58 protein-coding genes, 1 tRNA gene and 1 other annotated feature (2 of these 60 cut by a window edge) are annotated in these 57,671 nt (G+C 42.4%); of the genes, 52 read left to right on the forward strand and 7 right to left on the reverse strand.

Annotated elements, in window-relative coordinates; translation table 11 throughout:
* The 8 genes from QZN42_RS00515 to rplT form a co-directional block, all read left to right on the forward strand.
* Positions 1 to 4 carry the 3' portion of an amino acid ABC transporter ATP-binding protein gene (locus QZN42_RS00515; protein WP_363915956.1) on the forward strand. The gene continues 728 nt to the left of window position 1, outside the view, so 4 of the gene's 732 nt are visible here — the last part of the coding sequence; its start codon lies off the left edge, out of view; its stop codon occupies positions 2 to 4.
* A 15-nt stretch (positions 5 to 19) separates the two neighbouring features.
* Positions 20 to 712, forward strand: coding sequence for an amino acid ABC transporter permease (locus tag QZN42_RS00520; RefSeq protein ID WP_296953602.1), 693 nt, complete (start codon positions 20 to 22; stop codon positions 710 to 712).
* A 115-nt stretch (positions 713 to 827) separates the two neighbouring features.
* Positions 828 to 1,349, forward strand: a complete 522-nt coding sequence (locus QZN42_RS00525) for a hypothetical protein (protein ID WP_296953604.1) — start codon at positions 828 to 830, stop codon at positions 1,347 to 1,349.
* Positions 1,350 to 1,798: 449 nt separating this feature from the next.
* Positions 1,799 to 3,706, forward strand: coding sequence for a threonine--tRNA ligase (gene thrS, locus QZN42_RS00530; protein ID WP_296953606.1), 1,908 nt, complete (start codon positions 1,799 to 1,801; stop codon positions 3,704 to 3,706).
* A gap of 1 nt (position 3,707) precedes the next feature.
* Positions 3,708 to 4,142, forward strand: coding sequence for a HutP family protein (locus tag QZN42_RS00535; protein WP_296953607.1), 435 nt, complete (start codon positions 3,708 to 3,710; stop codon positions 4,140 to 4,142).
* Between the two features lie 30 nt (positions 4,143 to 4,172).
* Positions 4,173 to 4,280: a sequence feature (ribosomal protein L20 leader region), on the forward strand.
* Complete coding sequence (infC, locus tag QZN42_RS00540; protein ID WP_296953608.1) at positions 4,234 to 4,815, forward strand: translation initiation factor IF-3; 582 nt, start codon at positions 4,234 to 4,236, stop codon at positions 4,813 to 4,815. It overlaps the preceding feature by 47 nt.
* A gap of 16 nt (positions 4,816 to 4,831) precedes the next feature.
* Complete coding sequence (gene rpmI, locus QZN42_RS00545; RefSeq protein ID WP_008858952.1) at positions 4,832 to 5,029, forward strand: 50S ribosomal protein L35; 198 nt, start codon at positions 4,832 to 4,834, stop codon at positions 5,027 to 5,029.
* An 18-nt stretch (positions 5,030 to 5,047) separates the two neighbouring features.
* Complete coding sequence (gene rplT, locus QZN42_RS00550; RefSeq protein ID WP_296953611.1) at positions 5,048 to 5,398, forward strand: 50S ribosomal protein L20; 351 nt, start codon at positions 5,048 to 5,050, stop codon at positions 5,396 to 5,398.
* A 141-nt stretch (positions 5,399 to 5,539) separates the two neighbouring features.
* Here the strand turns inward: rplT and fba are convergent, their stop codons facing one another.
* Positions 5,540 to 6,472, reverse strand: a complete 933-nt coding sequence (gene fba / locus QZN42_RS00555) for a class II fructose-1,6-bisphosphate aldolase (protein WP_296953613.1) — start codon at positions 6,470 to 6,472, stop codon at positions 5,540 to 5,542.
* 313 nt (positions 6,473 to 6,785) lie between these two features.
* Here fba and QZN42_RS00560 point away from each other — a divergent pair, with 313 nt between their 5' ends.
* From QZN42_RS00560 to QZN42_RS00610, 11 genes are all read left to right on the forward strand, one after another.
* Positions 6,786 to 7,277: a YajQ family cyclic di-GMP-binding protein gene (locus QZN42_RS00560; RefSeq protein ID WP_296953615.1), complete on the forward strand. Its 492-nt coding sequence runs from the start codon at positions 6,786 to 6,788 to the stop codon at positions 7,275 to 7,277.
* Between the two features lie 10 nt (positions 7,278 to 7,287).
* Positions 7,288 to 8,403 (forward strand): cobalt-precorrin-5B (C(1))-methyltransferase CbiD, encoded by a 1,116-nt coding sequence (cbiD, locus tag QZN42_RS00565; RefSeq protein ID WP_296953617.1) that lies wholly within the window; start codon positions 7,288 to 7,290, stop codon positions 8,401 to 8,403.
* Positions 8,388 to 9,014: a precorrin-6y C5,15-methyltransferase (decarboxylating) subunit CbiE gene (gene cbiE / locus QZN42_RS00570; RefSeq protein WP_296953619.1), complete on the forward strand. Its 627-nt coding sequence runs from the start codon at positions 8,388 to 8,390 to the stop codon at positions 9,012 to 9,014. Before cbiD ends, cbiE begins: the two co-directional genes overlap by 16 nt.
* 1 nt (position 9,015) lies before the next feature.
* Complete coding sequence (gene cbiT / locus QZN42_RS00575) at positions 9,016 to 9,600, forward strand: precorrin-6Y C5,15-methyltransferase (decarboxylating) subunit CbiT (RefSeq protein ID WP_363915925.1); 585 nt, start codon at positions 9,016 to 9,018, stop codon at positions 9,598 to 9,600.
* Positions 9,600 to 10,373: a precorrin-4 C(11)-methyltransferase gene (gene cobM / locus QZN42_RS00580; protein WP_296953623.1), complete on the forward strand. Its 774-nt coding sequence runs from the start codon at positions 9,600 to 9,602 to the stop codon at positions 10,371 to 10,373. The genes cbiT and cobM overlap by 1 nt, the downstream gene beginning before the upstream one ends.
* A complete protein-coding gene (locus QZN42_RS00585) occupies positions 10,373 to 11,467 on the forward strand; it encodes a cobalt-precorrin 5A hydrolase (RefSeq protein ID WP_296953625.1) in 1,095 nt (364 codons plus the stop codon). Before cobM ends, QZN42_RS00585 begins: the two co-directional genes overlap by 1 nt.
* Entirely contained in the window at positions 11,464 to 12,153 is a 690-nt protein-coding gene (gene cobJ / locus QZN42_RS00590) for a precorrin-3B C(17)-methyltransferase (protein WP_296953627.1), read from the forward strand. Before QZN42_RS00585 ends, cobJ begins: the two co-directional genes overlap by 4 nt.
* Positions 12,150 to 12,968 (forward strand): precorrin-6A reductase, encoded by an 819-nt coding sequence (gene cobK / locus QZN42_RS00595; protein ID WP_296953629.1) that lies wholly within the window; start codon positions 12,150 to 12,152, stop codon positions 12,966 to 12,968. Before cobJ ends, cobK begins: the two co-directional genes overlap by 4 nt.
* Complete coding sequence (locus tag QZN42_RS00600) at positions 12,937 to 13,596, forward strand: precorrin-8X methylmutase (RefSeq protein ID WP_296953631.1); 660 nt, start codon at positions 12,937 to 12,939, stop codon at positions 13,594 to 13,596. The genes cobK and QZN42_RS00600 overlap by 32 nt, the downstream gene beginning before the upstream one ends.
* Before the next feature lie 239 nt (positions 13,597 to 13,835).
* Positions 13,836 to 14,840: an iron ABC transporter permease gene (locus QZN42_RS00605; RefSeq protein ID WP_296953633.1), complete on the forward strand. Its 1,005-nt coding sequence runs from the start codon at positions 13,836 to 13,838 to the stop codon at positions 14,838 to 14,840.
* Entirely contained in the window at positions 14,840 to 15,637 is a 798-nt protein-coding gene (locus tag QZN42_RS00610) for an ABC transporter ATP-binding protein (RefSeq protein ID WP_296953635.1), read from the forward strand. Before QZN42_RS00605 ends, QZN42_RS00610 begins: the two co-directional genes overlap by 1 nt.
* Positions 15,638 to 15,722: 85 nt before the next feature.
* On the opposite strand, the gene QZN42_RS00615 is transcribed toward QZN42_RS00610, so the two are convergent.
* Together QZN42_RS00615 and QZN42_RS00620 are read right to left on the reverse strand one after the other, a co-directional pair.
* On the reverse strand, positions 15,723 to 16,649 hold the full coding sequence (locus tag QZN42_RS00615) for an ABC transporter substrate-binding protein (RefSeq protein ID WP_296953638.1): 927 nt from the start codon (positions 16,647 to 16,649) through the stop codon (positions 15,723 to 15,725).
* Positions 16,650 to 16,769: 120 nt separating this feature from the next.
* The gene (locus tag QZN42_RS00620) at positions 16,770 to 17,759 is read right to left on the reverse strand and encodes a sirohydrochlorin cobaltochelatase (protein ID WP_296953640.1); all 990 of its coding nucleotides are present in this window, start codon (positions 17,757 to 17,759) and stop codon (positions 16,770 to 16,772) included.
* A 426-nt stretch (positions 17,760 to 18,185) separates the two neighbouring features.
* Between QZN42_RS00620 and QZN42_RS00625 the strand changes: the two genes are divergently transcribed.
* The 23 genes from QZN42_RS00625 to pheT all read left to right on the forward strand — a co-directional run bounded on the left by QZN42_RS00625 (position 18,186) and on the right by pheT (position 43,398).
* Positions 18,186 to 19,214, forward strand: coding sequence for a rod shape-determining protein (locus QZN42_RS00625; RefSeq protein WP_296953643.1), 1,029 nt, complete (start codon positions 18,186 to 18,188; stop codon positions 19,212 to 19,214).
* A gap of 44 nt (positions 19,215 to 19,258) precedes the next feature.
* Complete coding sequence (mreC, locus tag QZN42_RS00630) at positions 19,259 to 20,128, forward strand: rod shape-determining protein MreC (protein ID WP_296953645.1); 870 nt, start codon at positions 19,259 to 19,261, stop codon at positions 20,126 to 20,128.
* A complete protein-coding gene (gene mreD, locus QZN42_RS00635; protein ID WP_296953647.1) occupies positions 20,128 to 20,619 on the forward strand; it encodes a rod shape-determining protein MreD in 492 nt (163 codons plus the stop codon). The genes mreC and mreD overlap by 1 nt, the downstream gene beginning before the upstream one ends.
* Positions 20,613 to 22,484: a penicillin-binding protein 2 gene (gene mrdA, locus QZN42_RS00640; RefSeq protein WP_296953650.1), complete on the forward strand. Its 1,872-nt coding sequence runs from the start codon at positions 20,613 to 20,615 to the stop codon at positions 22,482 to 22,484. The genes mreD and mrdA overlap by 7 nt, the downstream gene beginning before the upstream one ends.
* Positions 22,484 to 23,335, forward strand: a complete 852-nt coding sequence (locus QZN42_RS00645; protein WP_296953652.1) for an AAA family ATPase — start codon at positions 22,484 to 22,486, stop codon at positions 23,333 to 23,335. The genes mrdA and QZN42_RS00645 overlap by 1 nt, the downstream gene beginning before the upstream one ends.
* Positions 23,336 to 23,340: 5 nt before the next feature.
* Positions 23,341 to 24,459 (forward strand): rod shape-determining protein RodA, encoded by a 1,119-nt coding sequence (rodA, locus tag QZN42_RS00650; RefSeq protein ID WP_296953654.1) that lies wholly within the window; start codon positions 23,341 to 23,343, stop codon positions 24,457 to 24,459.
* Between the two features lie 8 nt (positions 24,460 to 24,467).
* Positions 24,468 to 26,363 (forward strand): TIGR03960 family B12-binding radical SAM protein, encoded by a 1,896-nt coding sequence (locus QZN42_RS00655; RefSeq protein WP_296953656.1) that lies wholly within the window; start codon positions 24,468 to 24,470, stop codon positions 26,361 to 26,363.
* Positions 26,329 to 27,069: a TIGR03936 family radical SAM-associated protein gene (locus tag QZN42_RS00660; protein ID WP_296953658.1), complete on the forward strand. Its 741-nt coding sequence runs from the start codon at positions 26,329 to 26,331 to the stop codon at positions 27,067 to 27,069. Before QZN42_RS00655 ends, QZN42_RS00660 begins: the two co-directional genes overlap by 35 nt.
* Positions 27,066 to 28,478: an Rne/Rng family ribonuclease gene (locus QZN42_RS00665; protein WP_296953659.1), complete on the forward strand. Its 1,413-nt coding sequence runs from the start codon at positions 27,066 to 27,068 to the stop codon at positions 28,476 to 28,478. Before QZN42_RS00660 ends, QZN42_RS00665 begins: the two co-directional genes overlap by 4 nt.
* Positions 28,479 to 28,489: 11 nt before the next feature.
* On the forward strand, positions 28,490 to 28,813 hold the full coding sequence (locus QZN42_RS00670) for a co-chaperone YbbN (RefSeq protein ID WP_296953661.1): 324 nt from the start codon (positions 28,490 to 28,492) through the stop codon (positions 28,811 to 28,813).
* A gap of 121 nt (positions 28,814 to 28,934) precedes the next feature.
* Positions 28,935 to 29,186, forward strand: coding sequence for a type B 50S ribosomal protein L31 (locus QZN42_RS00675; RefSeq protein ID WP_008858969.1), 252 nt, complete (start codon positions 28,935 to 28,937; stop codon positions 29,184 to 29,186).
* Positions 29,187 to 29,299: 113 nt separating this feature from the next.
* On the forward strand, positions 29,300 to 30,382 hold the full coding sequence (prfA, locus tag QZN42_RS00680; RefSeq protein WP_296953663.1) for a peptide chain release factor 1: 1,083 nt from the start codon (positions 29,300 to 29,302) through the stop codon (positions 30,380 to 30,382).
* Positions 30,372 to 31,238 (forward strand): peptide chain release factor N(5)-glutamine methyltransferase, encoded by an 867-nt coding sequence (prmC, locus tag QZN42_RS00685; protein WP_296953665.1) that lies wholly within the window; start codon positions 30,372 to 30,374, stop codon positions 31,236 to 31,238. Before prfA ends, prmC begins: the two co-directional genes overlap by 11 nt.
* 5 nt (positions 31,239 to 31,243) lie before the next feature.
* Positions 31,244 to 32,284 carry an L-threonylcarbamoyladenylate synthase gene (locus QZN42_RS00690; RefSeq protein WP_296953667.1) on the forward strand — a complete coding sequence of 347 codons (1,041 nt, stop codon included), beginning with the start codon at positions 31,244 to 31,246 and terminating at the stop codon, positions 32,282 to 32,284.
* A 108-nt stretch (positions 32,285 to 32,392) separates the two neighbouring features.
* Positions 32,393 to 32,845, forward strand: coding sequence for a ribose 5-phosphate isomerase B (gene rpiB / locus QZN42_RS00695; RefSeq protein ID WP_296953668.1), 453 nt, complete (start codon positions 32,393 to 32,395; stop codon positions 32,843 to 32,845).
* Entirely contained in the window at positions 32,838 to 33,392 is a 555-nt protein-coding gene (locus tag QZN42_RS00700) for a TIGR01440 family protein (RefSeq protein ID WP_296953670.1), read from the forward strand. Before rpiB ends, QZN42_RS00700 begins: the two co-directional genes overlap by 8 nt.
* 226 nt (positions 33,393 to 33,618) lie before the next feature.
* The gene (gene glyA / locus QZN42_RS00705; protein WP_296953672.1) at positions 33,619 to 34,857 is read left to right on the forward strand and encodes a serine hydroxymethyltransferase; all 1,239 of its coding nucleotides are present in this window, start codon (positions 33,619 to 33,621) and stop codon (positions 34,855 to 34,857) included.
* A gap of 175 nt (positions 34,858 to 35,032) precedes the next feature.
* Complete coding sequence (locus QZN42_RS00710) at positions 35,033 to 36,127, forward strand: efflux RND transporter periplasmic adaptor subunit (RefSeq protein ID WP_296953674.1); 1,095 nt, start codon at positions 35,033 to 35,035, stop codon at positions 36,125 to 36,127.
* Positions 36,127 to 36,840, forward strand: a complete 714-nt coding sequence (locus QZN42_RS00715; protein ID WP_296953676.1) for an ABC transporter ATP-binding protein — start codon at positions 36,127 to 36,129, stop codon at positions 36,838 to 36,840. The genes QZN42_RS00710 and QZN42_RS00715 overlap by 1 nt, the downstream gene beginning before the upstream one ends.
* Positions 36,837 to 38,051 carry an ABC transporter permease gene (locus QZN42_RS00720; RefSeq protein WP_296953678.1) on the forward strand — a complete coding sequence of 405 codons (1,215 nt, stop codon included), beginning with the start codon at positions 36,837 to 36,839 and terminating at the stop codon, positions 38,049 to 38,051. Before QZN42_RS00715 ends, QZN42_RS00720 begins: the two co-directional genes overlap by 4 nt.
* A gap of 159 nt (positions 38,052 to 38,210) precedes the next feature.
* A complete protein-coding gene (locus QZN42_RS00725) occupies positions 38,211 to 39,347 on the forward strand; it encodes an acyl-CoA dehydrogenase family protein (protein WP_296953680.1) in 1,137 nt (378 codons plus the stop codon).
* A gap of 546 nt (positions 39,348 to 39,893) precedes the next feature.
* Positions 39,894 to 40,907, forward strand: coding sequence for a phenylalanine--tRNA ligase subunit alpha (gene pheS / locus QZN42_RS00730; RefSeq protein ID WP_296953761.1), 1,014 nt, complete (start codon positions 39,894 to 39,896; stop codon positions 40,905 to 40,907).
* A 19-nt stretch (positions 40,908 to 40,926) separates the two neighbouring features.
* On the forward strand, positions 40,927 to 43,398 hold the full coding sequence (pheT, locus tag QZN42_RS00735) for a phenylalanine--tRNA ligase subunit beta (RefSeq protein ID WP_296953682.1): 2,472 nt from the start codon (positions 40,927 to 40,929) through the stop codon (positions 43,396 to 43,398).
* A 104-nt stretch (positions 43,399 to 43,502) separates the two neighbouring features.
* On the opposite strand, the gene QZN42_RS00740 is transcribed toward pheT, so the two are convergent.
* A complete protein-coding gene (locus QZN42_RS00740; protein ID WP_296953684.1) occupies positions 43,503 to 43,997 on the reverse strand; it encodes an S-adenosylmethionine decarboxylase in 495 nt (164 codons plus the stop codon).
* Between the two features lie 307 nt (positions 43,998 to 44,304).
* On the opposite strand from QZN42_RS00740, the gene argR reads away from it, so the two are divergent.
* Both argR and recN read left to right on the forward strand, forming a co-directional pair.
* On the forward strand, positions 44,305 to 44,760 hold the full coding sequence (gene argR / locus QZN42_RS00745; RefSeq protein WP_296953686.1) for an arginine repressor: 456 nt from the start codon (positions 44,305 to 44,307) through the stop codon (positions 44,758 to 44,760).
* A 13-nt stretch (positions 44,761 to 44,773) separates the two neighbouring features.
* A complete protein-coding gene (gene recN, locus QZN42_RS00750) occupies positions 44,774 to 46,438 on the forward strand; it encodes a DNA repair protein RecN (protein ID WP_296953688.1) in 1,665 nt (554 codons plus the stop codon).
* A gap of 99 nt (positions 46,439 to 46,537) precedes the next feature.
* Here recN and QZN42_RS00755 read toward each other — a convergent pair whose 3' ends face one another.
* From QZN42_RS00755 to tadA, 3 genes are all read right to left on the reverse strand, one after another.
* Positions 46,538 to 48,271, reverse strand: a complete 1,734-nt coding sequence (locus tag QZN42_RS00755; protein ID WP_296953690.1) for a DUF4127 family protein — start codon at positions 48,269 to 48,271, stop codon at positions 46,538 to 46,540.
* 75 nt (positions 48,272 to 48,346) lie between these two features.
* Positions 48,347 to 48,435, reverse strand: a tRNA-Ser gene (locus QZN42_RS00760).
* Between the two features lie 11 nt (positions 48,436 to 48,446).
* A complete protein-coding gene (tadA, locus tag QZN42_RS00765) occupies positions 48,447 to 48,896 on the reverse strand; it encodes a tRNA adenosine(34) deaminase TadA (RefSeq protein ID WP_296953692.1) in 450 nt (149 codons plus the stop codon).
* Positions 48,897 to 49,026: 130 nt separating this feature from the next.
* On the opposite strand from tadA, the gene QZN42_RS00770 reads away from it, so the two are divergent.
* From QZN42_RS00770 to hisS, 8 genes are all read left to right on the forward strand, one after another.
* Positions 49,027 to 49,473 carry a histidine kinase gene (locus tag QZN42_RS00770; protein WP_296953693.1) on the forward strand — a complete coding sequence of 149 codons (447 nt, stop codon included), beginning with the start codon at positions 49,027 to 49,029 and terminating at the stop codon, positions 49,471 to 49,473.
* Between the two features lie 392 nt (positions 49,474 to 49,865).
* On the forward strand, positions 49,866 to 51,860 hold the full coding sequence (gene recJ / locus QZN42_RS00775; protein WP_296953695.1) for a single-stranded-DNA-specific exonuclease RecJ: 1,995 nt from the start codon (positions 49,866 to 49,868) through the stop codon (positions 51,858 to 51,860).
* A 43-nt stretch (positions 51,861 to 51,903) separates the two neighbouring features.
* Positions 51,904 to 54,279, forward strand: coding sequence for a bifunctional (p)ppGpp synthetase/guanosine-3',5'-bis(diphosphate) 3'-pyrophosphohydrolase (locus QZN42_RS00780; RefSeq protein ID WP_296953762.1), 2,376 nt, complete (start codon positions 51,904 to 51,906; stop codon positions 54,277 to 54,279).
* Between the two features lies 1 nt (position 54,280).
* Entirely contained in the window at positions 54,281 to 54,730 is a 450-nt protein-coding gene (dtd, locus tag QZN42_RS00785) for a D-aminoacyl-tRNA deacylase (protein ID WP_296953697.1), read from the forward strand.
* Positions 54,731 to 54,770: 40 nt separating this feature from the next.
* Positions 54,771 to 55,412: an MBL fold metallo-hydrolase gene (locus tag QZN42_RS00790; protein ID WP_296953700.1), complete on the forward strand. Its 642-nt coding sequence runs from the start codon at positions 54,771 to 54,773 to the stop codon at positions 55,410 to 55,412.
* A complete protein-coding gene (locus QZN42_RS00795; RefSeq protein WP_296953701.1) occupies positions 55,409 to 56,455 on the forward strand; it encodes an AI-2E family transporter in 1,047 nt (348 codons plus the stop codon). The genes QZN42_RS00790 and QZN42_RS00795 overlap by 4 nt, the downstream gene beginning before the upstream one ends.
* A gap of 43 nt (positions 56,456 to 56,498) precedes the next feature.
* Complete coding sequence (locus QZN42_RS00800; protein WP_296953703.1) at positions 56,499 to 56,939, forward strand: Fur family transcriptional regulator; 441 nt, start codon at positions 56,499 to 56,501, stop codon at positions 56,937 to 56,939.
* Positions 56,940 to 57,104: 165 nt separating this feature from the next.
* Positions 57,105 to 57,671, forward strand: partial view of a histidine--tRNA ligase gene (gene hisS, locus QZN42_RS00805; RefSeq protein ID WP_296953705.1) — the 5' portion only. 705 nt of this gene lie beyond the right edge of the window; the window shows 567 of its 1,272 coding nt (coding positions 1-567); its start codon is at positions 57,105 to 57,107; its stop codon lies off the right edge, out of view.

Consider the following 57,671-nt stretch of genomic DNA (forward strand, 5'->3'; position numbering starts at 1 on the left):
TTAGGGAGATGATTCTTTTATGGACATGGTTATAGATACTGCGGTCAAATATAATGCTATATTTATGGCAGGAGTTAAGATTACGATTATTATTTCTGTACTTTCCTGCTTCTTCGGTCTTCTTTTAGGAATTGTCCTGGCATTTATGAAAATATCAGGTATTAAAATACTTCAGGCAATTGCTGCAGTTTATGTGGAAGTCATTAGAGGGACTCCGGTGCTTGTCCAGATTTCACTGGTATTCTTCGGTCTTCCATTTCTGGGAATCCATTTTCCCAGTTTTCAAATCATGGGTGTCGATTTTGAAAGGCTTTCTGCCGGTGTTCTTGCTCTGATTATCAATTCCGGTGCTTATGAATGCGAAATTGTACGTTCCGGTATCCAATCGATTCCTAAGGGACAGCTGGAGGGGGCCATGTCCCTGGGGTTTTCAAAATGGGAATCCATGGTTCGTATCATTATTCCCCAGGCAATCAGAAATATTTTACCGGTAATTGGTAATGAATTCGTTACTCTGATCAAGGAATCCTCTCAGGTTTCTGTCATCGGTATGGCCGACCTGATGTATACGGCCACCACTATTCAGGGTATCAGTTTCCAACCATTTCCTCCGCTCGTTATCGTAGCACTTTATTACTTCATTATGACTTTCTTCGTATCCATGTGTCTCCGCGTACTTGAAAGACATATGAAAGTGAAAAGCGTCAGATAAATAAAAACAGGCTGAATCGGGTTCAGCCTGTTTTTATTTATCTGGGTGTCACCGGTATTAAAGCCTTGTAGTATAATGGAAGGAAATGAGATTCCAGATGACAAAAGGAGTAAATATGTCTGAATATAATTTTGACAGGCTGGCCGGTGAAGCAGGAGTAGAAAACTGTTTCCATAACCGCGAAGACAAAACATTGACGCTGGAAGAGGCAGAAAAAATTATTCGGAATTTATCTGTCCGCTTTTCCATTACCGATAGTTACAAGGTAGAAGGGGGAGGTCAGTTTGATTATGTTTTCAAACTGGCGGAAAGAACCTGGGAAAGAACGGACTGGCGCAGGGGCGTTCCCGTGAAGACTGAAGGAAAATTGAACGAAGATGCGGTCAAGAAATTTATTGTCGATGCCGCTTTTGTCTACACTTTGAAACAGAAGCATTTTGTCACAAATACGAAATCACTGGAAATGAATACGGATCCCTATGAAAGGGAGAAATATGGTCCTATAAAAAGACTGACTCGCTGTGAGCTCCGAATGGGTGACCGTTTCTTCCGCTGGGTTCCGGAGTCTGACAGGGATTTACCATTTCCTGAGCTTTTTGATGCATTGCAGCTCCTTAGGAAATCCATCAGGAACTGATGAATTACGTGTTGGAGAAACTGAATCATAATTTTAGAGACCGGTTTTCATTTTAAGTGTTTAGTATGCAGATAAAACCCAATAATGGTTATCTCGAAGTTTTTGCGATTTCCTTGAGGATTACTTGACAAAATGATTTAATGGCGATATAGTTATTCTGTAAATGCAATGAGGAAGACATGACATTTCCGGTTGTCTTATCAGAGAGCCTGCGTTTGGTGCGAGCAGGAAGTTCATTGGTAATGTTACCACTTCAGAGCAGGAAGATAGAAATCTTTCCGGGCAGCTTACGTTAGCAGCTGATGAGTAAAGCGTATGCTTTAATTTGGGTGGAACCGCGGAATTGAACTTTCGTCCCTTAGTGGGACGGAAGTTTTTTTATTCGATTGATTTCTCCTTAGACTGGTCCCAGCAGTTGGAGAAAACAGTATTTAGAAAGGAAGATTCTTATGATTACAATCAAATTGAAAGATGGTAAGGAAAAGCAGTTTGAGAAAGCTGTACCCCTTTTTGAGGCTGCTAAGGAAATTTCCAACAGCCTTGGCAGAGATGCTCTGGTAGCTGAGGTAAACGGCAAGCTTACAGATTTGCGTGATCCAATTAGCGATGGCAGCTTCGTTGAATTCTTTACCAAAGAAGATAAGCAGGGACTTTTTACATTAAGACACACTGCTTCCCATGTTATGGCTCAGGCTATCCAGCACTTGTTCCCCAGAACAAAATTTGCTATCGGTCCGGCTATTGATGATGGATTCTATTATGACCTGGAATCTGACCATGTTTTCAGCCAGGATGATTTTGCTGCTATCGAGCAGGAAATGGCTAAAATTGCTAAAGCCAATATTCCTCTGACTAAGAAAGTAGTCAGCCGTGCAGAAGCTTTAAAATTCTTCCAGGAAAAGGGCCAGGACTATAAAGTCATGCTTATTAACGATCTTCCGGAAGACGCACAGATTTCCCTTTACGAACAGGGCGACTTTACCGATCTCTGCGCCGGTCCTCATATGAGATCGACTGGAAAAGTTAAAGTTTTCAAACTGATGTCTGTAGCAGGCGCTTATTGGCGTGGTGATTCAAACAACCAGATGCTCCAGCGTATCTATGCTACCGCTTTCTTCAAGAAAGAAGATCTCGAACATTTCCTCTTTGTCAGAAGCGAAGCTGAAAAGAGGGATCACAGAAAACTTGGCAAACAGCTGGATCTCTTCTCCTTCCATGAAGAAGGTCCGGGATTCCCGTTCTTCCATCCAAAGGGAATGATTCTTAGAAACCAGCTCATGGATTATGAAAGAGAACTGTTCAAGGAATTCGGTTATGTGGAAATCATGACACCGGTCATCCTTTCCAAGAAACTCTGGGTACAGTCCGGTCACTGGGATCATTACAAAGAAAATATGTATTTTACCAAGATCGATGATGAAGATTATGCTATTAAGCCGATGAACTGCCCCGGCGGAATCCTTTATTTCAAGACACAGCATCGTTCCTATCGTGATCTTCCGATGAGGGTCGGCGAATTTGGTCTCGTTCATCGCCATGAACTGAAGGGTGCCCTTCATGGACTTTTCCGTGTACGCTGCTTCACCCAGGATGATGCCCACATTTTTATGACTCAGGATCAGATGAAGGATGAAGTCATCAAATGTATGTCCATGTACCAGAAAATGTACGGCGTATTCGGCCTTGATTATCATGTAGAACTCTCCACACGTCCTGAAAATTCCATGGGCAGCGATGAATTATGGGAAATTTCCACCAACGCTCTCCGTGAAGCTATTGAAAAAACCGGCGTACCTTACCAGATTAATGAAGGTGATGGCGCATTCTATGGCCCGAAACTGGACTTCCATGTTCAGGATTCCCTTGGTCGTACATGGCAGTGTGGCACCATCCAGATGGATATGCAGCTGCCGGAACGGTTTGATGTCAACTATATCGGCGAGGATGGTGAAAAACATCGTGCTGTTATGCTTCACCGGGCAGGCTATGGTTCTCTGGAAAGGTTTATCGGCATCCTGATTGAACACTTTGGCGGTGCATTCCCGGTATGGATTTCCCCGGTACAGGTCAAAGTTATTCCAGTTACCGAAAAACATCTGGATTATGCAAAAGCAGTTGCGTCGGCTATGTCTGAATCCAATATCCGCGTTGAAGTGGAAGATGCAAATGAAACCCTGGGTTATAAGATCCGCAAGGCTCAGATGGAAAAGGTTCCTTATATGATTATTGTTGGTGATAAGGAAGTCAAGAGTCGGACCGTAGCTATCAGAAGCCGCAAAGATGGTGATATGGGTTCCATGCCGCTGCCGATGTTTGTGGCTAACCTTATTCGTGAAATCAAGAGCAGGGAATATTAATATGCAGAGGGAATTTCAGAGTGCCGATGTAGCCAGGGCTGCTGTTCGTATGGCACTGTCAGAAACCAGGGCGGATGAAAATGAGCTGCGCAGTCAGCTTGCAGCGCAGGGAATCCGTGCTGTGGCTGTAAACTTTGGGGGAAAGTTTACCGATATTCTGCCCAAAATCTTTGAATCAGCCATCGTGGCTGCCCAGAGACAGCATGTTATTTCTGATACCCATGTAGGAGATGGCTCAGTGCTGGGCGCTATGGAATCCGCAATTGAACAGATTAAGCTCATGGCCATTGGAATGAATGTGGGAGGCAAGATCGGTATCGCCCGTTGGAATGAACATCTCTGCGTAGCTATATTCGTTGGAGTAGGAGTTCTTCATTTCAATGAAGTAACTCTTGGGATGGCTCATAGAGTATTAAGAAATGACTTGACAAATTAATATCATTGATGTAATATATTTCTTGTGATTCATTGCAAGCAGAAGTCATCCGCTTCTCACCTTACAAGGCGAAAGCTACTAAGGTTTACGTATGGACTTGGAGCGGACGGCGTATGCTGTCCGCTTTTTACTTGCAATAGTTTCTTTTTCGGAGGTGAAAAGAATAGGTAAGGAACTCAGTATCAATGAACAGATTCGTGCCAGAGAAGTGCGTGTCGTCAGCGATACAAATGAACAACTGGGGATCATGACTCTTCACGAAGCGATTCGAATTGCGGAAGAAAAAGGACTTGATCTCGTCGAGGTGGCACCCAATGGTCGTCCGCCGGTATGCCGTATCATGAATTATGGCAAGTACAGATACGAACAGCAGAAACGTGATAAGGAAGCCAAGAAGAAACAGAAGGTATTTCAGATTAAGGAAGTCAAGCTTCGTCCGAATATTGAAGACCACGACTTCTTTGTCAAGCTGAAAAATGCCCAGCGTTTTCTGGGTGATGGCAACAAAGTGAAAGTGACCATCATGTTCCGGGGCAGAGAAATGACCCACCCTGAACTGGGACAGGAAGTTCTCGATCGTTTTGCAAAAGAGCTCGGTGACTCCATTGTTCGCGAAAAACCACCGAAATTAGAAGGACGCAATATGACCATGGTCATTGCGCCAAAAGCATAAAAAAGGAGAGATTGTCATGCCGAAAATGAAAACCCGTCGCGCTGCGGCAAAGCGTTTTACCGAAACAGGTTCTGGTCAGTTCAAAAGAAATAAAGCCTTCAAGAGCCATATTCTTGAAAAGAAGTCCCCAAAGAGAAAGAGAAACTTCAGAAAAGCAGCACTGGTTTCCAAATCTGATTACAAACGCGTAGCAAGACTGCTGCCAAACGGCTAATAAGGAGGATTTTTAAGAATGGCTAGAGTAAAAACAGGCGTTACCGCTCATGCAAGACATAAGAAGATTCTGAAACTCGCTAAGGGTTACAGGGGTGCTCGTCATACCCAGTTCAGAAAGGCAAATGAACTGGTTATGAAGGCTCTCTACTATGCAAGAAGAGATCGCAGATCCAAGAAGAGAGAATTCCGTAAGCTCTGGATTGTCCGCATCAATGCAGCTGCTCGTCAGAATGGACTGACCTACAGCAGACTGATTGCAGGTCTGGCTAAAGCAGGCATTGAAGTTAACCGCAAGATGCTTTCCGAACTCGCTATCAGCGATCCGGCAGGCTTCACCAAAATTTGCGAAGCTGCAAAGAATGCTTAATGAAATTAAGACCGGCTCCCATAGGGGGCCGGTCTTTTAGTGCCCGGAGCAGGAGCGAATGATTCGTTTCATGAAATATTAAAATCAGCTGCCCGGAAAATAAAATCTTCCAGGCAGCTGATTTTTGGCTTATCTTTAAAATTAAATGGTATGAGCAGAGCCTACTACGGCTTCAATTTTGTGCATGACCATCTGTTTGACGGCTTCTCTTGCCGGTTTCAAATAATTGCGGGGATCAAAATTGGAAGGATCTTTGTAAAGCGCTTCACGAATGGCGCTCGTCATAGCTAGACGTATATCTGTATCGATATTGATTTTGCATACGGCCATGGTTGCTGCTTTTCTCAGCATATCTTCAGGTACACCTTTCGAGCCTTCGATTTTCCCACCGAATTCATTGCACTTTTCAACAAATTCAGGAATAACGGTAGAGGCGCCATGGAGTACGATTGGATATCCGGGGAGCAGTTTGCCTACCTTTTCCAGTCTTTCATAATCAAGATAGGGGTCGCCTTTGTATTTATAAGCGCCATGACTTGTGCCAATGGCGATGGCCAGAGAATCACAACCGGTTTTTTCAACAAATTCTGCCGCTTCTTCCGGATCTGTGAAAATGGCGTCCTTTGCATCAACGCTAACCATATCTTCTACACCTGCAAGACGGCCAAGTTCTGCCTCTACAACTACACCCTTATCATGAGCATATTCTACAATCTGCCTGGTAACCTTTACGTTTTCTTCAAAAGGATGCTTTGAGCCGTCATACATAACGGAAGTAAATCCACCATCGATGCACGCTTTGCAGATTTCAAAAGATGAACCATGATCCAGATGCAGGCAGGTAGGGATTTCAGGATAATCCTGGATGGCAATTTTAACGAGGCCTACAATATATTCCTGACCGGCGTATTTTCTTGCTCCTTCGGATGCCTGAAGAATGACAGGGGATTCCTCAGCCTTGGCAGCTTCCATGATTCCCTGTATAATTTCCATATTATTGACGTTGAAAGCGCCAATGGCATAATGACCTTCATAGGCCTTCTTAAACATTTCAGTAGTTCCAACAAGCGGCATAGTCATACCTTCCTTTCATAGAAACTTATTTATTATATATGTATATTTTTTACAATACACATTTAATCATATTTATTATACTTGAACAAAATTCATATTTCCACCGTATTTTTTATGTGATAAGACAATAAGTCTACGTAATTAATTGTAAGCGGCTGAATGCAAATAGGTTCTATACTTTCTAAAATAGAAAATTTATTTTTTCAACTTTTATTTAAAGGCGGCTATTTTTATCAGTATATGGTAAAATGATAAGGTGTAATAATTAGGGAAATAGCTAATTATATTTTGATGACTGTAGCAGGAGGAAACTATGGCAAAAGATTATTCTTTCGATGTAGTATGCCGTACCAATCTTCAGGAGGCTGCAAATGCAGTGAATCAGGCATCCAGAGAAATAGGAACCCGGTACGATTTCAAGGGAAGCAAGAGTTCCGTTGTTCTTGAAGATGGAAAAATAACCCTGATAGGGGATGATGATTTCAAACTTCGTCTGGTCCGGGATATTTTGAATACGAAACTGGTAAAGCGTGGTATTTCCTTAAAAAACATAAAGGAGCTGAAAAAAGAGGCGGCTGCGGGGGGCACTGTGCGTCAGGTACTTGAACTGCAGAACGGTATTTCTTCTGAAATGGCCAAGGATATTGTTAAGCGCGTGAAAGCATCAAAAATCAAGGTTTCAGCAAAGATTAACGGGGATGAGGTTAGGGTTAGCGGGAAAGATAAAGATGATTTACAAGCTTGTATTGCGTTCCTGAAACAGCAGGATTTAAGTGTAGAGCTTCAGTTTGTTAATTACAGATAAAAGGATGTCCATGAAACCAGAAGAAATGATTGGAAAAGTTCTCCGGGAAGGACATACGACCGGGGCAACTGCAGCTGGTGCAATGAAGGCAGCCATTTTAGCAATAAGGGGGGAGTTCCCGCATCAGGTGACTGTACTTTCTCCTCAGCGGCAGGAACTTGTCATTCCAGTGGAATCTGCTGCCGCAGAAGGGAAAAAGGGGACTGCCACATGCCTGAAAGATGCTGGGGACGATCTGGATTGTACGAATGGTACGCCCATCATTGTTACGGTTGAACTTTCCGATAAACCGGGAATGGAATTAAAAGCGGGTAAAGGAGTCGGTATAGTTACACGCCCGGGGCTTCAGGTTCCTGTCGGGAAGCCGGCTATTAATCCTGGGCCCCAAATCATGCTTCGTTATGTTTATGAAGAGCTGATTGGCAGAGATAAGGGCCTTACCGTTACCGTCAGCATACCTAAAGGTGAAGAACTTGCAAAACAGACATTAAATCCTGCCATAGGAGTAAAGGGTGGTATTTCGGTTCTGGGTACTACCGGTATTGTAAAGCCAATGAGTGAAGATGCCTATAAACGTTCGCTGGCACCTCAGGTCCCGGTGGTCTGGGCATCAGGATATCGGACTGCAGTTCTTTGTCCCGGACGTATTGGGGAAAATGCGGCGAAAATCATGGGGATACCGGAGGGGGCCATTATCGAAACCAGTAACTTTATTGGATTCATGATGGAACAGTGTATTGCCCGCGGTTTTGATAGAATGCTCCTTGTTGGTCATATGGGAAAACTTGTCAAAGTGGCCTCCGGCAGTTTTCATACTTATAACAGGAACAGTGATGGCCGTATGGAAACTATGGCGGCTTATGCTGCCATGAATGGGGCATCTTCGTCAGTGGTCAAAGAAATCATGGACTGCAATACAACCGATGGTGCTGCTATCATTATTCATCGTGAGAATCTGGATATGATTTATTCCCAGATGGCTGAGCGGGCTCAGGTGCGTTCAGAACGATATATTTTTGGCAAATCTAAAGTTGGTATTATTTTTGCAGGCATGGATGGATCTATCCAGGCTATGAGCAGTCATGCAAAGGAGATTCTGGAAGAAAATAAATGGATCATAAAATAATTGTGGCCGGTATAGGGCCGGGAAGCAGGGATTTTATCCTTCCCAGGGCATTAAAGGCGATTGATCAGTCTCATTACCTTGTAGGCGGTCATCGAGCTCTATCGGACTTTGCACACGAAGGTCAGGAAACTTATCCTGTTACAGGGAAACTTTCTCTTCTTGCTAAATGGCTTGAAAAAGCGATTGCCAGTGACGATGTGGTTGTCATGGTCAGCGGGGATCCCGGCTTTTACAGCCTTCTTCCCTGGTTGAAGAAAAAATTCAATTCCTGTCCTGTAGAAGTTATTCCTGGAATATCTTCGGTACAGGCTGCGTTCTGCCTTATAGGTGAGCCCTGGCAGGGAGCTTTATGGCTTTCGTTTCATGGTCGTATTCCTGAAGAACAGGATACCGACTATCAAAAGGGCAAGAAACTGGCATTTCTTACGGATCATGAACATAATCCTGCATTTATTGCCGGTTATCTTATAAAACAGGGATGGCCCGAAAATACAAGGGCCGCAGCTTGTGAACATATTTCCTATGAGAATCAGCATGTTTCTGAATCCACTCTGGCAGAGATGACCGAGCTGGATGGCTTTGGTGAATCAGTAATGGTGGTGATAGGCTAAGATGTACAATTTCGGTATTAATGATGAGGAGTTTATTCGGGGAAAGGTACCGATGACAAAAGCCGAAATCCGGGCCATGGTCATGGTCAAGGCGAAAATCCGTCCGGAAGATACGGTTGCTGACATCGGTGCAGGTACAGGGTCTATTTCTATTGAGGCTGCACTGGCTGCCTTTAATGGAAATGTATATTCAATTGAGAGAAATCCCGATGGAATTCAGCTTATTCGTGAGAATGCAAATAAATTTGGTTGTGAAAATATTCATACCATTACCGGCACGGCACCGGAGGCCATGGATGAGCTCCCTCCATTGGATGTCATTATTATTGGTGGATCCAGCGGGAATATGCATGAAATTCTGGATCGATGCGAAGCGCTTCTGAAAAAGGGAGGACGCATTATTCTTACTGCCGTTACAGCTGAGACGACAGGTGAAATCGTCAGGGAATTTGATGGCCGGGCTTTCCGGCTTGAGGGTTTTCAGATGCAGATTAACAGGCTTAAAAAGCTGGGGCATTATCATTTGTATAACCCACTAAGTCCTGTTTTTATATTTACAGCAGAAAAAGTTGAGGAGGAATTGTGATGGGAAAGCTTTACTTTATAGGTGCAGGTCCAGGGGATCCGGAATTGATCACTCTCAAAGGAAAAAGACTGATCAGTGAGGCGGATGTAGTCATTTATGCTGGGTCTCTGGTGAATCCTGATATCCTGAAATTTGCCAGGGAAAATGCTGAAATTTATAACAGTGCCACTATGAATCTGGATGAAGTGCTGGCTGTTGAGATTGAAGCATTAAAGGCAGGAAAAGTGGTTGCCCGCGTACATACGGGAGATCCTGCTATTTATGGAGCTATCCAGGAACAGATGGATGGACTTCGCGCAGCCGGGATTTCTGAAACCGATTTTGAGGTTGTGCCAGGGGTCAGCTCTTTCCTTGCTACGGCAGCAGCTCTCAAACAGGAATATACACTACCCGGTATTTCTCAGACCGTCATTATTACAAGAATGGAAGGACGGACACCGGTTCCGGTGAAGGAAAAGCTGTCTCTCCTGGCATCTCACCAGGCCACTATGTGTATTTTCCTTTCTGTACATGCTATTGAAAAAGTAATGGATACGCTGAAAGAGGGAGGATACCCCGGAGATACTCCGGTAGCTATTGTTGCCCGCGCTACTTGGCCGGACCAGAGGATTTTCCGCGGTACTATTGATACGATTGCCGATATTCTCCATAAGGCAAGCGTGGTGCGCCAGGCTATGATTGTTGTTGGAAAAGTGCTTGATACTGAATATGACCTGTCAAAGCTTTACGACAGCAAGTTTACAACCATGTTCCGTAAAGGGACTGATGAATAATGAAATGTGCTATAATTTCAGTTTCCAGAACGGGAGCACTTCTTGGCAGCCGCGTAAAATCCGGTATTACAGGGGATATAACCCTGTATGAGAGAATCGGCGCAGAAAGTGGAAATCCCGCGGAATATTTCCGGCGTACTCTGAAATTGACAGCTGAGATATTTTCAGATTATGATGGGCTGCTTTTTATTATGGCATCAGGCATTGCGGTACGGGCTGTTGCTCCTTTGATAGTAAGTAAAGCCCGTGATCCGGCTGTTCTTGTCATGGATGAATGCGGAAAACATTGTATTTCACTATTGTCCGGTCATCTGGGTGGAGCAAATGCCTGGGCGAGGGAAGTTGCCTCTGCAATTGGGGCGGATCCGGTTATAACAACTGCAACAGATGTACATGAATTCCGGGCTCCTGATGATATTGCCCGGGAGCTCATGATGAGGGTTTACCCGCTTCCTGCCTTGAAACCGATTAACAGCCTGATTGCAGAGGGCAGAAATGTTATCTGGTTTCTTGATGAGAAGGTTAATGGTGCCAATTCTATTTCATTTCGATTAAAAGAAAAAGGAATAGAGGCCATTCCACTTGAAAAAATAAGTGATATGGAATTTGATGGCTGTATTATTATATCTGATTATACTTATCAGCAGAGTAAACCCTGTGTTTTTCTAAGGCCTAAAAACCTGTTTATTGGAATTGGCTGCAAAAGGGGGACGCCCGAAAACCTGATTCGGGATGCTTACGAGCAGGCTCTGATGCGGTGTGGTATTTATGAATACCAGGTGGCATCTCTTGCAAGTGTTGATTTAAAAGCTGATGAAAAAGGTCTTCTTGATTTTGCATTTCATAAGAATCTTCCTATACACTTTTATAAGGCAGAGGAACTTAAAAGGATAACGGAAGATTATCATCTTGATATTTCACAATTTGTAGAAAAAACGATAGGAGTAGGTAACGTATGTCAATCTGCAGCGCTAATGGAATCGAAGAAAGGGAAAACGGTTCTGCCGAAGACAAAATTTGCCAGTGCAACGGTTGCGATAGCAAAGGGATTATCCGGGTCATTGGAATTGGACCGGGACATAAGGAGGAAATGACCTTCAAGGCTGTGGAAGCCATGAAGGATTCTGATATTATTGTCGGATACAATACTTATATCGCACTGGTTCGCGATATGATTCAGGGAAAAGAAGTTGTAGGTAATGGTATGCGGCAGGAAGTGGACCGTTGTCAGAAAGCAGTGGATCTTGCTGTAGAAGGGCATAAGGTTGCTGTTATTTCCTCGGGAGATCCCGGCGTATACGGGATGGCTGGTCTGGTACTTGAACTTCTTCAGAAGGTGCCGGCTGAAAAGAGACCGGAATGTGAAATCATTCCCGGGCTGACGGCTGCGAATACTTCTGCTGCTGCTCTTGGTGCTGCTCTCATGCATGATTATGCGGTTATCAGTCTTTCTGATCTAATGACTCCGTGGGATCTGATTAAGAAAAGAGCCCGCCTGGCAGCAGAGGGGGATTTCGTTATCGCCATCTATAATCCAAAGAGCCGTGGCCGTGCGACATATCTTGATCAGATCAGGGATATTGTTCTTCAGTTCCGAAAGCCTGAAACTCCTGTAGGTATTGTCAGGAAGGCTGGTCGTCCTGGAATGAACTGGACAATAACTAACCTCGAGAAACTTCCTGAAGCGCAGGTGGATATGCAGTCTACTGTTATTATAGGGAACAGCAACACATATGTGGCTGACGGAAAAATGATTACGCCAAGGGGGTACCGGGTTTGATCTGGATTATTTCAGGCACTCAGGATGGTAGAGAAATAGGGGCGGAACTGGCAGATCGGGAAATGAGCAAACCTAAAGCTGAGCGAAGGGAAATACTTATGACCGTTGTCAGCCAGTATGGCAAAGTCCTTGCTCAGCATGAGGGGCTGGATATAGAAGTGGGCCGCTTTAAAAAAGAAGATATGATCCGGGTCATCCGCGAAAAAGGAATTTCCCTGATTCTTGATGCCAGTCATCCTTATGCGGCAATTGTTTCAGAAACTGCCTCTGCGGCATGTAATGAAACAGGTATAGATTATGTCCGCTACGAAAGGGCAGAATATCCGCTGCCTGATTATGATAAACTTTATCATGCGAAAGATGAATTTGAAGCGGCAGATCTGGCAGGTAAACTAGGTGAAAGCATCCTCTTGACTACCGGTTCGAAAACACTTTCTACCTTTGTTCATGCCGAATCACTTCAGGGAAAAAAGATTTGGGCAAGAGTTCTTCCTTTATCCAATGTGATTAAGATGTGCGAAGACCTTGGAATGAAAGCAAAAAATATTCTGGCTTTGCAGGGACCATTTTCTTATGAAATGAATCTTGCAATGATTCATGATTATCACGCCGATGTCATGGTAACCAAAAATGGGGGCCTTGTTGGTGGCAGCGATACAAAACTTAAGGCTGCCATGGATGCTGGAATTTCAGTGATTGTTATTGACAAACCAAAAGCAAAAATTGTTGGAGTTCCGATTTTTGATACGGTCGAAGCTGTTTTAAACTATATGGAGGAACATTATGGATTTTATAAAGAACCCAAGAGCAATTGAAGAAAAGAGCATGGATCTCATTGATCCATTTATCAGCGATATCGACTTGACCCCGGAAGAAGTGACCGTTTATTCCAGAATGATTCATGCATCCGGGGATGTGGATTATGGACATCTGATTCAGACCAGCAAAGGGGCAGTAGAAGCTGGCATTAAAGCTTTGGCCGGAGGCTGCAATATTTACTGTGATGTGAATATGGTTAAGGCAGGCATTAATAAACGGGCTCTGGCAGCTCTTGGCGGCGATGTCTTCTGCCGAGTTGCTGATCCGGATATTGCCCGCATCGCTAAAGAAAAGAATATTGCCCGTTCTATGGCTGCCATGAATTCTTTTGGTACTGATCTCAATGGTTCCATTATTGCTGTCGGAAATGCTCCTACCGCTTTATATGAAGCTATCCGTCTGGTGGAAGAGGATGGAATTAAGCCGGCACTGATTATTGGTATTCCTGTTGGCTTTGTAGGGGCTGCTGATTCCAAGGAACAGCTTGTCAGAAGAGCCCCATGTCCGTTTATTACTGTTCGTGGCACAAAAGGTGGAAGTTCCATCGTTGCATCCTGCGTCAACGCTCTGATGTATAACCTTGTTAAGAGAGACAATATGCTTTACGTTCAGGGGAAGAAATAAGTTATAATTTTTGAGTTTTTATTTGCTGTTAATTTCAACGCCCTTCATAATTGTTATTATGATGGGCGTTTTTATAATTTATTTTCATCTCTTATTGTATTAATGTTGAAAAATGATATAATTAATTAAAGCTGATAGTATTGATGTCATTTAATTAAAGAAATGCGAATGAGTCAAAAGTCAAATAAGCTTTTTTTAATTTAAATCACATTATATGTTGCTTCTAAGGAGTGATGGTGATGAATGAGAAGCGCAAGGAAACAGGAAAAAGCAAGGGATTGAAGGTTTTTATTATCTTTATCTTTGCAGTATTCACTGTTTTCGCCATGGTTTACAGTCTGCTGTTTGGTTCAGCCGATATTTCATTTTCTACGATTCTTCATACACTTGCAGGAAATGTGGAATCTACGGATGAAATGGTCATTTGGAATATCCGCTTCCCCAGAAATATTGTTGGTGCCCTGGTAGGTGCCAATCTTGCTGTTTCTGGTGCAATTCTGCAGGCAGTGATGAAGAATCCGCTGGCTGATCCGGGTATTGTAGGCGTATCGAGTGGTGCTGGTCTGGCCGGTGTCATGATGCTTATTTTTATGCCGGAAGCTTCCCTTCTTCTGACTCCGGTTGCCTTTGTAGGTGCCATGCTATCTGCTGCTGCAGTATATGCACTTGCCTGGAAAAATGGTATTCGTCCAAGTCGTATCATATTGGCCGGCGTTGCTGTCAGCGCATTCCTTGGGAGCGGTATTTCTGCTCTTCTGGTATTTTATTCTGATAAAGTACAGGGAGCACTGCTTTGGATGGTCGGCGGTCTTTCTGCCAGAAGTTGGCCACAGGTTGAAGCGTTATTCCCTTATACGATATTGGGATTGGTCCTTGCTTTAGCTGGATGTAAAGCTCTTACAATTTTAAGTCTTGGCGATGAAACGGCCAGAGGCCTTGGTGTTCCGGTAGAAAAGGTTCGCTTTTCAATGACCGCGGTAGCTGCCCTTCTTGCTGCCGGAGCAGTAAGTATTGCAGGACTCATTGGCTTCGTGGGTCTAGTTGTTCCACATATCGTAAGACTTATTATTGGTACCGACTATAAATATGTAGTGCCGGGCTCGGCTATTCTTGGAGCAGGTGTCCTTGTTTTTTGTGATACCCTTGGACGCGTATTGTTCTCTCCTATTGAGATACCTGCCGGTATCATTATGGCATTTCTGGGAGCCCCGTTCTTCCTGTTCCTGTTAAGGAGGAGTGCATAATGGACGATATAGCTATCAATATTTCAGATATTCATGTTTCTTTTGGCAATCATCATGTTTTGCGTGGCGCAAGCGGAGTGATAAAAAAAGGCAGTATTTGCACATTCCTTGGACGGAATGGCTGCGGTAAATCCACACTTCTTAAAGCGGTTACAGGAAATCTTAAACCGCAGAAAGGATCCGTAGAAATTGCAGGTAAACCGCTTTCTGCTTATTCCACGAATGAGTTATCAAGAGTTGTTGCATTTCTTCCGCAGTTCCATGATGTTCCAAAGGATATGACATCTGAAGAACTTGTATCATGCGGCCGATATCCATATCAGCACTGGTGGACCGGCGTTTCAACCAGAGACCGTCAGGTGGTAGCTGAAGTTATGGAAAAAACAAATACAAGTCATCTGAAAGATCGTCTGGCTGCCAGCCTTTCCGGTGGTGAAAGACAGAGGGTATGGATTGCAATGGCTCTTGCCCAGGAGCCGAAAATCCTGATCCTGGATGAACCTACAACGTATCTGGATATCTGCCATCAGCTGGAGGTTATGGAACTTGTATCCAAATTGAATAAAGATGAAAACCTGACGGTTGTCATGGTCCTTCATGAGATTAACCAGGCTATTCGCTATTCTACTGATGTGCTTGTAGTGGAAAACGGGATTATCCAGCGTCATGGACCGCCTATGGAAGTTATGACACATGAAGCTATTGCTGAAGTATTCAATGTAGATGCGGATATAGAAATGCGTCGTGGGCGTCCGAGCATTGCCATTAACGGCCTTCTTGATAAACCCCGGAATTGAGATAGTTAGTTATAATTGAAATGAAAAAAGCTATGAAATCAATTGGAATTGGTTTCATAGCTTTTTTAGTTAATTCTGCAGAGAGTTATTTTTCATAAGCCAGGGAATAGAGCTTTTCCATGGCATCCGGTGTTTTCACTCCGGGATTCATGAGGAACAGTTCCTGTTCAAGGAAGTAAACTTTATTATTCTGAACTGCCTTGATATGGGCCCAGGCAGGATTGCTGCGCATGGATTCATCAAGCATCTTATTGATTTCGTTCTTCTTGCCCATGGTTACGATAAAGATAATGTCTGGGTCATCTGCTGTGATTTGTTCGAGAGAGTAGGGGACCGTTTTGCTGTCAAGACGCATATCTTTATGCTTGGTAATTACATTATCCATTTTGAGTATTTCAACCATGGACGCACAGATGGAATGAGGGGTTTCAGCAGTTACAGCCTTGCCGGTGGCCCTGAGCACGGCAACTTTGGCAGGTTTCTGTTTTGCAGCTTTATCTTCAACTTCTTTAATACGACTTTCATAAGTCTTGATAACATTATCAGCTTTTTCCTGCTTATTGTAAATCTGTCCCATAAATCTTAAAAGAGGAACATTATCGTCGATTCCTTCGTACTGAATAAGTATATAGGGAACATGGTTGCTTTTCAGAAGAGACTCAAGTTTGGAATTCTGGTTTTTTTCACCAAGTACGAGATCCGGTTTCATACCGACGAGTGTTTCCATATTGATATTCTGGACATGGCCAAGGGTAGGAAGGGCTTTTGCTTCTTCAGGAATCGGGCTGTTTGCCTCAGGTCTGGCAACTGAAGTTCCGCCTACGGAATAAGCCATATTCAGCAATGGGGCGGAGAGGGTAACTATACGTTTCGGAGCAGCTTTTACTTCAATCTTCTGATCCTTATAGGTATAAACCAGTCCATTGCCGCTCGATGCATTTTGAGAGGATCCACAGGCAGACAGGGATAGACACAAAGCACCGGCTGCCAGAAGAGCTAATAATTTTTTCATGATTTGCTCCTTTATTTCATAAATTAATATATGTATGAAAGAAACCCCTTCGCCGAGATGACGGAGGGGAAATCTTTCTTAATGAAGAGATAAATCATCTCTTACATATCATATCATAAATTATTTCTGGAGTGCATCAAGAGCTTCGGTTGCACGATCAACATAGAGACCGCGGATGTTAGCGTTTTCGCCAAGGCCATGGATGTAGGTCTTTACATTGAAGCCTTCTTTGGTCAGGATGCTCTTATGAGAATCCGGTTCGTCACCAGCCATATCGTTGTTAGCATGGTCGCCTGCAACCATCATGATCGGCATAAGGGTTACATTCTTGTAGCCGCCAGCTTTCAGCTTCGGGATAACGTCTTCCAGATTCGGACGGCCTTCAACGGAGTAAACAAATACGCCATCCATGCCGAGTTCCTGAATGCGGTCCTGAATTACAGAGTAGTAAGCGTTGCCCGGATGCGGAGTGCCATGAGCCATAATCAGGGTAGCATCATGTTTGCCCATCTTCGGGAACTGGGAGGACAGAGCTTTCAGGAAATCAACAACCTGATCCGGTTCACCTTCGGTACCCTGGAAGTACATCAGCGGGGTAGCAAGGGAAATCTTCTTGAAATGCGGAACCTGCATCTTGGTTACTACAGAATCATAGCTGTATTCCATGCCCGGGATGACATCGAGAGATACGACAGCTACACGGGTGTAACCTTCAGCCTGCAGTTTAGCAAAAGCTTCTTCCGGGGTCATCTTGGTGATACCTTCGTTAGCTTTTACGCGGTCAATAATGATGTGGGAGGTATATGCTTCAAATACCGGAACATCAGGATGAGCTTTCTGAATTGCTGCTTCTACTGCATCAATCGTCTTAGTACGAGTATCAGTGAAGGTGGTACCAAAGGTCATAACCAGAATAGCATCTTTATCCGGTGCTTCTTTCATGGCCGGGTTTTCAGCAGTCCATACGCCTACAGTGGATGCTTCACGAAGAGCCGGGGTTACGTCCTTTACTTCCGGGTTCAGTTCATAAGCGTTGGCTGTCATGCCCATTCCCAGTACGCAGAGAGCTGCCATAGATGCGGTTAAAACACTTTTAATACTTCTTTTCATGAAAAATCACTCCTTTGAAAATTTCCTGAAAATCAGGTGTGTACAGTTACATAAATGATGGTTTTCTTAAATCTTTTTCTGCTTTACCATCTTCTTGCCTGTACTTGCATAACTTGATTCTAGTACAACATTATCTGAAAGTCAATTATTTTTTTAAGAATTACTAACATTTTTTACGATTAAATTAATTTATAAGCTATGCGGATTAATAATTAATTTGCAATATGGCAGGAAGCCATTTTCCGGCTACAATAAGTTTTAATATGTAAAAATATTTTAGCCAATTATTCATTTTTATGGGGAGGGCCTCCTTCAGCATGGAGAATTTGCTGTATTTGTACATTTTAAATCTTATTCGATTTAGCTGTTTTCAGAAACATTATCATGGTATAATAAAACGAATCCTTTGAAAAGGCGGTATGAATCATGTTTTCAGGAATGTCAAACTATCTGGGACTTGATATAGGTTCTTCCCAGGTACGTATATATAAGAATAATCAGATAATTCTTTCTGAAGCTTCATTGGCTTTGATTAACAACACTTCGCGACAGGTTCAGGGGTTTGGTACTGACGCATTGATCCGTTTTCATAGTGCTCCGGAGAGTAGTTCTTTGGTATCCCCTGTTAGGAATGGTGTAATTTCAGATTATAATCTGACCAAGTCTATGCTTCACTTTTTTATCAACAAGGCTTTACACAGGTCTGTAAGCCGTCCTGTTGTTATGGTCGCAATTTCATCAGAAATAAGTTCTGTTGCCAGACATGCTCTTGTTGATGCACTGGTTCATGCAGGGGCGCAGACTGTTTTCCTGATTCCGTCTCCAGCAGCTGCTGCAATTGGGGCTGGTATAAATCTGAATATTCCTTCAATTACGGTATCTCTTGTACTTGGCAGGAATGTTTCTGATGCCGGGATTTACAGCTGCGGTGGTATTGTACGTCAGCTTGGGACTTCATTTGGCGGCCATAGTATAGATATCGGAATTTGCCAGTATATTCAGGATAATTATAATATATTTATCGGGATTGAACAGGCAGAAAAGCTTAAATGTGAAATTTTATCCCTTGCGCGGAAAAAAGAGAACCGCGTATTTACTGTACGCGGCCGCAGATTAAGCGATGGAGTGGAAATTGTTGTTGAAATTTCTGTGGATGAAATGACTTCTGTTATGCAGCGATCTATGCAGCCATTGGTTAGCCTGATTAAACAATTGCTGCATGGTGCTACTCCGGAAATGGCAGATGATTTATTAAAACAGGGATTGCTTTTATCCGGAGGAAGTGCCAGATTTGATGGAATCTCTGAATGGCTTTCTTATGAATTGGGGATTCCTGTCAAGGTACCCTCTGAACCGGAAAATGTTATTGCAAAAGGCTGTTATGATGCCTGCCTTATAGAACGTTATCATTCTATGCTGATAGAAAATGGTGAGAAATATTATGGGGGAACATAACCTTGATATTTTTTGACAGAAAGAAAATTATAAGTGTTATATTATTGTTTGCTTTTATAGCCGTTTGCGGATGGTTCTGGAGACACAGAGAGTATATTCCTTTTGTTTCACAACCGCTGGCTACAGGGGTAGCTCCTTTTGAGTATGGAGTCAGCCGTGCAGCATGGGCAGGCGAAAATGGTATGGATATATTCAAAAATGTAATTTCTAACTGGAAAGAACTGGAACATCTTCGCAGGGAGAATGAGAGTCTTAAGACAGAACAAAATAAGTATAGTGAAATACTGGCAGAAAATATACGACTTCGGGAACTTCTCAAGTTTAAACGCGGCTATACCAGTTATCATCTTTCCGGGGCTTCTGTAATAGGCAGGGATTATGGTGGGTGGACTCATACGATCCTTATAGATAGAGGAAGTGACAGCGGTCTCAGAAAATATATGCCGGTTATAGTTCCCGGCGGTCTTATAGGATTTGTCAGTGAGGTGTACATTAATTCTTCCAGAGTACAGCTTCTTCTGGACCCCCGTACCACTGTAGGCGGGATTGTTCAGAGACCCGCATCCCGTGTGGTTTCTATGGTGACCGGAAATAGCGGAAATCCTGGTTATTTAGCTATTATGTCCCTGCCCAGAGAAGCTGATGTCATTAAAGGGGATACTATTGTTACTTCCGGATATGGTGGAGTTTATCCCAAAGGAATTGTCATTGGTACGGTAGAAAAAGTTAATAATGAGGGCTCTGATGGGACCCAGTCGGCTGAAATCAAGCCTGCGGCTGATTTTTCTCACCTTGAAGAGGTATTTGTTATTATGGATCATATTCAGAAAGTCAGTCCTGAAAGTATCACTGTCAAACCCCCAAAGAGGGAGCCTCCAATGAACCCGAACAAGCAGCAGGCAGGTGATAAATAATGGCTGGATATAATCTGGTAATATTGATATTTTCTGCTTTTCTTCTTCAGGGTTCTTTATTACCTTTTTTGTTTAATGGTATATTTCAGCCAGACATTTGTCTTGTTATCGTAACTCTGGCAGCTATAATGCTTGACAGGAAAAGTGCCCTGATTCTTGCTTTTTCTACAGGTTTCCTGCAGGATGTTGTGATTGGCAATATGTTTGGACTTCATTTGCTTCCTTATCTGGCAATTACTTTCTTTTTAATTACTTATGGCAGGAAAAGATATAATCGCCACTGGTATGTTTCCGTAATGGCTGTGATTATTGCAACCATTATTTATTTTATTCTTTCCGGCTTGCTTATGCAGTTTTCTGGAATTCATTCTTTCTTTTTTAATTTTTACTTTTATAGTGTTATTTCAGTAGCAATGATGAATGGATGCTGCGCGTTGCTTTTTCATAATTTGATGCGCATTTTCAAGGAGGAGGATGAGAGTCTTTGGTAAAACGCCACGTTCCATCTATTCTTGAAAATCTGGTAAAGGATAAGGAAGAATCCAGATATGTCAGGATGATTTATGCGGCAATTATTCTTCTCTTCATACTTGGTATCCGCTTATTCTGGATGCAGGTTATAGAGGGCAGTTATTATAAAAATGAGGCAGATGGGAATAGGATCAGACATTTGCCACAGCAGGCATCGAGAGGTGTCATGTATGACCGTAATGGTGTTATACTGGCTGGATCCAGGCCCGCCTACAGCATTATTATGCCCGTGGACAGGAAAAAGAACAGCCTTGATGATGATGAACTGACCCGTCTTTCGGCCATGCTTAATAAACCCAAAGAGGATTTAAAGAAAAAGATCGAAGATAACAAGCTGGGTTTTGGGGCAATTTATCTGGCAAATGACGTAGGTGTTGATGTAGCTACACTGATTGAGGAAAAGAAGGACGAATTTCCCGGAATTGAAATTGAGGTGAACCCATTGAGGGTTTATCCTATGGGTGCTGCAGGTGCACAGATTCTTGGCTATGTTGGCGAGGCTGGACCTGAGGATCGGGATGCTGATGGAAATCCATATAAAACGGCTACTCTTATTGGCCGCTCCGGTTTGGAAAGACAGTATAATCTGTTTCTTGAAGGGAAAAATGGTTCCAGAACAGTCGAGGTAAATGCTTCAGGACAGCCGGTACGTTATGTGGATGGTCAGTCTGCAGTATCGGGGAATAATATCCGTCTGACTCTGGATGCCCATCTGCAGCAGGCTGCTGAGGATGCTATTGACAGACAGGCAAGGAACCTGGCAGCTTCTGGTATTTTTACCACCGGGGCTTCTGCAGTTGCAATTGATCCTAATACCGGGGCTGTATTGGCTATGGTTAGCTGGCCGAGCTATGATCCGAATAAATTCAGTAAAGGTATATCTTCGGCGGATTGGAATCAAATTATAGGAAATAAAAATCATCCAATGCAGAATCGTACGATTTCTGCTATGTATCCACCGGGCTCCCTCTTTAAGGTCGTTACCGGTGCTGCTGCACTTGAATCAAAAGTGACTACTCCATCTGAAAGAATTTTTGATAGTGGCAAACATTGGCTTGTAGATAAAAGAAATTCAGAAGGAGAAGCTTTTGGCTGGATTAATTTCTATGATGCCATTCAAAAATCGGATAATGTCTATTTCTATGAAATGGGACGCCGACTTGGTATAGATAAGATTTCAACAATGGCAGGAGAATTCGGCCTTGGAAAGGCGACCGGCATTGATTTATCCGGTGAAGCGGATGGCAACGTTGCCAGTGAACAGTATAAATTGAAAGTCTTTCATCAGGACTGGTATTTGGGGGAAACCATGGATGCCGCTATTGGCCAGAGTTTTAATCTGACTACTCCTATTCAGATGGCAATGGTTTATGCTTCTATTGCTAATGGAGGTTTTCGTTACAAACCTTATCTGGTTAATCGCATAGATAAACTGGATGGCACTCCGTTAAAAATTTATTCTCCCGAGCAAATAGGTACAATCCCTGTTTCAAAGTCAACACTGGATGATATTCATAAAGCTCTCCGGATGGTTATGACAAAAGATGGAACAGGCGGCCTGCTGTTTTCAGATTATCCTGTACCGATTGCCGGTAAATCCGGTACTGCGGAAACGAACGGTCTTGATAATGGCTGGTTTGTAGCTTATGCGCCTTTTGATAAACCGGAAATTGTAGTCCTTTGCATGTTTGAACACAGTGGATTTGGCTCTGAGTCCGCTGCTCCGGTTGTCAAACAGATTATGAATGCCTATTTCCATTTGGGCGACTTTGCCCCGGCTGGAAATAAGGAAACGAGAAAGGATGTAAATGGGGGTAAAGAATAATGGCTGCGATTTTTTCCATTGCTTCAGGTAAAGGCGGTGTAGGCAAAACCTTAATTACTTCATCCATTGGTATCCTTTTGTCTCGTTGTGGAAAAAAAGTGATTATGATCGACGGAGATATGGGTCTCAGAAATATGGATCTTGTTCTAGGCGTCGAAAATGAATGCCTGTATAATATTTATGATGTTGCAAAAGGGAAATGTTTCCTGGAGGATGCTGCTATTCGGGTCGCTGACAATCTTGATTTTTTACCTGCATCCCAGGAAGATTCCTGGAATGAGGTTTTCCCTCCGGCTATTGATACTGTAATTGAGGATATTCAGAATTCCTATGATTTTATTTTAATAGATTGTCCTGCAGGGCTGGAAAAGGGAATAGAGATGGCATTTTCTCTTTCTGACCGGATTATTGTAGTCGTTGCTCCATCCTGGGCTTCCAGGCGAAGTGCTGACCGTCTTTCTGCTATGGCGAAACCGGGGGTTCCTTTATACTACATTCTCAATCAGTTTTCCTATGTCAATGACAGACAGATTGATTTGGAGGATATGTTAAATACTGTAGATCCGGATTTATTTGGCGGTGTGCTTCCATATTCAGAGGTCGTGGATAAGCTGTCACATTTCGGGAATTTAAAAGATCTTGATGAAGATTGTGCTTTTTCAAAGGCTTTGTCATATGTAATCCGGGGAATTCTGGAAAATAAAGAATTCCCGCTGAACCGCTGGCAGAGTTTTATACGCCTTGGAGATCAGGAAAATAGTAATATTTCATGTGGTTTGCTTTCAGGTAAATCTCATTATGGACTCACCTGGAATTCCGGAAGTAAAGCTTACAGACACCGGAGGAGATGATATCAATGAATCTGATTCGCTACTGGCGCCGTATAGACAGCACATTGCTTTTGACTGTATTAGGCCTGGGAATCATATCTCTTCTTATTATATCCAGTGCAACTCATGCCAATATAGGACATACCGGACAATATGATTTCTTGATGAAACAGGGAATATTTCTGGCTGGAGGCATTGTCATTGCCGGCGTTTCACTTTATTTTGATTATAGGAAACTGCTTAGATTCGTTCCGGCACTTTTTGTTATTAATCTGGTTATGCTTCTGGTTGTTAAATTTGCGGGCGCCAGTGCTCTGGGTGCCCAAAGATGGATTCAGATTGGACCATTCACGCTTCAACCGTCTGAATTCGCTAAACTGATAATGATTATATGCCTGGCAAAACTTTTGTCCGGAAACATGAATAAAGTTGGTTACCGAACCTGGAAAAGCCTGATTCCTGTAGCGGCTATGATGTTTATCCCAACTTTATTGATTTTTATTCAGCCAGATCTTGGAACAAGTCTTGTCTTTGCTGCTATAACATTTGGCATGCTTTATATTTGCGGCCTTAATATGAAGCTGGTACGTCATGCCCTCATTGCCCTGGTCGTGGTATTTCCACTGATCTGGTTCTTTGTCCTTCACAGTTATCAGAAAATGCGTATTCTTGTGCTTTTCAATCCAAGTGTTGATCCTTATGGATCCGGATATCACGTTATCCAATCGAAGATCTCGATTGGCAGCGGCGGGTTTCTGGGGCAGGGGCTGTTCGAGGGAACTCAGAGTCAGCTCAATTTTCTTCCTGAAAATCATACGGATTTTATTTTTTCTGTTATTGGTGAAGAGCTTGGCTTTATAGGAGCTGTTTTTGTACTCTTTCTTTATTTTCTACTGCTTTACAGGGCCCTGATGATTTCCCGCTCTTCAGGAGATGCTTTCGGAAGTCTTTTAGCTTGTGGAATTTTTTCGATGTGGCTCTTTCAGATTTTTATCAATATCGGTATGACCCTGGGCATTATGCCGGTAACCGGTATCCCTCTTCCTTTCATGAGTTATGGGGGAAGTGCTCTTTTAATGAATCTTCTTTGCGTTGGTCTTTTGATGAATATTTACTTGAGACGTAAGAAGTTGATGTTTGATTAGGAGTAATCATGAATCCAGTTAAAATTGATCCCGTATGGCTAATGCATATTCAAAAACCGGCACGCTATATTGGCGGTGAATGGAACAGCGTAGTAAAAGATCATGACCAGATCGATGTAAAAGTGGCTTTGGCTTTTCCAGATGTTTATGAAGTCGCTATGAGTCATTTGGGATTGAAAATCATTTATAGCGTCCTTAATGCCAGAGAGGATACTTTGGCTGAGCGGGTTTATGCCCCCTGGGTAGATATGGAAAAGCTGATGAGGGAAAAACACATCCCTCTCTATACGTTAGAATCGAAATGCCCGGTGAAAAACTTTGACGTCCTTGGATTTACCATGCCTTTTGAGATGTGCTATACGAATATTTTGAATATGCTTGATCTTGCCGGCATTCCTCTGCTTGCTAAAGACCGGAAGGAGGAAGATCCTATCGTTGTATCCGGAGGTCCATGCGTCTATAATGCGGAACCGGTAGCAGATTTCTTTGATGTATTTTTCATTGGGGAATCAGAAGAAGCTATTGGTGAAATGGCAGATATTATAAAAAGCTGGAAAGAAAATGGAAAACCGGGAGGGAGAAAAGCGGTCATCAGAAAAATAGCTTCTATCCCCGGTTGTTACGCACCTCATTTGTATAAAATTTCCTACTATGATGATGGTATTTTCCGAGCTGCCCAGCCGATTGAAAGTGATGTCCAGTTTCCTGTAAAGAAAAGGGTTATTAAGGACTTTGAAAATGTCCACATAGATGATAAACCGATTCTTCCCCATATTGAAATAGTTCACGACCGGGCGGTTCTGGAAATGTTCCGCGGCTGCAGCCGCGGCTGCCGTTTTTGTCAGGCCGGAATGATTTACAGACCGGTCAGGGAAAAAAGTGAGAAAAAGCTGCAGGAAATAGCAGATAAATTAATCCGGAATACCGGATATAATGAAATTTCACTGATGTCATTATCTTCGGCAGATTATTCATGTCTTCCGGAACTGGTAGATCATTTGCTGGATACTTTCAAAAACCGGCGTGTTTCGGTCAGCCTGCCATCTTTGCGGGTAGATTCTTTTTCCATAGATATTGCAAAAAAAATCCAGCAGGTCAGGAAAAGCGGACTTACTCTTGCTCCTGAAGCCGGGACACAACGGCTTCGCAATGTCATCAATAAAGGTGTTACTGAAGATGATATTATGGGTGCCTGTTCGAATGCATTCCGCAATGGCTGGAGCAGAGTAAAACTTTATTTCATGATGGGTCTTCCGACAGAAACCGATGAAGATTTAAAAGGAATTGCCGATCTTGCATATCGCATTCATGATCTTTATCATGAAATAAGGGGACGCTACGATTGTCGTATAACTGTCAGTGTGGCAAGCTTTGTGCCTAAACCGTTTACACCATTTCAATGGATGCCACAGTGTTCTGTGGAAGAAATTGAAAGAAAACAGCAGTATTTGAAGAGCCTTTTTAATAATAAACATATTAAACTTGCTTATCACGATGCAAAAACAGGGTATCTGGAAGCAGCTCTTGCCCGTGGTGACAGGAAATTGGGCAAAGTTATTCTGAAAGCCTGGGAAAAAGGGTGTAAATACGACAGCTGGACGGAGTTTTTCAACTATGATGCATGGATGGATAGCTTCAGGGAATGCGGAGTCGATCCTGATGAATATGCTGCCCGTAAGAGAGATGAGTATGAAGCGGAACCTTGGGATCACATCGACAGTGGAGTAACGAAAGATTACCTGCGGAAGGAATGGCGCCTGGCACAGCGGGGCATCCTGACCGGGGACTGCCGTCATCTGCCCTGTAACGGATGTGCCGTTTGTCCTGATCTGTCTGTGAAACTGGTTGACCATAAAGAGGAGAACATACATGAGAAGACTGTTTTTGTCTATCACGAAAGGTGAGGAGCTTCGTTTTCTCGGCCATCTTGATTATTTAAGAACTCTGGAGCGGGCCGTCCTGCGGGCAGGAATTCCTGTGGCATTTTCAGAGGGATTCAATCCTCATATGAAACTCTCTCTTGATTCGGCACTGGGGGTAGGGGTTACGGCAGATCCTCTCTATCTGGCTATGAGAATCGAAGGCGATATGCCCATCGAAACGATTAAGGAAAAATTGTTATTACAGCTGCCTCGGGGAATTGAAATTCACAGTATAGTTGAAGCTAATGATAACTGGCCTAAGTTTGTAGCCGTATTTAATGAAGATGCCTATGAAATGGAAGGCCCTGTAAGTGAGGGATTTGATGAATCAATGGTTGGAAACGCATTGGAATCACTAGAAAGATTCAATCGGCTTCCTTCATTTCTGTATAAAAGAATTACTCCAAAGAAAATTCGAGAAATGGATGTAAAACCTATGATTCTTGAACCCATGAAATGTTCTTTCCGGAATCGGCGGGCCCTTTTGACTTTTTCTCTAATTCGGAGCACAACTGGTACTGTGCAGCCAAAGGATATATGGAAAATGCTGGCCGAATCTTTCCACATGCCCTGGATTCCAGGTGAGTTTATCTGTTCTCGTACCGGTACATATCGCAGATTGAAGGGGAGAAGGATGACTCTTGAAGACCCCGGGGTTTTCGATGGATTATTGAAAGGAAAGTCATGAAACAGCTTCTGCTTAGCATGCGTACAGATTTATCTATTCTAGCCTGTCTGGAAAATGGAGTTCTCAACGATCTGGTGGTGGAACCGTCTGAAGAGAAAGATATCGTCGGCCGGGTTTATAAAGGAATAATAAAGAATGTCGTTCCCTCATTAAATGGTATGTTTGTAGATATAGGCATTGGACGAAATGCATTCCTGCGAACTAGAGATACCTTACCTGAACAGGCCCATACCGAAGGTGCATCCATACTCGTACAGGTCGAAAAGGACAGTACTGAGACAAAAGGACCGCTTGTTACGGAAATGGTCAGTTTTGCCGGTAAGTATGCTGTAGCACTCTGGGGCTCTGATTATATCGGGATTTCTAAAAAAATCAGAAATGAGGAAGTACGCAAACACCTGAAAGAATATGCCGGGGAAATACGCCCTGCCGGATTTGGCCTGATCGTCCGGACAGCAGCAGAAAATATAACAGAAAATGTTTTCAAAAGAGATCTTTCTTCCCTTCGGCACATGGCTGAAATTGTGACGAAAAGGTTTAATCTGGAAAAAGGTCCCTGTCTTTTATACAGAGACGGAGATCTTGCAGTCAGGACTATCCGCGATTATTTTTCCGAGGATGTGGATGTTCTTCTTGTTGATGATCAAAAAACATGGGAACGACTCTCTTCCATGGCGCAAGACGAATCATTAAAACTGGCTGATAAAATAAAACGCTATGATGATAATGAATCCCTGTTAAAGAAATTTCATGTTGAAGAACAGATTGATGAACTATTTCAACGCGTAGTATCATTAAAATCAGGCGGTTCCCTGATCATCGATTATACTGAGGCATTGACAGTCATAGATGTAAATTCCGGCTCCTTTAAAGGGAAGAATATTCCCCATGAACAGCTGGCATTCCTTATAAATAAATCCGCTGCTTTTGAAATTGCCAGACAGATCCGTCTCCGTGGAATTGGCGGAATTATTATTATTGATTTTATCGATATGAAGAATCAGACTGAAAAAGAAGAGTTGATTCACATACTTCAGAGTGAAGTCAGTAAGGACCGGATCAAGACAGTGGTATGCGGAATGACTTCTCTGGGTCTTGTGGAAATGACCAGAAAAAGAACGTCCCATCGTTTATGGGAGAATTTTTTTGATACTTGTCCACATTGTCGGGGAAGCGGAAAGGTACTTTCAGTCCGGGCCGCTGCTGACCGGATTATAAAAGATTTGGAAAGCCGCAGGAAGGAAGGACCTTTTAAGGATGATATAGAGATCCGCTGTAATAAAGATGTGGCAGATTTCCTGAATTCAGAGACGTTAAAGTCAATTGTTTCCGACATTGTCGGTCATGATGTATCTCTGAAGGGGGATTCTCTCTTTGACCGGGGAACGTATTCCATTTTGCTGCAATGAATGGAGAAAAAATGATCAGAGATATTCACTCAGAAACGGATATGGATGAAGAGTTTCTGGAAAAAAAGGGACTGGTCCTGCTTGAATTTGCGGCGGGATGGTGCCGTCCCTGCAGGCTGATGGAACCTGTTTTTGCTGGTGTAGAAGAAAAATTCGGTGGAAAAATCCGTCTCTGTCGTATAGACATAGATGAGCAGGAAGAACTTGTTTCTCGGTTTAACCTTGAGGGTGTTCCGGTATTTATTCTGTTTGATGGTGAAAAAGAGCTGGGACGGATTATTGGTTATCGACGGAAAGACCTGTTTTTTGCTGATATTGATCAATTTTTAAACTGAATTTTATTTGATGGAGACATTGAAAAATATTTGAAAAATATACTTTTATTTGTTGCAATACATGAACAGGTTTGTTATAATAGCAAAGAATTCTCTATTTATTTGAAATGAGGTGCAAGAAGTGAAGAAGGGTATCCATCCGGATTATCATCCAGTCGTTTTCCGCGATATCGGTGCTGACTACTCTTTCCTGACCCGTTCTACAGCTACTTCCAATCAGACTGTAAAATGGGAAGATGGTAATGAATATCCGCTGATTAATATTGATATCAGCAGCAAATCCCATCCATTCTATACAGGACAGCAGCGTTTCGGGAAGGCTCGCGGCCGTATCGAAAAGTTCAACAAACGTTACGGAAAAACATCCGACTGAGAAGCAGGGCGCAAGCCCTGTTTTTTTAGTGCATCCTGTCTTACTTTCCATGTTATACTACTAATAGTAGTGCCTTTGTTTTTTCATATAATCATTATGAGGAGTGTTATCCTATGCAGACAAGCAAACTTGATGGAATGGAAGCACGTTATATTACACTGGAAGACCAGTTAAGTGATCCATCTGTTATTGCTGATCAGAATAAATGGCGTGCTCTTTCCAGAGAACATGCAGAACTGGGTGAAATTGTTGCCAAATACAGAGAATATAAAGATGCTGTTAAAAGCTGCCGGGATGCTTTAGAAATATTGAATGATAAGGATCAGAATGAGCTTCATGAACTGGCAAAAGAGGAATTAAAGGAAAGTGAAAAAAGAAGGGAAGAACTTGATTTCGAGATACACAAGATGCTTATCCCACGGGATCCCAATGATGGGAAAAATGTAATTCTTGAAATTCGTGCAGGTACCGGTGGGGAAGAGGCGGCCCTTTTTGCCGCCGATCTTCTAAAAATGTATATTAAATTTGCTGAGAGAAAAGGGTGGAAGCTGGAAATCGCTGATGCCAATGAAACAGACCTGGGCGGATTTAAGGAAGTTATCTGTACTATTGAAGGTAAAAATGCCTATTCTATATTGAAATTTGAAAGCGGTGTACACAGAGTCCAGCGGATTCCTGAAACTGAAAGCCAGGGACGGGTACATACATCTGCGGTTACCGTAGCGGTCCTTCCTGAGGCTGCAGATGTGGATATCGATGTAAAAAGGGAAGACTTGAGGATTGATGTTTATCGTTCTTCCGGTGCCGGTGGTCAGCATATCAACAAAACATCTTCTGCCATCCGTATTACCCATCTTCCTACTGGAATCGTTGTGACCTGTCAAAATGAAAGAAGCCAGAGGCAAAATAAGGAAAAGGCTTTGCAAATCCTGAAATCCCGCCTGTATGATAAAGCTTCAAGGGAATCAAAGAGCAAAGAGGCGGCGGACAGAAAAAATCAGGTCGGCTCAGGAGATCGGTCAGAACGAATCCGAACCTATAATTATCCACAAGGAAGAGTTACTGACCATCGTATCAATATGAGTATTTATCAACTGGATGATTTTATGAATGGAAATATGGATGCAATCCTTGACAGGCTTATGGAGGATGATCTGGCCAGACGAATGAAAGAGGGAGAAGAGAATGGCCGGTAATACCGTTTGGACTATAAAAAAGCTGATAAATTGGACTACACAGTTTTTCAGGAACCATGATATCGAAACGCCAAGGCTGGATGCTGAGCTGCTTCTGTCTCATGTCCTGCACAAATCCAGAATATATTTATATACTGATTTTGACTTGATTGTTAATCCATCAGAGCTGGCTCAGTACCGTGAATATATCAAGAAAAGGATTAATGGTTTTTCCACGGCTGCTATCATAGGAGAAAAGGAATTTATGGGAGTGACACTCAATGTTAATGAACATGTCTTAATTCCCCGTCCTGATACGGAAACCTGGTTGGAGAAAGTCATTCAATACCATCGTAATAAGCCGGGGTTAAAAGTTCTGGATCTTGGAACCGGAAGTGGTGCAATTCTTTTAAGTTTCCTTTATTTTTGCAGGGAAGATACAGGTTTAGGAATTGATATATCCGAAGAGGCTCTTGAAGTTGCCAGAAAAAACAGCAGGAATCTTAAACTGGATGATAGAGTAGAATGGAGAAAGGGCGATTTTCTAACTGCCTTGGGTAAGGATGAGGTTTTCGATGGGATCCTTACAAACCCACCCTATATTCCATCGGCAGAGATCCACGGACTTGAGGCAGAAGTTTTGCATGAACCTCATCTTGCACTCGACGGCGGTCCCGATGGTTTAGACTTTTATAGAAGACTGGCAGCGGATTCTGCCACATACCTAAAGCCCGGAGGATTTCTTGCTGCTGAGTTTGGTATTAACCAATCCGGTGCTGTTTTAGAGCTCCTTAAATCCTCCGATCAATTTGATTCTTTTGAAATAATCATGGACTATGGGGGCATTGCCCGGGCAGTGTATTGTAGAAAGAAGTAAGAATTATGATTACAGAACTTGTCAAAACCGATGAATTTTATTACCGGGAAAAGGTTTTTGAGCTGGGTAAAATTATCAGGGAAGGAGGTTTAGTCGCTTTCCCTACTGAAACAGTGTATGGCCTGGGTGGAAATGCACTGGATTCAGACGCAGCTGAAAAGATTTATTCTGCTAAAGGTCGGCCTTCAGATAATCCGTTGATTGTACATGTTTCTTCTATAGAGGAAGTAAAGAATTATGTTAAAGAAATTACGCCACTTGAAAAAAAGTTAATGGAAACATTTTGGCCAGGCCCGCTGACCATTGTTTTTCCAAAAAGGGATATTATTCCTTCTGCTACTTCTGGCGGCCTAGATACGATTGCCATAAGATGTCCTGAAAATAAAGCTACCCGTGCTTTAATAAAGGCTGCCGGAGTTCCTTTGGCAGGACCAAGCGCCAATATATCCGGAAAGCCAAGCCCTACGACAGCGGAGGCTGTATTGCAATATATGAATGGAAAAATTAAAGCCATTATCGACGATGGTCCTTGCCGTATCGGGGTTGAATCTACAATTATCGGCATTGAAAATAATCAGATCGTTATTTATCGTCCGGGCGGAATTACATTGGAAATGCTGTCTGCTTTTGCCCCTGCTGTAGTGGACCAGGCAATCCTGAATGCGGACAGTCGTCCTAAGGCTCCCGGCATGAAATATCGGCATTATGCGCCGGTGGCACCACTAACTGTATATACTGGAAATCAAGTCAAGGTGACCCGGGAGATTTTATCATTTACACGGCTTAACGATAAAAAATATGGCTTCTTTGTTAGCCGGGAAACAGCCGAAGAGATTCCTGCCGGATATGATGTATTCATTTGGGGAGATAGGTCTGATAAGGAAAGTTTGGCTCATAATCTTTTTAACGGTCTTCTGTATTTTAATGAACATCCGGTGGATCAGATCATTGGGGAAGGTACCGATTATAAAGGGCTGGGGCTCGCCATTATGAATCGACTGACTAAAGCTTCCGGTTACCATATCGTTGTAGAAAAAAAGGATTGAAATTCAAAAGCTGTATTGCATCTTTCCGATTTTTAACTTTACACCTTTTTACTTTCTGATGTATACTGTTTCTAGTTGATGTAAGCTTTTCCAGGAGAGGTGACTTATATGAAAATTGCAATTTCCAGTGATCATGGCGGTTATTTTTTGAAGGAATCCTTGAAAAAGCATTTGGGTGATATTCAAGTTGAGTATATCGATTGTGGTACCGATTCAGAGACTTCTTGTGACTATCCTGACTTTGCCTATAAAGCCTGCAAGCTTGTGCAGAATGGCGAAGTGACTTATGCCGTATTGATCTGTGGTACAGGCATTGGCATGTGCATTACTGCCAATAAAATGAAAGGAATTCGTGCGGCCCTGTGTTCTGATACTTTCTCGGCTCATTTTACCAGAGCTCATAATGATGCAAACGTCATAACAATGGGGGCACGTGTAGTGGGGCCCGGTCTGGCAGAGTTCATTCTTGATGAATTTTTGAAGACTCCTTTTGAAGGTGGTCGTCATGCCAGGAGAATCGGGAAGATTGCCGAAATAGAGAAGGCAGAAAGTCATGTATGAAGATTTAAAAAAAGAAGCAACTGACGCTTTTAATGAACTTTGTGAAATATCCGGGTTTCGAGAAGGAAGCCTGATCGTTGTTGGCGGTTCGTCGAGTGAAATCCGTGGTGGTCATATAGGTAAAGACAGTTCCTATGAAGTAGGAACCGCTGTGGTTACGACACTGATGAAACTTGCAGGCGAGAAACATCTACAGCTGGCTTTTCAATGTTGTGAACATTTGAATCGTGCCCTTGTTATGGAAAAAAAGGATGCGGAAGAGCGGGGTTATGAAGAAGCAACTGTCGTTCCATGGCTTCACGGCGGAGGAGCTTTTGCAACAAATGCCTATTATCATTTCAAGGATCCTGTGGTGGTGGAAGAAATAAAGGCTGATGGCGGGCTTGATATAGGTCTTACCATGATTGGTATGCATCTCAAGCGGGTGGCTGTACCAATTCATCTTAAAAATAACAGGATTGGTGAAGCCATTGTTACCGGTGCCCGTACCCGGCCCCCTCTGATTGGCGGGGAAAGAGCTCATTATAGGCGGGAAGACCAGATTTAAATTTCTTTCAACTTAATATTTGACTCAAGGTGGAGTCAGGCAGAAAGGGTTCATCGCTTTTTTGCCGACTCCATTTTTATTACTGTCTCTGATGGATGTAACGTCGCCGAATTCGTGATAAAATAAAAATGGCGATTAGTTGGAGAGAAATTCCAATAATCATAAATTTTCAGAAGGTATACCAACTATGTATGGATGAATTTATCAAGGGAAGGGAGCCAGATTTATGAATCATTTAAAAGATGACAAAGCTGTGTATGAGGCAATCCAGGAAGAATTAAACCGCCAGAGAAACAAGCTGGAAATGATTGCTTCAGAAAATATTGTCAGCTATGCAGTCATGGAGGCCCAGGGAAGCGTTCTTACAAATAAGTATGCAGAAGGATATCCGGGGAAGAGATATTATGGCGGCTGCGAATATGTTGATAAAGTCGAACAGCTTGCAATTGACAGGGCTAAAGAACTCTTTGGAGCAGATCATGTCAATGTACAGCCTCATTCCGGCTCCCAGGCAAACTTTGCAGTTTATTATGGATTGCTGAAGCCGGGCGATGTCATGATGGGCATGAACCTGACCGATGGTGGTCATCTCTCTCATGGAAGTCCTGTTAATATTTCCGGTAATTACTTTAAAGTCATTCCTTATGGCGTTAGGAAAGAAGATGAGCTTCTTGATTATGATGCTATGGAGAAAACAGCAAAAGAAGTTCATCCTAAACTGATTATCGGCGGTACAAGTGCATATTCCAGAATTATTGATTTTGAGAAAATTGCATCTATTGCTCATGAAGTAGGAGCTCTTTTCATGGTAGATATGGCTCATTTTGCCGGTCTCGTGGCAGGCGGGGAATACCCAAGCCCTGTACCGTGGGCAGATATCGTGACTACTACCACCCATAAGACACTCCGCGGACCACGCGGCGGTATTATCATGTGTAAAGAAAAATATGCAAAGGCCATTGATAAAGCTGTATTCCCCGGAATGCAGGGCGGACCGCTGATGCATGTTATTGCGGCAAAGGCAGTAGCTTTTGGCGAAGATCTGAGCGATGATTTCAAGGAATATGCAAAACAAATTAAGAAAAATGAGAAGGTTCTTTCCGATGAACTGCAGAAAGATGGCATTCGTGTTGTATCCGGCGGCACAGATACCCATGTCCTTCTGGCTGATATGAAATCCATCGGTATTACCGGTAAAGTCGCACAGAATGTGCTCGATGAAATCGGAATTACGGCCAACAGAAATACCATTCCGTTTGAAACGTTGAGCCCATTTGTAACCAGTGGTATCAGACTGGGTTCTCCGGCACTTACCACCCGCGGCCTTAAAGAAGAAGATTTCAAAGAAATTGCCGATATTATTGCTACCGTTCTGAAGGCACCGGAAGATGCAACTGTCAAAGCTGCCTGTGCTGAAAGAATACATGCTCTTTGTGTTAAATATCCCCTTTATAAAGATTTATAATTTATGGCCAAGTAAAAAGTCCTCCTGAGGGAGGACTTTTTACTTGGCCTGATTTCATGAAGAAGAACCCTTTCGATTCCGTCTTATTTACGTATGGTCCATTTTTTTCTCGTCATGATATAATAATACAACAGAGACAAAAATTGATTTTATATATTTTCATAGGGAGGACGTTATGAGGAATAAAAAATTATGGATCATCCTCATTATTGTTATCATTTTAGCCTGCGCGGGGGGATGGTACTGGTACAGTAGAAATCATAAAGAACAGAAGCAGAACTATACCCTGGGATCAGTTGGCAGGGATAATATTGTTCTTACTGTTGACGCTACGGGAACTATTGAGCCTGATAACAGTGTTGAACTTTCAGCGACTGCTTCCGGTACACTGGAAAAAGTGTATGTGAAGCAGAATGAAACTGTAAAAAAGGGCCAGGTTCTGGCTATGATTGAATCCAAAGCCCTTACGTCTACAATGAAACAGACTCAGAATACCCTTGAAAACAAGGAATCCTATTATAACAGATTAAATAGACTGTATGAGCAGGGGGCTATTTCTTACCAGGAAATGGATAATGCCCGTCTTGATTTCAAAAATGCCCAGGCCGCTTATGACAAAGCTCAGGCAGATGTTAATGATACCATTATTACTTCTCCGATGGATGGTATGGTTATTGGAGAACCCATGAAAGAAGGGGAGACCGTATCCCAGGGCCTTTCCAGCCAGATGGTCATCGTTCGTGTGGCAGATCTTTCCGCCATGCGGATTGAGCTTCTTGTGGATGAAACAGATATTGGTGAAGTGAAAAATGGGCAGGGCGTAGAGTTTACTGTTGATGCATATCCAAATAAAACTTTCCATGGCGTAGTAACAGACATTTCCAAAAAACAGTATTCGTCCAGTTCCTCCTCCAGTTCTTCTTCCAATTCTGTAGTTTATTACACGGTTTATGTGGAAATTAATAAAGATGAACTGGATGGGCTTTATCCATCTATGACTGCCAGGGCTACTATTCATGGTAGAGAAAGTGGTGATACTCTCGTCGTACCGGTTACGGCAATTCGCAGTGATACGGAAGGCTCTTATGTATATGTTAATAGTAATGGGCAATTGAATAAATCTTATGTGACTACCGGTATTTCAACGGATAAAGAAATAGAAATTCTTAATGGCCTGAAAGAAGGAGACGAAATTGTTGTAAGCGGCACCGTTTCACAGGAAAAATCCACTCCGACCAATAAAAGGAACAGACCGGGGCCGAGGTTCTAATGATGTCATATCAGGATAAACTCTCTACCGTTATACGCCTGCGCGGTATAGGGAAAAGCTATTATATCGGTACTGAAGAGGTGCCGGTATTGACACATATCGACTTGGATATCGAAAAAGGCGAATTCGTTTCCATCATGGGATCTTCCGGTGCCGGTAAGTCCACATTGATGAACATACTTGGCTGCCTTGATCGTCCTACTAAAGGTTCATATATGCTGGACGGTAAAGAAGTAGCCAATCTGAATGACAGTGAACTTGCATATACCAGAAACCGTAAAATAGGATTTGTATTCCAGAGCTTCAATTTGCTTCCAAGGCTTTCTGCGCTCGATAATGTGATTCTGCCTATGATTTATGGAAATCAATATAAAGACCGGAGAAAGGAACGTGCCACAGCCATGCTTGAATCGGTTGGCCTTGGTGACCGTATCCATCATATGCCGGCAGAAATGTCCGGCGGTCAGCGTCAGCGTGTTGCTATTGCCAGGGCTTTGATTAACAATCCTGCTATTATTATGGCTGATGAACCGACAGGCAATCTTGATAGTAAATCGACCAGAGAAGTAATGGAAATTTTTTCAAGACTTTATGAGGATGGTAAAACCATTATACTGGTTACCCATGAAATGGACGTAGCCCGTTATGCGACGAGGCATGTTATTTTATCTGATGGTCACATCAGTAAAGATATCAGGGGGCCGCTGCCATGACCAATATTTATTTTGAAAGTATACTTATGGCCTGGGGATCCATTGTCAGCAATAAAATGCGGTCACTTTTGACGATGCTGGGGATTATTATTGGCGTGGCAGCCGTCATTGCGCTGATGTCTATCGGGTATGGCGTCCAGGATAAGATTACAAGCGATATTTCAAGTCTGGGCTCCAATACGATAACTATTACTCCAGGGACAGGCCATAAACCGGGCGTTCGTCCTGCTGCAGGTTCTATGCAGACACTGACTTATAAAGATTATTTAGCAATTAAAAATCTCCCCAATATATCCTATGCTGCTCCTTTGGTTAATAGCAGTTATCTTCTTGTCAGCGGCAATAAAAATTGGACTACCAGAATTTATGGCTGTACTGAAGATTATGCCAAAATATCAAGCCTTTCTGTACAGGAGGGACGTTTTTGGACTGATAAGGAATACAGTTCTCGTGCAAGAATATGTATTATTGGCAAGACTGTAGCTTCCGGCTTATTTGGCGATGAATCTCCGTTAGGTCAGAAAATCCGTATTAACGGTGATCCTTTTACTGTGATTGGTCTTCTGGAGGAAAAAGGATATTCCTTTATGGATCAGGATGATCGCGTTTTGATTCCGTTTACTACAGTTCAGGAACGCATGCTTCATATTACTTATGTGAATAATATAGTCATTACCTCTGATAATGCTGATGATTTAAGCCAGATAGAATCGGATGTAACAAGCCTTCTGAGAACCAGGCATCGTATTCGGACGGGCAAGGAAGATGACTTTTCCATCTCTAATTCCCAGGATCTGATGGCTACAATGAAGTCTACTACACAGACATTGACTTTCTTTTTGGGAAGTATTGCGGCTATTTCTCTCCTTGTTGGCGGAATTGGCATTATGAATATTATGCTTGTCTCGGTGACTGAGAGAACGAGGGAAATTGGCATCCGGAAAGCCCTGGGAGCCACTTATACCATGATAATCGTACAGTTCCTGATTGAGTCTGTTACAGTAAGCGTGGCAGGTGGTCTGATTGGTGTATTGCTTGGAATAGGTGCTTCCAAAGTTATTCCAATGGTAACAACCTTATCCACAGTTCTTGCAGTAACTCCTATTTTCGGTTCGTTTATATTTTCCGTTCTGATTGGTCTTGTCTTTGGCCTGTATCCAGCCCAGAAAGCAGCAAGACTGAATCCGATTGATGCTCTTCATTATGAATAGCTTCAGAATTTTCTTTTATACTCTGATTGACTACTGGCAGTGGTTAATCATCCTGTTTCTTGATATAATCTTTATTGAGAGATTTTGATTTCATATTGGTCAAGATGGAAGATGCTGCCTGCAGGAAGCATCGGTACTATTTCCAAATAAGGGGGAGAAATGGATTTTTCGATTAACGATGAACAGCAGGAACTTGTTTCTCTTGCAAAAATGATTGCTCAGAATGAAATTGCACCGAGGGCTCTGGATATCGATAAAAGCGGTAAAATGGATGATGAACTGCTTCATATCCTGAAACAGTCTGGTATGACACAGCTTTCTGTACCAAAGGAATATGGTGGGGCAGGACTTGATCTTCTGACCATCGCTCTGATTGCTGAAGAACTGGCAAAAGGGTGTGCCGGTGTAGCTACCGTCTGTGCCGCAAACTCTCTGGCTTCATTCCCAATACTGATTGCCGGCAGCGATGAACAGAAAAAGAACTATTTTGACTGCCTGAATCAGGGGGGCATGTCCTGCTTTGCCTTGACAGAACCGGGAGCCGGTTCTGATGCCGGTGCGGTTTCATGTCGAGCCCGCAAGGTGGATGGTGGTTATGTACTGAATGGTACGAAGTGCTTTATCACCAATGCTCCGATTGCAGATAAAATCACCCTGTTTGCAAATACCAGAGAAGCTGGAGGTATTCGCGGACTTACGGTATTCCTTGTTGACAGAAATACGCCAGGCCTTTCTATCGGGAAAGAAGAAGATAAGATGGGGATTCGGGCGTCTGCTACTTCGGAAATTATTTTTGATAACTGCTTTATCCCTGCTTCTGCCAGAATCGGCAGAGAAGGGATGGGTTTCCGTCTTGCCATGGAAACTCTGGAGAAATCAAGACCTGTAGTAGGGGCTATTTCCGTTGGTATTGCCCAGGCTGCTCTGGAAAGTTCAATTCATTATGCCCATCAGAGAAAACAATTTGGGCAGAAGATAGCCTCTTTTGAAATGGTTCAGCAGATGATTGCTGATATGGTGACTAAGACAGAAGCGGCAAGGGCACTGGTACATAAAGCCTGCTGGATGCAGATGAAAGGCAGTAAGCAGGCCGGACTTTTCTCAGCAATGTCAAAATGCTTTGCATCAGATACCGCTATGGAAGTTACTACTACGGCTGTACAGGTTATGGGTGGTAACGGTTATTCCCGCGAAAATCCAAATGAAAAATATATGCGTGATGCCAAGATCATGCAGATTTATGAAGGCACTAACCAGGTTCAGCGTCTGGTCATCGCGAATGCGGCTATGTATTAATCAATTTTTTTCATTTTCTGTTTGACTTTTTAAATAGTGATGTTAAAATAGTTTTATAACTTGAGGCGATGAAAAAGAAAGAGTTCTGGAAAATTCTCTCAGGGATCCGGTGATAGTGGGACACCGGAAGAAGGATCGGGACTTGATTCACTTTGGAGCTGCCAGTTGAATGGAGTAGGCTGGACGTAAGGCTGCGTTAAAGCTTTCGAGTACAAAATCAGGGTGGTACCGCGAATGACTTCGCCCCTTCAGGGGCGAAGTTTTTTATTTGTTCTAAATTGTGGAAACTGATTTTGCATCGGCTTTTAACAGTCTTCACTTATATTTTCAGGAGGTATAGTAATGGATAACAAGCTTGATGAGCTGAAAGCGAAGGCTCAGGAATTACTTGAAGTCTGCAATGACGAAACGAAAAAGAAAGAAACCCTGGATTCCCTGAAAAACGGGATGACTGCTTTTCTTAACGACATGAAAAAATTGAATAAAGAGGACAAAGTGTCCCTTGATTCTATCGCAGACCAGGTGAGAAATAAAATCGTAACATTTATGACTGCAGATTTGAATGAACTGCAGGAAGATGCCAGAAATAAAATTGCCGCATCCATGGATGAAAAGGCTCTGCAGGATACTAAAGTATTTTTCCTCGGCAAAAAGGGAAAACTTACAGCCATCCTCAGGGGTATGAAGGATGTATCCGCCGAACAGCGCCCGGTGATCGGTGCCCTTGCCAACCAGGTCAGAGAAAATGTAGAAGCTGCTATTGCCGAAAAGATGGAAGAATTGAAAGCAAAGAGACTGCAGCGGAAAATTGAGCGGGAAACAGTGGATATTACTCTTCCTGCCCGTCACCAGAAAGTGGGACATATCCATCCCCTGGATAAGGCTCTGCGTGAAATTATGAAATCCTTCGTTCGTATGGGCTATTCCGTTGAGGAAGGACCGGAAATTGAACAGGATTATTATAACTTTGAATGTTTGAACCTGCCAAAAGACCATCCCGCCAGAGACATGCAGGATTCTTTCTATATTACTCCGGATATTCTTCTTCGTACTCATACATCCCCTGTTCAGGCAAGGACGCTGAGAAAACATGAACCAAATTCTCCAATCCGCATGATTGCACCCGGTAAAGTATTCCGCTGGGATAATGATGCTACCCATTCACCGGTATTCCATCAGGTTGAAGGACTTGTCGTGGATAAAGGAATCAGCTTTGCAGACCTGAAAGGGACACTTGAAATTTTCCTGAAAGATCTTTTTGGTTCTGACACAAAGATTCGCTTCAGAGCCAGCTATTTCCCATTTACGGAACCGTCAGCCGAAGTTGATATTTCTTTTGCTGCCAGGACTGGCGAAGATGATGGAGATCCGGACTGGCTTGAAATCCTTGGCTGCGGCATGGTTCATCCCATGGTATTAAAGCTGAACGGTTATGATCCGGAAAAGGTCAGTGGTTTTGCATTCGGTATGGGCATTGAAAGAATTGCCATGCTGCTTTATGGAATTGATGACCTCAGAAACTTCTACGAAAATGATGTCAGATTCCTGAAGCAGTTCTAATGGAAGGGAGATTAAATAGATGAACGTTTCTTTAAAATGGCTTGGTACCCTGGTTGATATTAAAGGTCTGGATCCGGACGATATGGCAGAAACCCTAACTGTCGATGGGATTCCTGTAGAGCATGTAATTCATCCTGGCAGCGGAATTAAAGGTGTTGTCACAGGGAAAATTTTATCTGTTGAAAAGCATCCCGATGCAGATCATCTTCAGATCTGCCAGCTTGACGTAGGACAGGCAGAGCCAGTTCAGATTGTTACCAGTGCCGGAAATGTCGCTGTTGGACAAATTGTTCCGGCAGCCTTGAACGGAGCTCATGTGCCTGCAGCTCATGATGCGAAGGTCCCTGGAGGGCTTCGTTATGGCGATATTAAAATCAAAGCAGGTAAACTCCGTGGTGTGAAATCAAACGGTATGATGTGTTCACTGGGTGAACTGGGGATGGATTCCAATCTTTTCCCAGCCCTTAATAAAGAAGGCATTCTGATTCTCCCGGAAGATACGCCCGTAGGAATTGATATTCATAATCTTTATGATTTGGATGATATTGTTTATGAAATGGAATTGACTGCCAACAGGGCGGATTGCTTCAGCATGATCGGTATGGCTCTTGAAGTCGGTGCAATTTTTGAACGCAAGGTCAGCCTTCCGGAAATTAAAGTGAAAGAAGAGGGCGCACCAATTGAGGGTAGGGCTTCCGTCCATATCGAAGATCCCGCTTTCTGCAAACGGTTCTGCGGCAGACTTCTGGAAAATGTAAAAATCTGTCGTTCTCCGGAATGGATTGAAAACCGTCTCCGCAGCAACGGAATCAGACCAATTAATAATGTAGTCGATGCTGCTAACTATGTGATGCTCGAAATCGGTCAGCCTCTTCATACTTATGATTATGACAAAGTGGCAGGTCATTCCCTGACATGTCGCCATGCTCATGAAGGAGAAAGTATTGTTACTTTGGATGGGCAGACCAGAAACCTGAATCCATCGGACCTTGTTATTGCGGATGGTGAAGACAAAGCAGCCTGCGTAGCAGGGGTCATGGGTGGACTTGATTCAGAAGTAACGGCAGATACAAAGAATGTTTTCCTGGAAGCTGCGGTTTTTGATTCTGCATCTATTAGAAGAACCTCCCGCCGTCTGGGCCTTCGTTCAGAAGCCTCCGGCCGTTATGAAAAGGGCATTAATCCGGCCAGATCCGAAATGGCTATTAACCGTATCTGTCAGCTTTTGGAAGATCAGGGAGCCTGCACCACTGCGTCCGGAATGGTTGATGAATATCCGGTTAAGGCTGCTCCTCAAGTAATCAGGACAACCATTGATAAAATTAATGGTTATATTGGTGAACAGATTCCTGAAGAGAAGGTTGTCAGCATTCTGACTAATCTTTATTTTAAGGTTGAAAATGATCATGGGAATCTGACTGTCACTGTTCCGGATTTCCGCCTTGATATGGAAGGTATGCCGGATTTGGCTGAGGAAGTTGCACGCGTTTACGGGTATAAGAATATCCCGATTACTACTCCTTGGAGCGCTATTGCCAAAGGAAAAATGACGGAAGAACAGGATGCGATTTTCCGTATCACTGACTGCCTCCTTGCTAATGGATTGTCTGAAGTCGTAAATTACAGCTTTATGGATAAAAAAGACCTGGAAAAACTGAATTTCCCTGTGGATCATAAGGTCTATAATGCGATTCCGATTATGAACCCGATTTCCGATGAATATCCCGATATGCGCACTACTCTGCTTCCGGGCCTCATGCATACACTGGTTTATAACCTGTCTCAGAAAAACGAAGAAGCAGCTTTTTTCGAAGCCGGACATGTTTACCAGCCTAAAGCATTGCCACTGACTGAACTACCCTATGAATATGAACTGTTCTCCGGCCTTCTCTGTGGTTCACCGGAAGAAGCAGGCTATCCTAACGTACAAAGAAAGTATGATTTTTATGATATTAAAGCTATCATGGAAAATGTACTCAAAACATTAAATGTGACAAATTATGAAATCCGCCGTTCTTCTTATCCGGTATTCCATCCCGGAATTTCTGCGGACTTTGTAAAAGATGGTCAGGTCCTGATGTCCTTTGGTGAAATGCATCCGGCTGTTCTCGATAAATGGGGAATCAAAAAAGATGTTTACGGATTTGTAATATTCCTTCCACATCTGATGAAGTTTATCGATGAGACCATTGATTACAGAAAGATTCCGAAATTCCCGGCCTCTGAACGGGATTTGTCTCTGCTTGTTCCATCAAGGTATTCCAACAATGACGTTATGGAAATCATTCGTCATTCTGCCGGTAAACACCTTGAAGTGCTTCGTCTCTTCGATCTTTATCAGGGCGAACAGGTTAAAGAGGGTTATAAGAGCATGGCCTTCAACCTGACTTTCCGCGCTGAAGACCGAACCCTCATTGATGGGGAAGTGGATAAGTGGATTGAACATATTGTGAAAGAACTCGGTAAGGCAGATATCGTTCTTCGCTCCTGATTCCATTATCCTTTATAATGGTATGTGCATATTCATGAAATAAAAGACTCTCTATTTCCATGTTGAATGGAAATAGAGAGTCTTTTTTCATAAAAAGGATTAATTCACTCTGGTCCGAGGGTGTCCCGCTTATCGGTCTTATGGCGCATGAAGTTGGCAACTTTCTGGCCGGCATTTTTCATCTGCTGCCCGGTATTTTTAAATTTATGAAGGGCCGTCGATCTGGATTTTATCGATGGTTTCATATCCGGGTTGATATTGCCTCTTTTAACAGAAGTTGCTCTTATTTTTTCCGGATGCAGTGTTGCCCGTAATACTGACATAGTACGGGATGGAATTAAATCGGTACTGAAACTATAAATATCAACAGCAGCGAACCCAATTAGTGGATATGCATGAATACAGACATGGGATTTGACTCCGTAGGCTGCCGCAATAATTTCTTCTGTTTCTTCATGATAAAAAGTATCATTAATCGTCATACCAATCTTTTCTGTGGAATCTTCCAGCACGTGAAGTATGTTTTCCGAAGAACTTATTTCATCAGCTCTACAATTATAACAGTCAATCAGTAAATGTTTTCCTATATAATTATCCATTCCGAATACCTCTTAAAAAATCTGTTTTTTAAATTATATCAGATATTGCATGTTTTATGCAGTCATTACTTTAAAATATATCATATTTAAAATGCTTGTACTTTGATTATCTATTGACTATTTCTGGTATTAGTAATCAGTATAAAGATTGTACTTATTTTTATGCAATAAAATTTGACCTTATACGAAAAATGCTATAAAATTTAATAAATATACAACTTGATCCAATCATTTTGAAAGTCTGTCAATTAAAAAGAATCAGCTTGATTTTATTACGGATCCTTGAATGCAGGGAAGGAGAATTCTGATGAAAAGATATAGAATTATGAAAATAAAAGAAATTGTACAAAATCAGATTATTGAAACTCAGGAAGATCTTGCAGAAGCTCTAAAAAAAGAGGGGATTATCGTTACACAGGCCACTGTTTCCAGAGACATAAAAGATCTTATGCTTGTGAAAACGCCCTACAAGGATGGTCATTACCGCTATGCATTGTCCAGTGAAAAGGAGAGCGTTATGTCCAAGAGTCATACGGCTATTTTGTTTCAGGAAGCGGTTGTTAAAATAGATTCGGCAATGAACCTTGTCGTTCTTCATACTATTCCCGGCTCTGCTTCATCGGTCGCTTTTGCAATAGACCATTCAAAAAATGAGGAAATCATTGGTACTCTGGCTGGGGATGACACGGTTCTTGTCATATTAAAAAAACCTGAGGATGTACCGGTACTTTTAAATCATATTCAGGGTATGCTGAAAACTTGAGGCAGGTGCTATTATGCTGCAGAGCCTTCATATTGTGAATTTTGCAATTATAGAAGATACGGTTATAGATTTTGGCAGGGGAGTTACCGTATTTACCGGTGAAACCGGTGCCGGAAAGTCTATTCTTATTGATGCGCTTGCCGTATTAACCGGACGTCGGGCGAAAACGGATCTAATTAGAACGGGTTCAGACTTTTTTAAAGTAGAAGGTATTTTTGAAGTGGATCCTTCCTTGACAGACAATTTGAAAGAGGAAGGCATTGATTCTGAAGATGGACAGGTGATAATTTCAAGAAAACTAAATCGTTCAGGTCGTGGTGTTTGTACAATAAACGGCAGTTTCTGCACTGTAAAACAGCTTCAGCGTATTGGTAAGCTTTTAATTCGACTGCATGAGCAGAATGATAATATGGAACTCCTGTCCATACCATTTTGCGAAAGAATGGTTGATTCAGCAACCCCAGAAGTTGTCAGAGCATATAATGATTATCGCAATGTATATGAGGAATGGAAGAACTTAAAAGATACATTAGAAGGTTATGATCAGAAGAAACAGGAGAGAGAAAGAAGACTTGACGTTCTGGAATGGGAACTGAATCAGATTTCTTCGGCCAATCTATATAAAGGAGAAGATGAGGAAGTCAGTAAAAAGCTTTCTGTATTGCAGAATCATGAGAAGATAATACGTTCAGTGCATAATGCGCTGAATATGATTATGGAAGAAGGAGGGCTCCAGGATCTTATAGCCAGAGCGGAAAGGGAAATATCTGGTGTTGTTCGTTTCGATAGTACTTTGAACAGTAGTCTGGAATCCATACATTCCGCTTCCTATTCTCTTGAAGATGCGGTAAGCAGCTTGGAGTCATATGTTGCAGAGTCTGATTTCTCAGAAGAAGAACTGAATCTCCTTCAGGATAGAAATGAGATTATACAGGAACTTAAAAGGAAGTATGGCCCTGAACTTTCTGATGTGCTGGCTTATGAGAAGAAAGCACAGGATGAATATGATTCTTTAAAAGAACTGATTTTTGATAATGACTCACTGGTCCAAAAGTATGGCCAGCTTACAGTCGAGGCCATGAATAAATCCAATATACTGAACAAAGTCAGAAAAGATGCAGCACAAGTGATTCTTTATAAAATTATCCATTTTCTAAAAGATATGGGTATGGAAAATGCCCGGATGGATCTTCATCTGATTCCTCCAGATTCACCTTCGCCTAATGGTGCAAAGGAAATGGAATTTTATTTTTCTGCAAATACCGGTGAGCCATTGAGGAGTATGAGAGATACGGCTTCAGGAGGCGAAATTTCCAGGATAGCTTTGGCAATTGAAATCGTCATTTCAAAACTTCTCTGCCAGCAGACTCTTATATTTGATGAGATTGACGTTGGAATCAGCGGCAGGGTGGGACTTCAGGTGGCAAAGAAAATTGCCCTTTTATCCCATGACATTCAGGTTCTTTGCATTACCCATCTGCCGCAGACTGCCTGTGCTGCAGACAGGCATTATAAAATCGTCAAGTCTGTTACCAATGGCAGAACTGCCACCAGGGCAGTATTGCTTAATGAACAGGAACATATTGCTGATATAGCCCTTATGATATCCGGCAGTACATCATCCACAAGTGCTTTTGAATCTGCCCTTGAAATGAAGAACAAAGTTAAATCTCTGTAAATGCATTTAAGCATATATTTGTGAAAATCAAAAAGCATCGAAGCAGCCGCTTCGATGCTTTTTGAGACAGCAAAGGATTTCAGAGGTTTTTAAAACCTGTTACTTATTAACAAAAATTGTTGAGATATCTGCTGATTCCCCGGAGGATGTATTATCTGCCTCGTTTTTAGATGGGGAATTATTTTTCCTGGCGGCTGCTTTTGCTTTTTTTGCTGCTTCCAGAGCTTCGCGTGCCGCTTTTTCTTCTGCGATTTTCTGCTTGATGGCCCGTGTCTGATAAACGGGATATCTTGGAGAAGGAGATACAAGTGCATTGATTTCAAAGAGGCGGTTCCACGGGAATTCAGCGGATATAGTGGCAGGATTAAGACCTATTTTTTTCGCTGCAAATTCCTGTATTTCTGCGACCATTTCTTCTTTAATTTCAGGGGTAGGAACCATGTTGTCCGTTTCTTTTTCTGTGATTCTGGCTATATTTTTGCGAACATTTGCCTGATAAGCCCAATTATCGATATATTGTTCTGTAAGCATATTTTTATGATTTTCTTTTGACATTTCAGGTGCAAGAATTGCTTGTGCAATAGCATAGCCAATTGTATTGGAAGCAGTATTCCAGCCATTGTATGCAGTGACTTTATACAGAAGATCATCCTTGCTCAGAAGGTTCATAAGTGTATTGTCTGAGCCATTAGCGAAATATACATCCACGATAGATACAGGGACGTCCCTCTCTGTAATATTTTTGATTTCGCTTACAAAATCGGTGGTACTCTGTTTCAGCATTCCAAAATTATTGAATTGCCCGGACTCACCGGTAGAACTGATTGGCGTGTTGACTGCCAGTACAATGTCAGGAATATTTTTGCCTGCCATGGTTCCCCCTGCGGCGGTGATGTGCTCCCTGATTGTTTTTCCTATAGGCTGGCTTTCATAGCTTGGTACAGTATCTTCTGCGCGTCCCAGAGGATAGATAACGGAGAAAGTTGGCTTTAGTTTTTTTTCATCATTGTGGTATCGGGCAATTAAAAGTAATGCCAGCTGGTCAGCCCCGGGGAAGGAACCGTATTTCGTTTTCGGAAGTTTATTTGCATCGATAGAAAGATATCTGTATTCAAGGGAGGATTGTGAATTTTTACTGTTATCGTCATGACCTTCACAGAAATAGGTAAAAACTCCATCCCGTGTATCTTTGATAAGCATACGATTAATAGTATTGTTTTTGGTCCGACGTTTAAACCAGTCCTGTAGATACTCGGACGGTATCGACAATTTGAGGGATAGGAGTTCTCCTGCTTCATCCGTGGTAATATTGCCGCTATCCATCTTGTCCTGTAGACCGGAAAGCCGGTAGATATCGTTTCCATATTTACTGTAGTAGTAAGGCTCTACTCCGCTTTTGGAAGCATAGGGGGTACGCATGATGGTACCGAAGCCGTAAATTGGGACTTTAGGGAATCGGGCGTGAAGCTGCCTTATTTTATTTTCTCTTGCCATTAATATTGAAAGAGCTTCATTATGTTTCCGGGAGTCTACAAGACCACCGTAGATAAGGGAATCAGTAGAAATAATGGCAGCATCAGCCTGGTCCATATTGCGAATGAGCCAATTCCAGATCTGGTCAGGATACCCCCGATAATTTTTACCGGATAAAAACGCCCTCGGGGGTGTTAAAATGGTATATCCGGCTTTTTCCGCAGTGGATACAGTGTAATCAAAACTGACAGGGCGGTCATCCTGAGGTACCAGCAGGATTGTTTTTGCTTCTATATTTGAATACAGTCCGGATAAGATGGCTGTTAACGCTAAAGCAAGAACTTTTTTATGATTTATCAATTAAATACCTCCTGTAAACTCAGCCTGAAGGTTTTTGAATAAAATAAAAAAGCACCCGAACAGGTGCTGTGTTTTTGGCGGAGCAGGTGGGATTCGAACCCACGGGCCCCTGAGGGCTAACGGATTTCGAGTCCGCCTCGTTATGACCGCTTCGATACTGCTCCTGATTCGCTCTTCATGCCCGCTTTTCAATAAAGAAATTATCCAGTATATTCCGACATTGCTGTTCCAGAATACCTGTGGATACATCTATATGATGGTTCAGAATATCAGTTTTGTGAATATGGAACCTGGATTGAATGGCACCGTATTGTTCATTGCCTGCTCCGTAAACCAAACGACTTATTCTGGCATTCAGCAGTGCACCGGCGCACATTGGGCATGGCTCTATGGTAACATAAAGGACTGCCCTCGTCAAACGCCACGAACCCAGGAACTCTGCAGCTTTTCTAAGTACGAGTATTTCTGCATGAGCGGTGGGATCATTATTCTGCTCTTTACGATTGTGATCAGAAGCTATAATTACATCATTCCACACAAGAACGGCACCAATAGGAATTTCATTTTCTCTTGCTGCGATTTTTGCTTCAATTACAGCCAGTTTCATATAATCTATATCATTCAATTTTATTATCCTTTATGGGAAGTAACAGAATTTATCTTTTTATAAGGTTAACATAAATATAGTGGAAATTAAAGTCAAAGCAGGTTAAAATAATAATAGTTATTTTGAGTTATTCAGAAAGGTGACAAATATGGCAGAAGAAAAAAGAGTAAATCTTAAAGCACAGAAATTTGAACAGTATACCAAAGCTAATAAACTGGATTACTTTGTAAAAAATCCGGTTCATGATGAAGCTGATACAGTTGTGTTCCAATCTCAAATTCAGGTAGAAGGCCAGAGGATTCCTATGGGAATTATTACGGACAGCACAATCTACACGATTATCCGCGTTCAGGTGGGAAGCGGACTTGTCAAGGAAAGCAATAAGAATGAATTTCTTGAATATCTGAACGCCCTTAACAGAAGTTATAAAGTATTTAAATATGTGGCAGCGGATGATGGCTCCGTTTTTCTGGATGCCTGCCTGCCAAGCACCAACGAAAGCTTCGATCCTGAGATTGTTCGTGTAGTACTTGATGTGGTTGTAGATCATTTAAATAGTGAATACAAGAACATTATGAAGAAGGCCTGGGTCTAATTTCTAACAGATTTGGCCAGATAATTCAGTGTTTAGCTTCATCAGATTGAATTAAAATAAACAGGTTAAACCTCCGGTAATACTGAATCGGATAAAGCAATTTTAGGTTGATTTATCAATTCAGATATACTTGGAGGTTTTTATTTTTAAAAATGACAATAAATATATATGAAATTTTAAAAGATCTCTATATAAAAGATAATTGATTAATTGTTACACCATTTATACAGCCGGGGCAGATATAGAACGTTTTATTGAACTTCAGGGAAGGTGCAATAATTGGGACGTTGAGTATATTATTCTATAGGAGTTAATGATAATATTGCATAGCTATTGAGAATAAAAGGTGATAAAATAAAACAGAAAATATGACGATAAAGGACTTGCCTGATATGGAAACAGAAAAGATGAAATATAAATGGAATTTAACAGCAGATACTGAAAGCAGAGTTTCTATTCCACTATTTTTTAAAGCGCATCATATACCTGACGGGCTTGCCCGTATTCTGATGCGGCGTAATATTGTTGATGAGGAAACCCTTTCTCATTTCCTTTATGATGACCTTGATAATCTTTTTGATCCATTCCTAATGAGAGGAATGGATCAAGCGGTGAATCGCATTATAGAAGCGATCGGGCATCAGGAAAAAATAGTTATTTATGGCGATTATGATGTCGACGGTATTACCGCCACCTCTATTATGTACCGCTGCCTTTACTCACTTCATGCAAAAGTAGGATATTATATACCGCAAAGAGAAGTAGAAGGTTATGGACTGAATAAGAAAGCTTTGGATAAACTGGCATGTGAAGGTTATAGTCTACTTATTACCGTGGATTGTGGTATAAGTTCGGCACAATTGATTGCCGAAGCTCCTGAGACACTTGATATCATAGTGACTGACCATCATACTCCTCCGGAAGTAATTCCGGATTGTATTGCCGTTCTAAATCCCCACCAGGCGGACTGCTCGTATCCGTTTAAAGAATTGGCTGGCTGTGGCGTGGCTTATACCTTATGCCGTGGACTTCATTTACGGCTGGATCAAATTGATTATTATAATGATTTGGAACTTGTAGCACTTGGAACTATTGCAGACGTAGTATCCCTGACTGGAGAAAATCGCATTCTTGTCAGGGAAGGAATGAAACGTTTTGTTCATACGCCCATAAAAGGATTGTCAGCCCTTCTATATGCATCCGGTATTATACATGAAGATACGGTAGAAATAAAAAGGGCGGATCAGATTTCCTTTGGCCTTGCTCCAAGATTGAATGCTGCTGGCAGGATAGATCATGCGGAAACCGGTGTACAATTATTGACAACCGAATCTTCATCTGAAGCGGAAAAACTGGCAAACAGGCTTTGCGAAATTAACATGACCAGACAGCAGATTGAGAAAAAGATTTATGAAGAAGCCCGGGAAAGGATTGGAGAGCTTCAGATTGAAAAGGATCCGACTCTTGTTATAGATGGCGATGACTGGCATCCCGGGGTGATAGGAATCGTTGCATCGAGGATCCTGGAAAATTTTCACCGCCCTGTCTTTGTAATTACAGTCAGAAATGGGATTGGTAAGGGCTCCTGCAGAAGTATTCCTGCATTCAATATATATGAGGCGCTGGCTGCCAATTCTGATCTTCTGCTCCAGTTTGGTGGACATAAAATGGCTGCCGGCTTTTCGATAAAAAAGGAGAATATTCCTTTATTCAGAAAGCGTATGAATCATTTAGCTGCCGGGATACTTCGACCAGAAGATTTTATCCCTGTCCTGAATGTAGAAGATACCCTTTCCCTTGATGAACTTTCATTGGATTTTATTCAGTCTCTGGACCTGCTGGAACCTTGTGGATGCGATAATCCCAAACCTTTATTTTCCACTAAGGGCGCTTTTGTAGAGACATCACGTCATATAGGGCAGGAGGGTAGGCATTTTAAATGCCAGCTTTCCAGAAACAATGATTTAATTGATGTCATTTGCTGGGGGACCGGTGCTGAAAGTCCCTGTCAGGCAGGAGATGTGATAGATCTTGTTTACGAACCTGAAATTCACGATTGGTACGGCAGGCATGTTCAGCTTATCTGCAAAGATATAAAGCAGGAGAAGGTTCATATTCTTGATAGGAACTACCTGGTCAATGTCTACAGGAAACTCGATTCTATTTTGAGAAATATGCCCAAACCGGTTAAAGAAGTCCATTACCAGCTTATTGGGAAATTTGATTTCGATCCGATTTACCTGAAAATGGCACTCGCCGTTTTCGAGGAATTGGAGATTATTTCCCGTTACAGCAGGAATGGGGAAGAATTCTACCAGCGAAGAATTGTACATAAGAGGTTGGATTTACTATCATCTTCCGTTTATAGAAAGCATATGAGCCAGTGAGGTGATTGCTATGAGTGATAATTCAGATTTAAACAATAATAAAATGCCTGAAAATAAAACGGCTGAGCAGGAAACTTCACAGGCCGTAAATCCAAATACTGTTTTTAACAGAAATCTTAATGAAGAAACCATTCATACAGATGCATCAGCTTCAACTCTGGCTGAATTCCTTATCCATCAGGAGGAATATGTAAAGAAGCAGAAAGAAAAAAAGAGCTGGATCGGTGAAAAGGAAGAAGAATACAAGAAACTTTTTGAAAAAATAAAAACCTATATTAAAGATCCGAAAAGTCTTGATGCTATTGAAGAAGCCTATGAGCTGGCTGCCAAAGCCCATGCTGAACAGGTTCGTGCAACGGGAGAGCCTTACATTATTCATCCACTTTCAGTGGCCTATATACTGGCCGAACTGGAAATGGATGCCCAGGGTATTATTGCGGCCCTTCTTCATGATGTTGTAGAAGATACTGAGTATACACTGGAAGATATTAAGATGATGTTTGGTGATGAAGTGGCATTCCTTGTCGACGGAGTCACTAAACTATCCCAGTTTCACTATAAAGATAAAGAGGACCAGCAGCTGGAAAATTTCAGGAAAATGTTCCTTGCTATGGCGAAGGATATCCGCGTAGTCGTTATCAAACTGGCTGACCGCCTTCATAACATGCGTACCCTGGGGGTATTCCGCAGGGAAAAACAGGAAAGGATCGCCAAGGAAACACTGGAAATATATGCCCCGCTTGCCCACAGACTCGGTATTTATAATATCAAATGGGAACTGGAAGACCTGTGTTTCCATTATCTATATCCGGAAGAATACTATGACCTCGTCCGGCAGATGAAGCAGAAACGGAAGGCCCGTGAAGAAATTGTTAATGATACCATGCGTGTTCTCCATGATCATATTCAGGAAGCTGGAATCAAGGCGACGATTACGGGACGCCCTAAACACTTTTATAGTATTTATAAAAAGATGAAAAGGGATAATAAGGACTTATCCCAGATTTATGATTTATACGCTGTTCGTGTCATAGTGGATACGATTCCTCAGTGTTATGCAGTTCTGGGTATTGCTCATTCCCTTTGGAAGCCTCTGCCCAATCGTTTTAAAGATTATATTGCCGTTCCAAAACCAAATATGTATCAGTCTCTTCATACCACGGTTATTGGCACGAGGGGACAGCCTGTTGAAATACAGATCCGAACCTGGGAAATGCACCATATTTCCGAATATGGTGTTGCAGCCCACTGGCGTTACAAGGAAGGAAAGCAGGCAGGTTCTAAGGATTTTGACGCAAAAATAAGCTGGCTGAGAAGGATTCTGGAGTGGCAGGACACCAGCAATCCTAAAGAATTTATGAATGCTCTGAAGCTGGATGTATTCTCTGATGAAGTCTTTGTTTTTACTCCTAAAGGGGATGTCATTAACCTGCCCAAGGGCTCCATACCTATCGATTTTGCCTACCGTATTCATACGGAAGTAGGTAACCGGTGCGTGGGAGCAAAAGTCAATAATAAAATTGTTCCCCTGGATACGAAACTAAAGAATGGGGATATCGTATCCATTATTACATCCAAAACGGGGAAACCCAGTTACGACTGGATTAATATGGTTGGGGCAGCTGACAGTAAGGCAAAAATCAGAAGCTGGTTCAAGAAGGAAAACCGAACAGAAAATATCGCAAGGGGTCAGGAACTTCTGATTCAGGAAACGGATCGCCTGGGATATGAGTGGAAGAAATTGACTGCTAAAGATCGTCTTGCTCAGGTGGCTAAAGCGTTTAACAACATAACTGTAGATGATTTATATGCTTCTGTCGGTTTTGGCGGAATTGCAGTCAAGAGTGTTATGCTGAAACTGACTGAGCTCTATAAAAGGGAACTCAATGAGCAGCAGCCCATGCCGCAAAAAACAGCAAAAGCTCTTGAAAATCTGAAGATGAGGAGGGTAAAAACCCATTCCAACAGCGGTATACTTGTGAAAGGAGAAGAGGGACTGGAAGTTCATCTTTCCAAATGCTGCAATCCGGTTCCCGGTGATGAAATTGTAGGTTTTGTAACAAGAGGACGTGGAGTTTCCGTTCACAGGGCTGATTGTCCCAATGCTATTAATTTCCCTGATAAAGACCGAATGATTGATGTGGCCTGGGAAGCACAGACAAATACAATGTTCCTTGTTACCATCGAGGTCATCAGTTATGACAGGACAGGACTCATGGCAGATATTTTGGCTGCTTTGACTGAAATGAAGTTATCAGTTTCTGCTGCCACCGTTAAAGTTGAAAATAACGGTATGGCTGTGATGCATTTAGGAATCCAGATCAAGGATTTGCAGCAGCTCGATTATATTATGACTAAAATCAGAAGAATCAAGGGCGTTCATTCCGTACGCCGCATGCATTCAGTAAAAGGAGAATAAAATGAGGGCTGTCATTCAGCGTTGTAACTGGTGCCGGGTATCTTCCGAAGGTACCCCGGTTTCTTCTATCGGAAAAGGCCTTTCTGTCCTTCTGGGAGTCAAAAAAGGGGATACCTCAAAGGACGTTATTTACATTGCTGATAAAATTCTGCATCTGCGGATTTTTGAAGATGAAAATGGGAAACTGAATCAGTCAATTCTTGATGTCGGTGGAGAGATTTCCATTGTTTCTCAGTTTACTCTTTATGGGGATGTCAGGAGAGGGAGAAGACCCAGCTTTACGGAAGCGGAACTGCCGGAGAAAGCCCGCCAATTATACCAGGAAGCAGTCGATTATTTCAGGAATGCAGGGATTAACGTTGGTACCGGGGAATTTCAGACGTATATGAAAGTGGCTCTTGAAAATGATGGCCCCGTCACGATTCTGATCGACAGTGATAAGATTTTCTAACCGTTCGTTTATATCGGGAATGGGAAGTAAGGTGGATGTAATGAAAATTATGTACATGGTACTTGGTCCATTTATGACTAATACATATATTGTTTATAATGAAGAAACCATGGAAGGCCTTGTCGTTGATCCTTCTTTTACGCCCGAACAGTATATCAGGGTTATACATGATAAAGAAATCAACCTCAAAACTATTCTTTTAACTCATGCTCATGTAGACCATATGGCAGGAATGAATATGCTCCGGCACGAATTCCCGGATGCTCTGATGTATATGGATAAAAGAGATCAACCTCTTCTTCGTGATCCGGAACGCAATCTTTCTGAAGCGTTTTCCCCGCGAATCAAAGTGGAAGACGCGGATATCTGGGTTAAACACGGGGATGAGATCAAGACCTGTGGATTTATATTCCACGTGATTGATTCAGCAGGTCATACCCCGGGCGGGGTTTCTTATTATGAAAAATCAGAAGGCATTGTTTTTACTGGAGATTCTCTTTTTCAGGGCTCTATAGGCAGGACAGACTTTCCGGGCGGTAATTTGAAAATGCTCATTGGGAATATAAAGAGAAATCTTTTGGCTCTTCCTGCATCCACGATTGTTCTCTCCGGTCATGGCGGACAGACATCTATTGGGGCAGAAGACCGGACGAATCCCTTTCTTAATGGAGGTTTCCGATGAGAAAAGGTGTTGAATTCTGGCTGCGTGTGGCAATTACCCTGGCTCTGGTATTGCTGGTTATAGCCGCTCCTTCTGTTCTGCTGCCTTTTATCGTTTCACTGGTTATAACCATATTGCTGAATCCGGTTGCCGGAAAAGTATATGCCCTGTCCCAGAAATACCGGCTGAAGTGGTTTCCTTATGATTTGGCCATTATCATTTCTTTTGCACTTTTTGTCGCGGTTATTTATATGATTATTATTCATATTTTTGTACCCTTTGTTTCTGAATTCCAGGAATTCGTTAAAGGGGTTCCGGAAATGATGGCCGCGGTTCAGCAGATAATTCCTGAATTGGAAAAGCAGTATCAGCTGAATGTGCTTCCGCCGGAAGCGAAGTCCTTCCTTGCTAAAATCGTGCAAGATATCGGGGAGTATACATTAAAACTCGCACAGTTTAGTATTTCTGCCATTTTCTCTTTCGCAAGTACTGTAATTGAACTGATTGTTGTTCCCTTTATTACGTTCTATATGATGAAAAGCGGAAGCAGCTTTATTAATGGATTTATTCATATTTTTCCTGAACGATTCCATCATCACCTTGATCAACTCTTCAAGGAAATTCATTTTGTCCTTAACGCATATATCAGGGGACAACTTATCCTTTCTACTCTGATGGCTTTGGTTGTTTTTGTTGGCATGTGGGCTTTAAACATACCATATCCTCTCGTTATCGGTCTGCTTGCCGGTATCGTGGAAATGATTCCCCTGATTGGTCCGATTATAGGTGCACTGCCGCCAGTCCTCCTTGGTCTGCTTCAGGGATCGACTGTTATGATTAAAGTAATTGTTTTTTATATTATAGTGCAGCAGCTTGATGGACACCTTGTAATGCCCAAGCTTATGGGGACTATTATAAAGGTTCATCCGGTTTCCATAATTGCAGCAGTACTGATTTGCGGCCATGTTCTGGGGGTTGTAGGCATGATGATTGCCGTTCCGCTTGTGGCCGTTCTGCAGATTTTGCTGAGGCATATGTGGTTTTATGATCGTTATAAAAACTGAGGTACTGCATAAATTGAATAAACCTATGAAAAAAGCAGCGATTATGAGTAATTTAAAAAAGAAAATCAGGGACCATAAATACAAATTCACCACCCAGCGTCAAGTCATCCTTCAGGCTTTTCTGGACAGCCAGGAGAACCATATGAGTGCCGAAGATGTGTTCACTGTTGTAAGGAAGACTTATCCGGATATCGGACTCGCAACAGTATATCGGGCCCTTGAGCTATTTACCGCCCTTGACCTTCTAAAAAAGCTTGATTTTGGTGATGGGCGAAGCCGGTATGAGATCAATGATCACAATTTATCTCATTCCCATTATCATCTCATTTGTCTTGGCTGCGGCAGGGTAACTGAGTTTTCCTATGATTTTCTGAGTGAAGTCAAAGATAAGATCAGGAAAGATAACGGATTTGAGATTGTAGATTACCAGCTTAAATTCTATGGATACTGCAGGGATTGTGAAAAAAAGAAAAATCAGGAATGATTTAAGCTGTTTCTGCAAGGTTTAATTGGCTTTTTATAATCTTTATTTGCCAATACACTGTAAGGAATGGTACAATTTACTTTATCAGTGTATTTTCTAAATAAGAATCATGATTGATAGTTGATTGCATGATAATAAATCTGATTCAGAAAAAGAGGTGTCTTTATGCAGGCATTAAAAGGGACACACGATATCCTTCCGGAAGAAGTTTATAAGTGGGATTATATGGAAGGTGTCATTCGTGATGTTTGCTCCCGCTACGGATACAAAGAAATCCGGACCCCTATCATTGAAGCAACGGAGCTTTTCCAGCGCGGAATAGGGGATACAACTGATGTTGTAACTAAAGAAATGTATACATTTAAGGATCGGGGTGATCGTTCTGTTACTCTGAGACCGGAAAATACCGCATCTGCGGTGAGGGCATATCTGGAACATAAAATGTATGGGGACCAGCAGGTACATAAGATGTTTTATATTGGATCTATGTTCCGTTATGATCGTCCCCAGGCCGGAAGATACCGGGAATTTCACCAGTTTGGTCTTGAAGTCCTTGGAGCATCCTCCCCTTTGGCAGATGCCGAAGTCATAGCTATGGCCTGTGAAATTTTTCACAGACTTGGATTAAAAGATCTTGATTTGCATCTGAACTCCATCGGTGACAGAAACTGCCGCCCGGTCTATCGGCAGAAACTGATAGAATTCTTTGAAGCTAAGAAAGACCAGCTCTGT

The organism is uncultured Dialister sp., assembly GCA_900314595.1.
GTDB lineage: Bacteria > Bacillota > Negativicutes > Veillonellales > Dialisteraceae > Dialister.

What these genes read in the sequence shown, in the direction of transcription:
- QZN42_RS00520 (WP_296953602.1), top strand. Translation starts at nt 20, where the DNA reads ATGGACATGGTTATAGATACTGCGGTCAAATATAATGCTATATTTATG.
- QZN42_RS00525 (WP_296953604.1), top strand. Translation starts at nt 828, where the DNA reads ATGTCTGAATATAATTTTGACAGGCTGGCCGGTGAAGCAGGAGTAGAA.
- thrS (WP_296953606.1), top strand. Translation starts at nt 1,799, where the DNA reads ATGATTACAATCAAATTGAAAGATGGTAAGGAAAAGCAGTTTGAGAAA.
- QZN42_RS00535 (WP_296953607.1), top strand. Translation starts at nt 3,708, where the DNA reads ATGCAGAGGGAATTTCAGAGTGCCGATGTAGCCAGGGCTGCTGTTCGT.
- infC (WP_296953608.1), top strand. Translation starts at nt 4,234, where the DNA reads ATGGACTTGGAGCGGACGGCGTATGCTGTCCGCTTTTTACTTGCAATA.
- rpmI (WP_008858952.1), top strand. Translation starts at nt 4,832, where the DNA reads ATGCCGAAAATGAAAACCCGTCGCGCTGCGGCAAAGCGTTTTACCGAA.
- rplT (WP_296953611.1), top strand. Translation starts at nt 5,048, where the DNA reads ATGGCTAGAGTAAAAACAGGCGTTACCGCTCATGCAAGACATAAGAAG.
- fba (WP_296953613.1), bottom strand. Translation starts at nt 6,472, where the DNA reads ATGCCGCTTGTTGGAACTACTGAAATGTTTAAGAAGGCCTATGAAGGT.
- QZN42_RS00560 (WP_296953615.1), top strand. Translation starts at nt 6,786, where the DNA reads ATGGCAAAAGATTATTCTTTCGATGTAGTATGCCGTACCAATCTTCAG.
- cbiD (WP_296953617.1), top strand. Translation starts at nt 7,288, where the DNA reads ATGAAACCAGAAGAAATGATTGGAAAAGTTCTCCGGGAAGGACATACG.
- cbiE (WP_296953619.1), top strand. Translation starts at nt 8,388, where the DNA reads ATGGATCATAAAATAATTGTGGCCGGTATAGGGCCGGGAAGCAGGGAT.
- cbiT (WP_363915925.1), top strand. Translation starts at nt 9,016, where the DNA reads ATGTACAATTTCGGTATTAATGATGAGGAGTTTATTCGGGGAAAGGTA.
- cobM (WP_296953623.1), top strand. Translation starts at nt 9,600, where the DNA reads ATGGGAAAGCTTTACTTTATAGGTGCAGGTCCAGGGGATCCGGAATTG.
- QZN42_RS00585 (WP_296953625.1), top strand. Translation starts at nt 10,373, where the DNA reads ATGAAATGTGCTATAATTTCAGTTTCCAGAACGGGAGCACTTCTTGGC.
- cobJ (WP_296953627.1), top strand. Translation starts at nt 11,464, where the DNA reads ATGACCTTCAAGGCTGTGGAAGCCATGAAGGATTCTGATATTATTGTC.
- QZN42_RS00600 (WP_296953631.1), top strand. Translation starts at nt 12,937, where the DNA reads ATGGATTTTATAAAGAACCCAAGAGCAATTGAAGAAAAGAGCATGGAT.
- QZN42_RS00605 (WP_296953633.1), top strand. Translation starts at nt 13,836, where the DNA reads ATGAATGAGAAGCGCAAGGAAACAGGAAAAAGCAAGGGATTGAAGGTT.
- QZN42_RS00610 (WP_296953635.1), top strand. Translation starts at nt 14,840, where the DNA reads ATGGACGATATAGCTATCAATATTTCAGATATTCATGTTTCTTTTGGC.
- QZN42_RS00615 (WP_296953638.1), bottom strand. Translation starts at nt 16,649, where the DNA reads ATGAAAAAATTATTAGCTCTTCTGGCAGCCGGTGCTTTGTGTCTATCC.
- QZN42_RS00620 (WP_296953640.1), bottom strand. Translation starts at nt 17,759, where the DNA reads ATGAAAAGAAGTATTAAAAGTGTTTTAACCGCATCTATGGCAGCTCTC.
- QZN42_RS00625 (WP_296953643.1), top strand. Translation starts at nt 18,186, where the DNA reads ATGTTTTCAGGAATGTCAAACTATCTGGGACTTGATATAGGTTCTTCC.
- mreD (WP_296953647.1), top strand. Translation starts at nt 20,128, where the DNA reads ATGGCTGGATATAATCTGGTAATATTGATATTTTCTGCTTTTCTTCTT.
- QZN42_RS00645 (WP_296953652.1), top strand. Translation starts at nt 22,484, where the DNA reads ATGGCTGCGATTTTTTCCATTGCTTCAGGTAAAGGCGGTGTAGGCAAA.
- rodA (WP_296953654.1), top strand. Translation starts at nt 23,341, where the DNA reads ATGAATCTGATTCGCTACTGGCGCCGTATAGACAGCACATTGCTTTTG.
- QZN42_RS00655 (WP_296953656.1), top strand. Translation starts at nt 24,468, where the DNA reads ATGAATCCAGTTAAAATTGATCCCGTATGGCTAATGCATATTCAAAAA.
- QZN42_RS00660 (WP_296953658.1), top strand. Translation starts at nt 26,329, where the DNA reads ATGAGAAGACTGTTTTTGTCTATCACGAAAGGTGAGGAGCTTCGTTTT.
- QZN42_RS00665 (WP_296953659.1), top strand. Translation starts at nt 27,066, where the DNA reads ATGAAACAGCTTCTGCTTAGCATGCGTACAGATTTATCTATTCTAGCC.
- QZN42_RS00670 (WP_296953661.1), top strand. Translation starts at nt 28,490, where the DNA reads ATGATCAGAGATATTCACTCAGAAACGGATATGGATGAAGAGTTTCTG.
- prfA (WP_296953663.1), top strand. Translation starts at nt 29,300, where the DNA reads ATGCAGACAAGCAAACTTGATGGAATGGAAGCACGTTATATTACACTG.
- prmC (WP_296953665.1), top strand. Translation starts at nt 30,372, where the DNA reads ATGGCCGGTAATACCGTTTGGACTATAAAAAAGCTGATAAATTGGACT.
- QZN42_RS00690 (WP_296953667.1), top strand. Translation starts at nt 31,244, where the DNA reads ATGATTACAGAACTTGTCAAAACCGATGAATTTTATTACCGGGAAAAG.
- rpiB (WP_296953668.1), top strand. Translation starts at nt 32,393, where the DNA reads ATGAAAATTGCAATTTCCAGTGATCATGGCGGTTATTTTTTGAAGGAA.
- QZN42_RS00700 (WP_296953670.1), top strand. Translation starts at nt 32,838, where the DNA reads ATGTATGAAGATTTAAAAAAAGAAGCAACTGACGCTTTTAATGAACTT.
- glyA (WP_296953672.1), top strand. Translation starts at nt 33,619, where the DNA reads ATGAATCATTTAAAAGATGACAAAGCTGTGTATGAGGCAATCCAGGAA.
- QZN42_RS00710 (WP_296953674.1), top strand. Translation starts at nt 35,033, where the DNA reads ATGAGGAATAAAAAATTATGGATCATCCTCATTATTGTTATCATTTTA.
- QZN42_RS00715 (WP_296953676.1), top strand. Translation starts at nt 36,127, where the DNA reads ATGATGTCATATCAGGATAAACTCTCTACCGTTATACGCCTGCGCGGT.
- QZN42_RS00720 (WP_296953678.1), top strand. Translation starts at nt 36,837, where the DNA reads ATGACCAATATTTATTTTGAAAGTATACTTATGGCCTGGGGATCCATT.
- QZN42_RS00725 (WP_296953680.1), top strand. Translation starts at nt 38,211, where the DNA reads ATGGATTTTTCGATTAACGATGAACAGCAGGAACTTGTTTCTCTTGCA.
- pheS (WP_296953761.1), top strand. Translation starts at nt 39,894, where the DNA reads ATGACTGCAGATTTGAATGAACTGCAGGAAGATGCCAGAAATAAAATT.
- pheT (WP_296953682.1), top strand. Translation starts at nt 40,927, where the DNA reads ATGAACGTTTCTTTAAAATGGCTTGGTACCCTGGTTGATATTAAAGGT.
- QZN42_RS00740 (WP_296953684.1), bottom strand. Translation starts at nt 43,997, where the DNA reads ATGGATAATTATATAGGAAAACATTTACTGATTGACTGTTATAATTGT.
- argR (WP_296953686.1), top strand. Translation starts at nt 44,305, where the DNA reads ATGAAAAGATATAGAATTATGAAAATAAAAGAAATTGTACAAAATCAG.
- recN (WP_296953688.1), top strand. Translation starts at nt 44,774, where the DNA reads ATGCTGCAGAGCCTTCATATTGTGAATTTTGCAATTATAGAAGATACG.
- QZN42_RS00770 (WP_296953693.1), top strand. Translation starts at nt 49,027, where the DNA reads ATGGCAGAAGAAAAAAGAGTAAATCTTAAAGCACAGAAATTTGAACAG.
- recJ (WP_296953695.1), top strand. Translation starts at nt 49,866, where the DNA reads ATGGAAACAGAAAAGATGAAATATAAATGGAATTTAACAGCAGATACT.
- QZN42_RS00780 (WP_296953762.1), top strand. Translation starts at nt 51,904, where the DNA reads ATGCCTGAAAATAAAACGGCTGAGCAGGAAACTTCACAGGCCGTAAAT.
- dtd (WP_296953697.1), top strand. Translation starts at nt 54,281, where the DNA reads ATGAGGGCTGTCATTCAGCGTTGTAACTGGTGCCGGGTATCTTCCGAA.
- QZN42_RS00790 (WP_296953700.1), top strand. Translation starts at nt 54,771, where the DNA reads ATGAAAATTATGTACATGGTACTTGGTCCATTTATGACTAATACATAT.
- QZN42_RS00795 (WP_296953701.1), top strand. Translation starts at nt 55,409, where the DNA reads ATGAGAAAAGGTGTTGAATTCTGGCTGCGTGTGGCAATTACCCTGGCT.
- QZN42_RS00800 (WP_296953703.1), top strand. Translation starts at nt 56,499, where the DNA reads ATGAGTAATTTAAAAAAGAAAATCAGGGACCATAAATACAAATTCACC.